The 56,064-nt window shown below is 63.1% G+C and carries 54 protein-coding genes (2 of these 54 running past the window's edge); 14 read left to right on the top strand and 40 right to left on the bottom strand.

Annotated features, from left to right (window positions below):
* Both rlmN and D3M59_RS05695 read left to right on the top strand, forming a co-directional pair.
* A protein-coding gene (gene rlmN / locus D3M59_RS05700; protein ID WP_233543148.1) for a 23S rRNA (adenine(2503)-C(2))-methyltransferase RlmN crosses the window boundary here: on the top strand, positions 1 to 500 show its 3' end. The gene continues 712 nt to the left of window position 1, outside the view; 500 of the gene's 1,212 nt are visible here — the last part of the coding sequence; its start codon lies beyond the left edge, outside the window; its stop codon occupies positions 498 to 500.
* 39 nt (positions 501 to 539) lie between these two features.
* Positions 540 to 1,751, top strand: coding sequence for an SAM-dependent methyltransferase (locus D3M59_RS05695; protein ID WP_119532365.1), 1,212 nt, complete (start codon positions 540 to 542; stop codon positions 1,749 to 1,751).
* On the opposite strand, the gene D3M59_RS05690 is transcribed toward D3M59_RS05695, so the two are convergent.
* The 4 genes from D3M59_RS05690 to D3M59_RS05675 form a co-directional block, all read right to left on the bottom strand.
* On the bottom strand, positions 1,743 to 2,186 hold the full coding sequence (locus D3M59_RS05690; protein ID WP_119532363.1) for a DUF1801 domain-containing protein: 444 nt from the start codon (positions 2,184 to 2,186) through the stop codon (positions 1,743 to 1,745). The two genes, D3M59_RS05695 and D3M59_RS05690, sit on opposite strands and share 9 nt — an antisense overlap.
* An 11-nt stretch (positions 2,187 to 2,197) precedes the next feature.
* A complete protein-coding gene (locus tag D3M59_RS05685) occupies positions 2,198 to 4,246 on the bottom strand; it encodes a S46 family peptidase (protein WP_119532361.1) in 2,049 nt (682 codons plus the stop codon).
* A 59-nt stretch (positions 4,247 to 4,305) separates the two neighbouring features.
* The gene (locus tag D3M59_RS05680; protein WP_119532900.1) at positions 4,306 to 6,354 is read right to left on the bottom strand and encodes a S46 family peptidase; all 2,049 of its coding nucleotides are present in this window, start codon (positions 6,352 to 6,354) and stop codon (positions 4,306 to 4,308) included.
* 103 nt (positions 6,355 to 6,457) lie between these two features.
* Positions 6,458 to 7,072 (bottom strand): EF-hand domain-containing protein, encoded by a 615-nt coding sequence (locus D3M59_RS05675; protein WP_158581956.1) that lies wholly within the window; start codon positions 7,070 to 7,072, stop codon positions 6,458 to 6,460.
* A 133-nt stretch (positions 7,073 to 7,205) separates the two neighbouring features.
* Between D3M59_RS05675 and D3M59_RS05670 the strand changes: the two genes are divergently transcribed.
* Complete coding sequence (locus D3M59_RS05670) at positions 7,206 to 8,426, top strand: argininosuccinate synthase (RefSeq protein ID WP_119532899.1); 1,221 nt, start codon at positions 7,206 to 7,208, stop codon at positions 8,424 to 8,426.
* Positions 8,423 to 10,042, top strand: coding sequence for a hypothetical protein (locus tag D3M59_RS05665; protein WP_119532357.1), 1,620 nt, complete (start codon positions 8,423 to 8,425; stop codon positions 10,040 to 10,042). Before D3M59_RS05670 ends, D3M59_RS05665 begins: the two co-directional genes overlap by 4 nt.
* On the opposite strand, the gene D3M59_RS05660 is transcribed toward D3M59_RS05665, so the two are convergent.
* From D3M59_RS05660 to D3M59_RS05650, 3 genes are read right to left on the bottom strand one after another with little or no spacing between them, the layout of a single operon-like run.
* The gene (locus tag D3M59_RS05660) at positions 9,975 to 10,709 is read right to left on the bottom strand and encodes a class I SAM-dependent methyltransferase (protein WP_119532355.1); all 735 of its coding nucleotides are present in this window, start codon (positions 10,707 to 10,709) and stop codon (positions 9,975 to 9,977) included. The two genes, D3M59_RS05665 and D3M59_RS05660, sit on opposite strands and share 68 nt — an antisense overlap.
* A complete protein-coding gene (locus D3M59_RS05655; RefSeq protein ID WP_119532353.1) occupies positions 10,709 to 11,656 on the bottom strand; it encodes a glycosyltransferase family 2 protein in 948 nt (315 codons plus the stop codon). Before D3M59_RS05655 ends, D3M59_RS05660 begins: the two co-directional genes overlap by 1 nt.
* The gene (locus D3M59_RS05650) at positions 11,653 to 12,075 is read right to left on the bottom strand and encodes a GtrA family protein (protein ID WP_119532351.1); all 423 of its coding nucleotides are present in this window, start codon (positions 12,073 to 12,075) and stop codon (positions 11,653 to 11,655) included. The genes D3M59_RS05655 and D3M59_RS05650 overlap by 4 nt, the downstream gene beginning before the upstream one ends.
* Before the next feature lie 61 nt (positions 12,076 to 12,136).
* Here D3M59_RS05650 and D3M59_RS05645 point away from each other — a divergent pair, with 61 nt between their 5' ends.
* Positions 12,137 to 13,948, top strand: a complete 1,812-nt coding sequence (locus tag D3M59_RS05645; protein ID WP_119532349.1) for an AcrB/AcrD/AcrF family protein — start codon at positions 12,137 to 12,139, stop codon at positions 13,946 to 13,948.
* A gap of 5 nt (positions 13,949 to 13,953) precedes the next feature.
* Here D3M59_RS05645 and D3M59_RS05640 read toward each other — a convergent pair whose 3' ends face one another.
* Genes D3M59_RS05640 through gluQRS form a run of 9 tightly spaced genes read right to left on the bottom strand, consistent with a single transcriptional unit; the run spans position 13,954 to position 20,216 of the window.
* Positions 13,954 to 14,586, bottom strand: a complete 633-nt coding sequence (locus D3M59_RS05640; protein ID WP_119532347.1) for a MarC family protein — start codon at positions 14,584 to 14,586, stop codon at positions 13,954 to 13,956.
* Positions 14,583 to 15,194, bottom strand: coding sequence for a Cif family virulence factor (locus D3M59_RS05635; protein ID WP_119532345.1), 612 nt, complete (start codon positions 15,192 to 15,194; stop codon positions 14,583 to 14,585). The genes D3M59_RS05640 and D3M59_RS05635 overlap by 4 nt, the downstream gene beginning before the upstream one ends.
* Positions 15,191 to 16,063: a bifunctional methylenetetrahydrofolate dehydrogenase/methenyltetrahydrofolate cyclohydrolase FolD gene (folD, locus tag D3M59_RS05630; protein WP_119532343.1), complete on the bottom strand. Its 873-nt coding sequence runs from the start codon at positions 16,061 to 16,063 to the stop codon at positions 15,191 to 15,193. Before folD ends, D3M59_RS05635 begins: the two co-directional genes overlap by 4 nt.
* The gene (locus tag D3M59_RS05625; RefSeq protein WP_119532341.1) at positions 16,060 to 16,362 is read right to left on the bottom strand and encodes a YggT family protein; all 303 of its coding nucleotides are present in this window, start codon (positions 16,360 to 16,362) and stop codon (positions 16,060 to 16,062) included. Before D3M59_RS05625 ends, folD begins: the two co-directional genes overlap by 4 nt.
* A gap of 42 nt (positions 16,363 to 16,404) precedes the next feature.
* Positions 16,405 to 17,355, bottom strand: coding sequence for an L-histidine N(alpha)-methyltransferase (gene egtD, locus D3M59_RS05620; RefSeq protein WP_119532339.1), 951 nt, complete (start codon positions 17,353 to 17,355; stop codon positions 16,405 to 16,407).
* Positions 17,348 to 18,577, bottom strand: coding sequence for an ergothioneine biosynthesis protein EgtB (gene egtB / locus D3M59_RS05615; RefSeq protein WP_119532337.1), 1,230 nt, complete (start codon positions 18,575 to 18,577; stop codon positions 17,348 to 17,350). The genes egtD and egtB overlap by 8 nt, the downstream gene beginning before the upstream one ends.
* A gap of 47 nt (positions 18,578 to 18,624) precedes the next feature.
* Complete coding sequence (locus tag D3M59_RS05610; RefSeq protein WP_119532335.1) at positions 18,625 to 19,197, bottom strand: cob(I)yrinic acid a,c-diamide adenosyltransferase; 573 nt, start codon at positions 19,195 to 19,197, stop codon at positions 18,625 to 18,627.
* 2 nt (positions 19,198 to 19,199) lie between these two features.
* Positions 19,200 to 19,403 carry an HIG1 domain-containing protein gene (locus D3M59_RS05605; protein ID WP_119532333.1) on the bottom strand — a complete coding sequence of 68 codons (204 nt, stop codon included), beginning with the start codon at positions 19,401 to 19,403 and terminating at the stop codon, positions 19,200 to 19,202.
* A gap of 9 nt (positions 19,404 to 19,412) precedes the next feature.
* Positions 19,413 to 20,216, bottom strand: a complete 804-nt coding sequence (gene gluQRS, locus D3M59_RS05600) for a tRNA glutamyl-Q(34) synthetase GluQRS (RefSeq protein WP_325048608.1) — start codon at positions 20,214 to 20,216, stop codon at positions 19,413 to 19,415.
* A 272-nt stretch (positions 20,217 to 20,488) separates the two neighbouring features.
* On the opposite strand from gluQRS, the gene D3M59_RS05595 reads away from it, so the two are divergent.
* Both D3M59_RS05595 and D3M59_RS05590 read left to right on the top strand, forming a co-directional pair.
* Positions 20,489 to 21,055 (top strand): HNH endonuclease, encoded by a 567-nt coding sequence (locus tag D3M59_RS05595; RefSeq protein ID WP_119532329.1) that lies wholly within the window; start codon positions 20,489 to 20,491, stop codon positions 21,053 to 21,055.
* 42 nt (positions 21,056 to 21,097) lie between these two features.
* Entirely contained in the window at positions 21,098 to 21,652 is a 555-nt protein-coding gene (locus D3M59_RS05590) for a response regulator (protein WP_119532327.1), read from the top strand.
* Here the strand turns inward: D3M59_RS05590 and D3M59_RS05585 are convergent.
* Genes D3M59_RS05585 through argH form a run of 3 tightly spaced genes read right to left on the bottom strand, consistent with a single transcriptional unit; the run spans position 21,649 to position 24,193 of the window.
* Positions 21,649 to 22,506, bottom strand: a complete 858-nt coding sequence (locus D3M59_RS05585; RefSeq protein ID WP_119532325.1) for a UTP--glucose-1-phosphate uridylyltransferase — start codon at positions 22,504 to 22,506, stop codon at positions 21,649 to 21,651. The two genes, D3M59_RS05590 and D3M59_RS05585, sit on opposite strands and share 4 nt — an antisense overlap.
* Positions 22,503 to 22,814 (bottom strand): hypothetical protein, encoded by a 312-nt coding sequence (locus D3M59_RS05580; RefSeq protein WP_119532323.1) that lies wholly within the window; start codon positions 22,812 to 22,814, stop codon positions 22,503 to 22,505. The genes D3M59_RS05585 and D3M59_RS05580 overlap by 4 nt, the downstream gene beginning before the upstream one ends.
* Positions 22,811 to 24,193: an argininosuccinate lyase gene (gene argH / locus D3M59_RS05575; RefSeq protein ID WP_119532321.1), complete on the bottom strand. Its 1,383-nt coding sequence runs from the start codon at positions 24,191 to 24,193 to the stop codon at positions 22,811 to 22,813. Before argH ends, D3M59_RS05580 begins: the two co-directional genes overlap by 4 nt.
* 16 nt (positions 24,194 to 24,209) lie before the next feature.
* Here argH and D3M59_RS05570 point away from each other — a divergent pair, with 16 nt between their 5' ends.
* Complete coding sequence (locus D3M59_RS05570; RefSeq protein ID WP_158581955.1) at positions 24,210 to 24,770, top strand: TlpA family protein disulfide reductase; 561 nt, start codon at positions 24,210 to 24,212, stop codon at positions 24,768 to 24,770.
* On the opposite strand, the gene D3M59_RS05565 is transcribed toward D3M59_RS05570, so the two are convergent.
* From D3M59_RS05565 to D3M59_RS05555, 3 genes are all read right to left on the bottom strand, one after another.
* Entirely contained in the window at positions 24,767 to 25,762 is a 996-nt protein-coding gene (locus tag D3M59_RS05565; RefSeq protein WP_199662374.1) for a DMT family transporter, read from the bottom strand. The two genes, D3M59_RS05570 and D3M59_RS05565, sit on opposite strands and share 4 nt — an antisense overlap.
* 92 nt (positions 25,763 to 25,854) lie before the next feature.
* Positions 25,855 to 26,673 (bottom strand): 2,3,4,5-tetrahydropyridine-2,6-dicarboxylate N-succinyltransferase, encoded by an 819-nt coding sequence (gene dapD / locus D3M59_RS05560; protein WP_119532317.1) that lies wholly within the window; start codon positions 26,671 to 26,673, stop codon positions 25,855 to 25,857.
* Positions 26,670 to 27,341 carry a pyrimidine 5'-nucleotidase gene (locus tag D3M59_RS05555; protein ID WP_119532315.1) on the bottom strand — a complete coding sequence of 224 codons (672 nt, stop codon included), beginning with the start codon at positions 27,339 to 27,341 and terminating at the stop codon, positions 26,670 to 26,672. Before D3M59_RS05555 ends, dapD begins: the two co-directional genes overlap by 4 nt.
* Before the next feature lie 285 nt (positions 27,342 to 27,626).
* Between D3M59_RS05555 and D3M59_RS05545 the strand changes: the two genes are divergently transcribed.
* Positions 27,627 to 29,756, top strand: coding sequence for a S8 family peptidase (locus D3M59_RS05545; protein ID WP_119532311.1), 2,130 nt, complete (start codon positions 27,627 to 27,629; stop codon positions 29,754 to 29,756).
* A 4-nt stretch (positions 29,757 to 29,760) separates the two neighbouring features.
* Here the strand turns inward: D3M59_RS05545 and D3M59_RS05540 are convergent, their stop codons facing one another.
* The 9 genes from D3M59_RS05540 to D3M59_RS05500 form a co-directional block, all read right to left on the bottom strand.
* Complete coding sequence (locus D3M59_RS05540) at positions 29,761 to 30,033, bottom strand: hypothetical protein (protein WP_119532309.1); 273 nt, start codon at positions 30,031 to 30,033, stop codon at positions 29,761 to 29,763.
* Positions 30,034 to 30,087: 54 nt separating this feature from the next.
* Positions 30,088 to 30,447, bottom strand: coding sequence for a HesB/IscA family protein (locus D3M59_RS05535; RefSeq protein WP_119532307.1), 360 nt, complete (start codon positions 30,445 to 30,447; stop codon positions 30,088 to 30,090).
* Positions 30,447 to 30,902 carry an SUF system Fe-S cluster assembly protein gene (locus tag D3M59_RS05530; RefSeq protein ID WP_119532305.1) on the bottom strand — a complete coding sequence of 152 codons (456 nt, stop codon included), beginning with the start codon at positions 30,900 to 30,902 and terminating at the stop codon, positions 30,447 to 30,449. Before D3M59_RS05530 ends, D3M59_RS05535 begins: the two co-directional genes overlap by 1 nt.
* 2 nt (positions 30,903 to 30,904) lie before the next feature.
* Positions 30,905 to 32,092 carry a SufS family cysteine desulfurase gene (locus tag D3M59_RS05525; protein ID WP_119532897.1) on the bottom strand — a complete coding sequence of 396 codons (1,188 nt, stop codon included), beginning with the start codon at positions 32,090 to 32,092 and terminating at the stop codon, positions 30,905 to 30,907.
* A 2-nt stretch (positions 32,093 to 32,094) separates the two neighbouring features.
* Positions 32,095 to 32,832 (bottom strand): SufD family Fe-S cluster assembly protein, encoded by a 738-nt coding sequence (locus tag D3M59_RS05520; RefSeq protein WP_119532303.1) that lies wholly within the window; start codon positions 32,830 to 32,832, stop codon positions 32,095 to 32,097.
* Entirely contained in the window at positions 32,829 to 33,572 is a 744-nt protein-coding gene (gene sufC, locus D3M59_RS05515; RefSeq protein WP_119532301.1) for a Fe-S cluster assembly ATPase SufC, read from the bottom strand. Before sufC ends, D3M59_RS05520 begins: the two co-directional genes overlap by 4 nt.
* Positions 33,573 to 35,042, bottom strand: a complete 1,470-nt coding sequence (gene sufB, locus D3M59_RS05510) for a Fe-S cluster assembly protein SufB (RefSeq protein ID WP_199662372.1) — start codon at positions 35,040 to 35,042, stop codon at positions 33,573 to 33,575.
* Entirely contained in the window at positions 35,039 to 35,440 is a 402-nt protein-coding gene (locus D3M59_RS05505) for an RrF2 family transcriptional regulator (protein ID WP_119532299.1), read from the bottom strand. The genes sufB and D3M59_RS05505 overlap by 4 nt, the downstream gene beginning before the upstream one ends.
* A gap of 68 nt (positions 35,441 to 35,508) precedes the next feature.
* A complete protein-coding gene (locus D3M59_RS05500) occupies positions 35,509 to 37,362 on the bottom strand; it encodes a DUF885 domain-containing protein (RefSeq protein ID WP_119532297.1) in 1,854 nt (617 codons plus the stop codon).
* A 107-nt stretch (positions 37,363 to 37,469) separates the two neighbouring features.
* On the opposite strand from D3M59_RS05500, the gene D3M59_RS05495 reads away from it, so the two are divergent.
* Complete coding sequence (locus tag D3M59_RS05495; protein ID WP_119532295.1) at positions 37,470 to 38,501, top strand: quinone-dependent dihydroorotate dehydrogenase; 1,032 nt, start codon at positions 37,470 to 37,472, stop codon at positions 38,499 to 38,501.
* Here D3M59_RS05495 and ggt read toward each other — a convergent pair.
* On the bottom strand, positions 38,498 to 40,204 hold the full coding sequence (gene ggt / locus D3M59_RS05490; RefSeq protein WP_119532293.1) for a gamma-glutamyltransferase: 1,707 nt from the start codon (positions 40,202 to 40,204) through the stop codon (positions 38,498 to 38,500). The two genes, D3M59_RS05495 and ggt, sit on opposite strands and share 4 nt — an antisense overlap.
* A gap of 170 nt (positions 40,205 to 40,374) precedes the next feature.
* Between ggt and D3M59_RS05485 the strand changes: the two genes are divergently transcribed.
* Complete coding sequence (locus D3M59_RS05485; protein ID WP_119532895.1) at positions 40,375 to 42,096, top strand: AMP-dependent synthetase/ligase; 1,722 nt, start codon at positions 40,375 to 40,377, stop codon at positions 42,094 to 42,096.
* Between the two features lie 6 nt (positions 42,097 to 42,102).
* Here D3M59_RS05485 and D3M59_RS05480 read toward each other — a convergent pair whose 3' ends face one another.
* From D3M59_RS05480 to D3M59_RS05460, 5 genes are read right to left on the bottom strand one after another with little or no spacing between them, the layout of a single operon-like run.
* Complete coding sequence (locus tag D3M59_RS05480) at positions 42,103 to 42,516, bottom strand: hypothetical protein (protein WP_147416707.1); 414 nt, start codon at positions 42,514 to 42,516, stop codon at positions 42,103 to 42,105.
* A 49-nt stretch (positions 42,517 to 42,565) separates the two neighbouring features.
* Complete coding sequence (gene gloB, locus D3M59_RS05475; protein WP_119532289.1) at positions 42,566 to 43,297, bottom strand: hydroxyacylglutathione hydrolase; 732 nt, start codon at positions 43,295 to 43,297, stop codon at positions 42,566 to 42,568.
* A complete protein-coding gene (locus D3M59_RS05470) occupies positions 43,297 to 43,713 on the bottom strand; it encodes a VOC family protein (protein WP_119532287.1) in 417 nt (138 codons plus the stop codon). The genes gloB and D3M59_RS05470 overlap by 1 nt, the downstream gene beginning before the upstream one ends.
* 11 nt (positions 43,714 to 43,724) lie before the next feature.
* Positions 43,725 to 44,456, bottom strand: coding sequence for a tetratricopeptide repeat protein (locus D3M59_RS05465; protein WP_119532285.1), 732 nt, complete (start codon positions 44,454 to 44,456; stop codon positions 43,725 to 43,727).
* Entirely contained in the window at positions 44,453 to 45,223 is a 771-nt protein-coding gene (locus D3M59_RS05460; RefSeq protein ID WP_119532283.1) for an alpha/beta hydrolase, read from the bottom strand. The genes D3M59_RS05465 and D3M59_RS05460 overlap by 4 nt, the downstream gene beginning before the upstream one ends.
* Before the next feature lie 75 nt (positions 45,224 to 45,298).
* Between D3M59_RS05460 and thrS the strand changes: the two genes are divergently transcribed.
* Entirely contained in the window at positions 45,299 to 47,314 is a 2,016-nt protein-coding gene (gene thrS, locus D3M59_RS05455; RefSeq protein WP_119532281.1) for a threonine--tRNA ligase, read from the top strand.
* Here thrS and D3M59_RS05450 read toward each other — a convergent pair.
* Positions 47,311 to 47,976 carry a hypothetical protein gene (locus D3M59_RS05450; protein WP_119532279.1) on the bottom strand — a complete coding sequence of 222 codons (666 nt, stop codon included), beginning with the start codon at positions 47,974 to 47,976 and terminating at the stop codon, positions 47,311 to 47,313. The two genes, thrS and D3M59_RS05450, sit on opposite strands and share 4 nt — an antisense overlap.
* A 191-nt stretch (positions 47,977 to 48,167) precedes the next feature.
* Here D3M59_RS05450 and infC point away from each other — a divergent pair, with 191 nt between their 5' ends.
* Positions 48,168 to 48,686 carry a translation initiation factor IF-3 gene (gene infC, locus D3M59_RS05445; RefSeq protein ID WP_119532277.1) on the top strand — a complete coding sequence of 173 codons (519 nt, stop codon included), beginning with the start codon at positions 48,168 to 48,170 and terminating at the stop codon, positions 48,684 to 48,686.
* A 203-nt stretch (positions 48,687 to 48,889) separates the two neighbouring features.
* Positions 48,890 to 51,868 (top strand): TonB-dependent receptor, encoded by a 2,979-nt coding sequence (locus D3M59_RS05440; RefSeq protein ID WP_119532894.1) that lies wholly within the window; start codon positions 48,890 to 48,892, stop codon positions 51,866 to 51,868.
* Between the two features lie 63 nt (positions 51,869 to 51,931).
* Here D3M59_RS05440 and D3M59_RS05435 read toward each other — a convergent pair whose 3' ends face one another.
* Positions 51,932 to 54,664 (bottom strand): [protein-PII] uridylyltransferase, encoded by a 2,733-nt coding sequence (locus D3M59_RS05435; protein ID WP_119532275.1) that lies wholly within the window; start codon positions 54,662 to 54,664, stop codon positions 51,932 to 51,934.
* Positions 54,664 to 56,064 carry the 3' portion of a DNA mismatch repair protein MutS gene (gene mutS / locus D3M59_RS05430; protein WP_233543147.1) on the bottom strand. 1,194 nt of this gene lie beyond the right edge of the window, so only the last 1,401 of its 2,595 coding nucleotides appear in the window; the start codon falls outside the window, past its right edge; it ends in the stop codon at positions 54,664 to 54,666. Before mutS ends, D3M59_RS05435 begins: the two co-directional genes overlap by 1 nt.

Genomic DNA, 56,064 nt, shown 5'->3' with positions numbered 1-56,064 from the left:
TGGAACGCTGCGGCGACGAGATCGGGGTCAACCTGGCCGTATCGCTTCACGCGGTTACCAAGGACATCCGCGACGAGATCGTGCCGCTGAACAAGAAATACGGCATCGAGGAATTGCTGCAGGCCTGCGCCGATTATCCCGGCGCTAATAATGCGCGGCGCATCACGTTCGAATATGTGATGCTAAGGGACAAGAACGACAGCGACGCCGATGCGCGCGAGCTGGTGCGGCTGTTGAAAGCGTACAAGCTGCCCGCGAAGGTGAATCTGATTCCGTTCAATCCTTGGCCTGGCGCGCCCTATGACTGTTCGACAGCGGAGCGCATCCGGTCATTTAGCAATATCGTGTTCGAGGGCGGCATTTCCGCACCCGTGCGCACGCCGCGTGGTCGCGACATTGATGCCGCCTGCGGCCAGCTGAAGACTGCCGCCGAAAAGCGCTCCCGTGCCGATCGCGACCGCGATCAGGCTGCTGCGGCTGGGTTGCACGACGCCGCCTGACGCGCCAACCTGTCCCGGCGATCAACTGGGGGGACGGGAATGATCGAGCGGCTGATCAACAAGCTGATGACCAGGGGGCAGCTGACGCTGGTGACGGCGGATGGCAAGCGTCGGACCTATGGACCCGGCGGCGGCAAGTCCCTGACCGTTCGCGTGGGCGACCGCAAAGCCCTGTTTGCAATCGCCCGCAACCCCCGGCTGGGCTTGGGCGAAGCCTATATGGACGGGCGGCTGTTGATCGAGGACGGCACCATCCTGGATCTGATGCGGCTCGTCGTCGGGGCCAACCGCTGGGAGGACAAGGGCAAGGGCCGCGCGGCGATGAACAAGGGCAAGGGCAAGTGGAAGGCCCTGTTCCGCCGCAACAAGGTCGGCACGTCCCGCCGCAACGTCGCCCACCATTACGACATCGGCAACGACCTCTACCGACTCTTTCTTGATGAGGACATGCAGTACAGCTGCGCCTATTTCACTGACCCGACTAACAGCCTGGAGCAGGCGCAGGCCGACAAGAAGGCGCATATCGCCGCCAAGCTTTGCCTGCAGCCGGGGCTGAAGGTGCTCGACATCGGTTGCGGTTGGGGCGGAACGGCGCTGTATCTCAACCGTGTCGCGGATGTCGATGTGCTGGGCATCACGCTGAGCGAGGAGCAGCTAAAGGTTGCGCGGACTCGGGCCGAGGAAGCCGGCGTCGCCAACCGGGTGAAGTTTGAGCTGGTCGACTATCGCGAGCTGAATGGGCGCTTCGACCGGATCGTGTCGATCGGCATGTTCGAGCACGTGGGCGCGGCACACTTCGACGAGTTTTTCGCCGCCTGCCGCAACCTGCTGGCCGATGATGGGGTCATGCTGCTTCACACGATCGGCAAATATGGGAAGGCGTCCGCGCCCGACCCATTTACCGACAAGTGGATATTCCCCGGCTATCACCTGCCGTCGATTTCCCAGTTGGCAGCGGCGACCGAGCGGCAGCGGCTCATCACCAGCGATTTCGAGCTGCTACGGCTACACTATGGCTATACGTTGCAGCATTGGCTGGAACGGGCGCGCGCCAACCGTGATCGGATCGTCGGCCTTCACGACGAGCGCTTTTTCCGGATGTGGGAATTCTATCTGTCGGGCGGGATCGTCGCGTTCGAAAGCGGATCGATGTGCAATTTCCAAGCGCAATATATCCGCGACCGCAACGCCCTGCCGATCACTCGGGACTATATGATTGGGGCCGAAGAGCGTTATCGCCGCCTAGGATGACGGCGCGTAGAGCTTGTTCATCGAATCCCAGCTAATCTTCACCAGTTGCTCCAATACGGCTGCATCGACGTTGGCGAGTCTGGGGATGTAGAGGCAGGACTTGCCGATACTGTGCTTGCCGAGCTTGGCGAACAGCGCGTCCGCCTCCTCCTGCTGGTCGCAATAATTGCCCATCAAATAAAGAACTAGCTGCGCCTTCCGCGGAGAAAAGCCGATGCGCGGCGCATCGCCTTCATGGCCGCTGTCGTAGCGGTAATGATATTCACCGTAGCCGATAATCGAGGGGCCCCACATCTTCGGCTCATGGCCCGAGACGCGGCGCAGCATGGCGTTGATCTCAATCGCTTCCTCGCGGCGGCGCGGATCGGGGACGGCGGTGATGAAGTCCTCGACACTCACCTCGGTTGGCTTGGTCTTCGGCTCATATTTCGCCATCCCCGCGCTCCCTATTTGGCGTACAGTTCCCTCAGCAGCGCCGGTGCCGGATAGACGGTGCGCAGGGCCTGTTCGAGCGCCGCAGTCGTCACGCCAATCGACCGGGCCATTGTCATATCATAGGCATAGTCGTTGCGCAGGCCGTGGATATTGCGATCGAAGTTGGCACCGATTACGTTGAGGTTGCGGTCTATCACGGGTGAGCCGCTGTTCCCGCCGATCGTGTCGGTCGCGTAGGCCATGTCCATCGCGCCGTTGAGATTCAGCTTCGACTTACTGGCGAGGATGGCCGACGCAAGCGCGAACGGCTCGGCCCCCGTCGCGCGGTCGAATGCGCCAGACCAAGTCGTGCGGTGCGCGACCTTGGTGCCATTTTCCATCCAGCCGCCGACCTTACCGTACGTGATGCGCAGGCTGAAAGTCGCGTCGGGATAGACGCTATCCCCGTAAGCGGCGAAGCGCGCGTCGGCGAGCTTCGAGCGGGCAGCGGAAAGGGGGCCCTCGACCTGCTCGTCATAGATCTTTTGAAGACGGCGGTCGTTAGCCTCGATAGCGCGGGCGTAGACGATCATCGGGTCGGTTGAGGCGGCCACCGCCGCCTGTCCGCCGTCCCATAGCGCCTTGCGTATCGCCGGATCGGCCAACTTCGTGCCGCTGACCAGGCGCTTCGCCAGATCTTCGGGGGATTCCCGGCCTAGCAACAACTTCGTCTGGGAATGATCGGCGCCGAGATATTCGCGCGCCTTGCTGAGCGACCAGCGCATGGTCAGCTCTTCCAGCCAGCCGCTGATCGGCTTGAGATCGAGCATCTGTTTCTGCAGCAGGGGCAGTGCACTGTCGCTATAGCCGGGGAGGCGATCGGCGTCAGGCTTGGCTCGCTCCTGCGCCGCACGAACCAGTGTCAGCGCATAGCCGACGAGTTCTCCGTCCGGCTGGGAGAAACGGCGTTCAGCATCAATCGCGCGAAGGGCAGTCATCGCCTTGTCTACCTCGGCCCATGGATTGCCGATTGCGGGATTGCCAGCAACCTTTGCTTTGAGATCCGCCTCGCGCGCGGCGAGGCCCGCGTAAAATGCGGGATCGTTGAGCGCTCTTACCCGGCCGATGGTGCGCTTTAGATTGTTTTCGATTCCGTAGAGCGTGTCGGTTCCCTCCCGCTTGCGCTCGGGATCGTCACCGATCGCCTCGATCAGTCGGCCGCGAAGCTCCGACTGTGTCGCTTGCGTGACCGGCAGGTTGACCTCGCGTTGATAGGCGAACTGGCTCATCGTCAGCATGCGCTGGGTCGAGCCGGGATTGCCAACGACGAATACCGGTTCGCCCTCGACCGGCTCGCGGCCTGTCCATTTGAGATGCTGGGGCGTCGCGACGGGGCGGCCGTTCTCATAAGCCCGCAGGAAGGAGCCATCGAGAGCGTAGCGCGGAAAATTATAATTGTCGGGATCGCCGCCGAACTTGGACGCGGCATCTTCGGGCGCCCAGACAATGCGGACGTCGCTATACTTTCGATAGGTGTAGAGCTTGTACTGGCCGCCCCCGTAAAGGGTGACGACCTGACAGCGCGTGGTGGCCGTGTCAGGGCAGGCGGCCTTCTCGATCGTTGCGATGGCCGCGGTACGTGCCTTGACCGCCGCTTCGCCAGACGCAGTGCCGATCGCGGATTTAACTTGGGCGGAAGCGTCCTTGATCGACGTCACGATTTCCGCCTGCTGGCCGGGGCATTGCTTTTCTTCGGCACGCACCGCGGCGACAAAGCCCTTGGCGAGGAGATCGTTGCCGGGGGTCGACAGGTCCGAAAGGCACTCTGCGACGCAATGCTGGTTGGTGAGGATCAGCCCGCTGGCCGAGACGAAGCTGGCGGAGCAGCCGCCTGTCAAACGCACTGCCGCCATGCGCGCGCGGTCGAGCCACGCCTGGTCGGGGGCCCAGCCATATTCCGATTTCATCTTCGCCGCCGGGAAGGCGTCGAACGTCCACATTCCTTCGTCGGCGCGCGCGGCGCCCAGTGGCAGCGCGGCCGCTGCGAGGAGGAGGGACGCGTTGCGGACAAGCGAGGACATTCGGGAACTCCTTGGGAAACGGGTGGCGGGGTCCGATGGTGGTCGGACCCCGCGGCGTCTTATTTGCGACGTAGTTCGGCGACGATGTGCGGCGCCGGATAGATTTTCTCCAGCGCCTCCTGAACCGCGTCGGTTGAGACGACAACCGTGCGGTTGAGAGAGCCGTCATACCCGTAATTGCCGCCGAGCGAGTGGATGTTGCCATCGAATGCGGCGCCGATCACACGACTTTGGCGATCGATTACAGGCGAACCCGAGTTGCCTCCAATGATGTCGTTCGTGGTGACGAAATCATAAGTGGTCTTCGCGTCGATCTTCGAGCGATTTGCGGCAAAGGCCGGCGGCAGGTCAAAGGGCGATGCGCCGGTCGCGCGGTCGAAGGTGCCGCCAAGGGTCGTGCGGGTCGGCACCATCTCGCCACGCTCCATCCAGCCCGCGACTTTCCCGTAGCTGATGCGCAGCGTGAAGGTCGCATCCGGATAGAGTGTGTCGCCGTACGCGGCGAAGCGGGCGTCGGCGAGCTTCGACTGGGCGGCCGTCAGCGGCGCGTCGACCGTCTCGTCGAAACGCTTCTGAAGCGCGCGGTCGTTGGCGTCGAGGTTTCGTGCATAGACGATCATCGGATCGGTTGAGGCGTTGATCGCGGCGATGCCGCCGTCCCACAGCCCCTTGCGGACGGCGGGATCGGCCAACCTTGTGCCGTTCACCAACCGCGAGGACAGCGCTTCCGGTGATTCCTTGCCGAGCAGCAGCTTCGTCTGCGGGTCGTCCGCGCCGAGATACTCCCGCGACTTCGATAGAGACCATTCCATCATCAACTGGTCGAGCCAAGGGTAGATCGGCCGCTGGTCGAGCAGGCGCTTCTGGACCAGCGGGAGTACCGAATCCGAATAGCCAGGGAAGCGCTCGGCATTGGGCTTGCCGCGTTCGGCGGCTGCCCGGACGAGCGTCATCGCATAGCCGAAAAGGTCGCCCTGCGGCAGCGAGAAGCGGTCGGCGATGTAGAAGTCGCGATAGCTCGCCATCGCCTTGGCGACATCGGCCCAGGGATTACCGATGGCAGGATTGCCTGCCGATTTGGCCTTGAGCTGCGCTTCGGCGGCGGCGATGCGGCCAGTGAATGCGGGATCGTTGAGCGCCTTAACGCGTCCAATATAGACTTTCAGGCTGTTTTCGATGCCGCCGAGCGTTTCCGCGGCTTCGCGTTCCTTTGCGGGATCAGATGCCATTGCGGAGATGAGCCGGCCGCGAAGTTCCGAATAGGTCGCAAGCGTAATCGGCAGCGCCAATTCGCGCTGGAAGGCGAGCTGCTCACTGGTCAGCAGGCGCTGGGTTGAGCCAGGGTTGCCGACCACGAACGTTGCTTCGCCGTCGACCGGGGCGCGGGCACTCCATTCGAGGTGCTGCGGCGTCGCGACTGGCTTGCCGTCTTCATACGCGCGAAGGAAGCTGGCATCGAGCGAGTAGCGCGGGAAGTTGAAATTGTCGGGATCGCCGCCGAACTGCGCGGCCTGCGCCTCGGGCGCCCAGACGAGGCGGACGTCGGAGTATTTGCGGTAGCTGTAGAGCTTGTACTGGCCGCCGCCGTAGAGGCTTACGACTTGGCAGCGGGTCCTGGCGGTGTCGGGGCAGGCACCGGATTCGAGAGCTGCGACAGCGGCGCTGCGCGCTTTCACCGCCGCTTCGCCGGTGGCAGTGCCGATCGCCGACTTCACTTGCGCGGTCACGTCCTTGATCGAGGTGACCACCTCCGCCTGCTGGCCGGCGCATTTAAGCTCGCGCGAGCGGTCGGCGGCGGTGAAGCCGTTCTTCAGGATGTTGTTGTTGGCAGTCGAATTGTCCTCGATGCAGCTGGCGACGCAGTGATGGTTGGTGAGAATGAGGCCGGAGTCCGACACGAAACTGGCCGAGCAGCCGCCGGTCAGGCGGACCGCGGCGCTGCGCACTTTGTCGAGCCAAGCCTGGTCGGGCGCCCAGCCATAGTCGGCGCGCATCTTTGCGGCCGGGAAGGCATCGAAGGTCCACATGCCCTCGTCGGCGCGGGCGGCGGCAAGCGGTAGGGACAAAGCGGCGGAAGCAAGCGCGAACAGACGCACGGAACGGGACATCGAATACTCCTCCTGATCGGCCAGCGAACCTGCACGAAAAAAGGCCCGACGCAAGGGAAGCCATACCTAGCGTCGGGCCTTCGCCTGCCGTTTTCGGGAAGGGTTAACCCGATGTCGGCGTACGATGTTTCTGGATCATCAACTTGTGGCCAGCCCGCCGCTCCTCGGAAGTGACTTGGCCGTCGTGGTTCGTATCCATCTGGTCGAAGTGCTGGAGGGCCATCGCCTCTGCTTCGGCCAGCGTGATGCGACCGTCCTTGTTCGTGTCGGCCATCACTATCATCCGGCCGCCCCGCATGCCGCCCATACGGTGCATCTTCATCGGGCCGACCGCGCCGTCCTTCATGCTTTCGCGCATCGCCACGCGCTTTTCGATCCGGATTTCATGGCCCTTGGCGAATTCGTCGCGGCTAATCGAACCGTCTTTGTTGGAATCGAGGCGGTCGAACGCGGCAGTGGGATCGCGCATCGGTCCTTTTTGGCGCATGACACGCTTACCTGGACCGCCCGCCATCGCGCCATGGGCGGAAGCGATTTCCTCTTTGGCGATTTGGCCGTCCTTGTTGGTGTCAAACCTGGCGAAATGATCGCGGACCATTTGCAAAGCTTCGGCGCGCGTCATGACATGGTCGGCCATCGGCCGCGTCGGCGGGGCAGTCTGGGCCATGGCTGCACCACCGGCCAGTACCGTCGCGGCGAGCAGGATAAATTTCGTCATGGGGAAGCCCCTCCTCAACGTTAATATAACGAGGCTATGCCCGATTAGCTGTATGGCGCTTGAACGGCGAAGGCCGCAGTGGCATGGGCGCGCCTGCCTAATTTCCGCGAAATTCATGCAAGGATGCAATGTGATGGCCGACAAGATCAACCGCGTCGTCCTGGCTTTTTCGGGAGGCCTCGACACCAGCGTGATCCTGAAATGGCTGCAGCAAACCTATGCGTGCGAGGTGGTGACCTTCACCGCCGACTTGGGTCAGGGCGAAGAACTCGGCCCGGCGCGGCACAAGGCCGAGCTGATGGGTGTAAAGCCCGAGCATATCTTCATCGACGACCTCAAGGAGGAATTCGTCGGCGAATATGTCTTCCCGATGATGCGCGCCAACGCGCTGTACGAAGGACTGTACCTGCTCGGGACGTCGATCGCCCGGCCGTTGATCGCCAAGCGCCAGGTCGAGATTGCACGACAAGTCGGCGCAGATGCGGTCAGTCATGGCGCGACGGGTAAGGGCAACGACCAGGTGCGGTTCGAGCTTGGCTATTATGCGCTCGCGCCCGACATCAAGGTTCTCGCTCCGTGGCGCGAGTGGGATTTGAACAGCCGTACTGCGCTGATCGACTTCGCCGAGAAGAACCAGATCCCGGTTCCCAAGGACAAGCGCGGCGAAAGCCCCTTCTCGACCGACGCCAACCTTTTGCACACCTCCAGCGAGGGGAAGGTGCTTGAAGATCCGTGGGAAGAAGTCCCGGACTATGTCTATTCGCGCACCGACGACCTAGTTGCGGCGCCCGATAAACCTGAAGAAATCACCATTGACTTCAAGGCGGGCGATGCCCTCGCAGTGAACGGCGAGGCGATGTCGCCGGCGACTCTGCTCGCGAAGCTGAACGAACTGGGCAAGCGGCATGGCATCGGCCGCCTCGACTTGGTCGAGAACCGCTTCGTCGGGATGAAGAGCCGCGGTATGTACGAGACGCCTGGCGGCACCATCTATCACGCCGCTCATCGCGCGATCGAGCAATTGACGCTCGACCGAGGCGCCGCTCACCTCAAGGACGAGTTGATGCCCCGCTACGCGGAACTGGTCTACAACGGCTTCTGGTTCTCGCCCGAACGCGAGATGCTGCAGGCGGCGATCGACCATAGCCAGGCGAAGGTCGAAGGCACGGTACGGATGAAGCTCTACAAGGGCGGGGTCCACATCACCGGTCGTAAGTCACCGCATTCCCTCTACAGCGAGAAGGTGGTGACGTTCGAGGACGATGCCGGCGCCTATGACCAGCGCGATGCGGAAGGGTTCATCAAGCTGAACGCACTGCGCCTGCGGCTGCTGGGACGGCGCGACGGGCGGTGATCCACGCGCCCGAACTGGTCGCTCACGAAGCCGCGCTCGCCGCGTCGCCCAAGGGCGCGCCGCGGCCGTGGTGGGAAGGGCGTCCGTTCGTCGTTGCGATGATCCTCTTGGCGTTCGTGCCCTTCCTTTGGCCGTCAATCCCTCCGGTTGTTGACCTCGGCGGTCACATGGGCCGCTACAAGGTCGCCACCGATCTTTCGACAAGCCCTTACCTCCACAAATGGTTCCAGTTTCGCTGGTTGCCAATCGGCAACCTGGGCGTCGACCTACTGGTCGTGCCGCTAGCCAAGCTGATCGGGGTCGAGCCGGCGACTAAGCTGATCGTGATGAGCATTCCGCCGTTGACCGTCGCAGGCATGCTGTGGGTTGCTCGCGAAGTGCACAATCGCCTGCCGCCGACGGTGGCGTTCGCGCTGCCGCTGGCATTCGGCCATCCCTTCATGTTCGGCTTCGTCAACTTTGCGCTGTCGATGGCCTTCGCGTTCCTCGCCTTCGGTCTGTGGCTGCGGCTTGGTCGGCTGGGCAAGTCGAAGCTTCGCGCCTTGCTATTTGTACCGATCAGCTTCGTCATCTTCTTCTGCCATACCTTCGGTTGGGGAACGCTGGGCCTGTTATGCTTCTCGGCGGAGGCGGTTCGCCAGCATGACCGCGGGCATAGCTGGTGGATGGCGATAATTCGCGCTGCCTATCACAGTATGGCGATGGCCGGGCCGGTGCTGTTCCTGCTCCTGTGGCGGAGCGAGGCGACCGGAGGCGTGACGGCTCGCTGGTTCGATTGGGGTTTCAAGTGGGAATATCTCTTGCGGATGTTCCGGGACCGCTGGGAGACGTTCGACATCGCGTCGGCGGCGATTGCGCTGGCGGTGCCCCTGTTCGCGCTGATCCACCCGCGCCTGATCCTTTCGCGTAACTTGGCCTTTTCCGGACTTGTCTTGGCGCTGACCTATGTCCTGCTGCCGCGCATCGTGTTTGGTTCAGCCTATACTGACATGCGGCTGGTTCCCTACGCGGTCGCCATCTTCATCCTGGCGATCCGCTTCAAGGCCGAGACGCGCTTCCCGCTGGCGACATGGCTGGCGGTTGCCGCGATCAGCTTTATGCTAGTCCGGCTGGCAGGAACAACGGCCAGCACCAGCATCGCCTGGGCGCGGCAGAAAGAGCAACTCCAGGCGCTCGACCATGTGCCCCTGGGATCGCGCGTCGCGGTGCTGGTTTGGGACGGCTGCGAGCGCTGGTCGCTTCGTCGCTCGGATCATCTTGGGGCGCTGGCGACGGTGCGGCGGGACGCCTACACCAACGACCATTGGCCGATGGCGGGTTCGAGCCTGTTGACGGTGCGCTACCCGGACGCCGGCTGGTTCCAGCGCGATCCTTCGCAGATTGTCCGCGACCGCGGTTGCCGACATGAGGGCTGGGCGATCGAAACGGCGCTCGACTATTTGCCGGCGCCGGCATTCGATTATCTCTGGCTGCTCGACATGCGACCGATCCCGCGCGCGTGGGTCGATGGCTGGACGCCGGTCTGGGCCGGCGAGGGCTCGATCCTGCTCAGGCGCGCGGACGCCGGAGCACGGCCACCAGCGAAACCCCAAACGGCATCGGCACCCGGCCGATAAGCGACCGTTCAAGTCCGAAGACCGCATCAAGTGTCTTGTTAACCAAGTCGCCCGGCATGGCGTCGTCGCTATCGTCCTTGCCCGTCAGCTTTCCGATGGCACGAACCGCGGCGATCGGCGGAAATAGCAGGCTGTTGAACGGCGACAGCAGTTCGATCTCGAAGCCGGCGTCCCGCGCCAGCGTGGCAATTTCCGACTTGCGATAGCGCCGGTGGTGGTGGTGAGCGACGTCATGGGCGCTCCACATCCACGGGTTGGCAGGAACGGTGAGCAGCAGCGCGCCGCCCGGCTTCAACCGCTTGAGGATCGCGTCGAGCGAGCCCTTGTCGTCGGGCACATGTTCCAGCACATCGAGCAGGGCTATCATGTCGTAACTGTCTGCTGGGAACATCGACAGGTCAGGAAGCGCGGCCTCCTTCACCTCGCGGCCGAGCCGTGTGCTGGCCAGTTCGCGGGCGACAGGGTCCAGTTCGCTAGCTTCCACGCTGCCAAAGCGTTCGAGCATCGCGAGATTGTGGCCAGTGCCGGCGCCGAGTTCGAGGATGCGGGCGTTGTTGGGCGGGCGGACGACGCGTTCGATCAGGCCATCGAGGATCCGCCGCCGTGCGGTGAACCACCAGTGAAGACCATCGAGCTTTGCCATCTGCTCATAGACTTTTCGTTCCATCAGTCCCCGCCGATCTCTTCGCGGACGACGTAAAGCGGGCGGCCTTTCGTTTCCGTTAGGATGCGGCCGACATATTCGCCGAGCACACCGAGCGAGAGTAACTGCAAGCCGCCAAGGAAGAGGACGGCGACCATCATCGACGCATACCCCGGCACCTCGATGCCCGAGGTCAGGGTGCGGATGACGATATAGATTGCATAGCCGAGCGCGCCGAGCGCGACGAAGGCGCCGAGGTAGCTCCAGATGCGCAATGGGACCGTCGAGGCGGAAGTGATCCCGTCGATCGCCAGCGTCCACAGTTTCCAGTAATTGTATTTGGTCTTGCCGACCTTGCGCTCTTCGCGATGGTAGCTCACCGCCGCCTGCCTAAAGCCCGCCCAGGCGAACAATCCTTTCATGAAGCGATTGCGTTCGGGCATGCGGCGGATAACGTCCACTACACGCCGGTCGAGCAGGCGAAAGTCGCCGGCATGTTCCGGAATCTTGTCGCTGCTCAGCCAGTTGTGGGCCCGGTAGTAAAGGTCGGCGGTCAGCCGCTTGGGCAGGCTGTCCGTCTCGCGATTATCGCGTACGCCATAAACGACATCGTTGCCCTGCCGCCACTTGGCGACCATTTTGGGCAGCGCTTCGGGCGGGTCCTGAAGATCGACATCGAGCGGGACGACGCCTTCGCCGCGCGAGGCGTCGAGGCCGGCGGAGAGCGCCGCTTCCTTGCCGAAATTGCGCGACAGCGAAATGGCGCGGATGCGCGGGTCAGTTTCGTGCGACTTGCGGATGACGTCGAGTGTTCGGTCGGTGCTGCCATCGTCGACAAACAATATTTCAAACGAGCGGGCGGCCGGGTCATCCATGCCTTCGATGACGGGGATCAAGCGGTCGAGGCAGGGCCCGATGGCGGCTTCCTCATCCTTGACCGGGATGACCAGGCTCAGTTCGACGCTGTTCATGCGTAGACGAAGCGGCGATGGAGGGCGAAGGTCAAGAGCGGGGTGACGAAAACCATCGGGATAGTCGGCCACCAGTTGGCTCCGCCTATCTGTTTGACCAGAAGCCAGATGAAGCTTTGGTTCACAATGAAACCGATGACGTTGACGATGATGAAGCGCACCATTCGCACATGGTGCCGGTCCCGTTCACCGTGCCCTTTGAAGCTGAACGCGCCGTGGGTGAAATAGCTAACGGCCGAAAAGAATAGGAAAACGATAGCGAAGCTGACCATCGGGTCGACGTGCAGATATTCGGCGATCGCCCAATAACTGGCAGCGACAAGCAGCGTGATCGCAAAGCCAGCGAAGGCATAACGCGCCAGCTGCAGGAGCACGGTACGATGCTCAGGATCGACCCTGTTGAGCGTGGACTGGATCATCGGCTTGCTCTCTAGTCGGTTACCGCTAGGACACAATCGCGTAAATTATCGGGGGAGCGTGATGACCGAGGGCCGGCTCGACCAGTTGCAGCAACGACTGGCGGAACCATTTTTCCGGCATTGGCGGTGGGTAATCATCGCGGCGTGGTTGGTCTACGCAGCCTGGATCATCTTCAACCGCTGGGCGCAAATCCGCGGTTTTTCACTGCCTGACACCGACGACAATTTACGAATGGCGCAAGTCCGCGCCTGGCTGGGCGGCCAAGGATGGTACGACCTCGTTCAGCACCGGTTCGATCCGGCGCATGGTGGCGGCAACATCCACTGGTCGCGGCTGGTCGACCTGCCGATCGCCGGCATCATCCTATTGATGAAGCCGATTCTCGGCGGTGCGGATGCGGAGCGAGCGGCAGTCGCGCTTGCGCCGTTGCTGCCGCTGCTTCTGCTGATGTTTAGCTTGGCAATGACGATGCGGCGGCTGGTGCACGAGAAGGCTTGGCCGCTGCCGATCATCGGTCTGCTGTGTGCCTATTCGACGGTCGCCATGTTCGCGCCGCTCAGGATCGACCATCATGGTTGGCAGCTCGCGCTGCTGGGTCTCGGCATTTCGGGCATGGCGGATCCGCGGCGTGCGCGGGGCGGGGCGGTTCTTGGACTCGCCAGCGGACTGTCGCTGGCGATCGGGCTGGAAATGCTCATCTACCTCGCGCTGCTGGGCGGCGCGGCGGTGCTGATGTGGGTCGCCGATCGTGACGAGCGGCGGCGTCTGGCCGCCTATGCCACCGCGTTGGCCGCGACGACGGGCGCCGGGTTCCTGCTTTTCGCCTCGGAAGCCAATCGGCTGGCAGTATGCGACGCGATGTCGCCGGTCTGGCTGTCCGATGCGGCCGTGGGCGGCGCGGTGATGCTGGCGCTTGCAGTGCTTCGCCTCGAGGGCTGGAAGGCGCGGCTCGGCGCCGCCATTGCTGCGGGCGCAGTGGTAGCGGGTTTCCATGCGCTGAGCTGGCCGCAATGTCTTGAACGTTTGGAAGGCGTGTCGCCCGAGGCGACCAGTCTGTGGCTTGACCATGTACGCGAGGCACGGCCCTTCTACCGGCACGGCTGGCGGATTGGAGCAATTGCGCTGACCTTGCCGGTAACCGGCCTGATCGGCTGGGCGCTGCTAATTTGGCGGGCCAAAAAGATGGGCGCTGACGGGCGCGACCTCTTGCGCCGTACGCTGGCCGTTGCGCTGCCTGCGATTGCGGCCTTCTGCCTGCTGTTCTGGCAGATGCGGGCCGCCCCGGCGGCGCAGATGATGGCGTTGCCTGCCGCGACGGCGCTGATTGTCCTGGTCGCGGCCAAACTTCTGAACTCGCCGAAGCTCTGGCATCACGCCATAGCGATCGTGCTGGTGCTGTTCGGCTTCGGCGCTGTCGTGCCGCTTGGCACACGTCTCATCCCGGGCGAGAGGCAAGCGGCGGCCGCCCAGCGGGTAAGCAAGGCCAACCGGACCTGCCCGACGCTCGCTGCACTGGCGCCCATCAACGCGCAGCCGAAGGGAATGGTCTTCACCTTCATCGACCTCGGCCCACGCATGATCATCGCGACCCATCATGACGTGGTGGGCGGTCCCTATCACCGCAACGACCGGGCGATCGCAGACGTGATGAAGGCGTTTCGGGGCGACGAGGCAAATGCGCACCGTACGATCCGCGAGTATGGCAGCGACTATTTGCTGGTTTGCCCCGACATGTCGACTGCGACCATCTTCATGGCCGAGGCGCCGAAGGGCTTTTACGCCCAGATCGTGAAGGGCAAGGTGCCGGCCTGGCTGAAGCCGGTCGCCCTGCCCAAGGATTCCCCGTTCAAGATGTGGAGGGTGGTCGGCTAGACTAGCTAGCCCGCGAGCCCGGGCAGGCTTCGTTCAAGTCCGTCGAGGACGAACTGTGCCGCCAGTGCAGCCAGGATCACGCCGAGAATACGTGTGATCATGGCTTCGAGCTTTGCGCCGATCAGCTTCATCAGCGGTCCAGCCAGCAACAACGCGATCAGCGTCAATACGATGACTGCCGTCATAGCGCCGAGCACGATCAGGCCCTCGACGGTACCGTTGGCGCGCGCAGACAGCAGCATGATGGACGCGATAGAGCCTGGCCCGGCGATCATCGGGATGGCCATCGGGAAGACTGAGATATCCTCGGCCTCCGGCGTTCCCTCAATTTCCTTAGCCCGTTCCTCGCGCCGCTCGGTGCGCTTTTCGAAGACCATTTCTAACGCAATGATGAAAAGCATGATGCCGCCCGCTAGCCGGAATGCGCTTAGCGATATGCCGAGGGTCGCAAGCAGCGGTTCGCCCAGCAGCGCGAAGAAGACGAGGATGCACCAAGCCACGGCGGTCGAGCGGATAGCCATTTTGCGTCGGTGCGCCTGGTCGGTCCCGCTGGTCAGCGAGGCGAAGATCGGCGCGCACCCTGGCGGGTCGATGATTACCGCAAGGGTGATGAAGGCGGTGGTGAACAGTTCGATCATTGAGGGCCGACCTTGTCTTCGACCACCACGCGATGTTGCTGTCCGTCCCAAAGATAAGCAATAAAGCTGCGGCTGCCGTCGGCCGAGACCGTCCAGCTCCAGTTCAACGTGCCGTCCTTGCTGGACCCGCTGGAGGATTTGACGTCCGCCGGGGCCTCAGGCTGCATAACCGGTGGGATCGGAGCCTTCGGGCAGGCGGCCGTCCGCGACTTGATATCGCCACCTTCCGCCCGCGCAGCGGGTAAGCTGTCGCCGGCGTCGTAGACCCACTTCCAGCCGCCGTCCGCCTGCCGCTGCCAGACGGTGGTAAAATAGCCGACGGACTTGCGCCATTCGCGGACCCAGGGGCCGGTGTTGACGGCGGTGTTGCCGTCGCAGCTGACATAGCTTCTTCCGGGCCACCAGAAAACGCTGACCGGCGGGTCCTTGCGGTCCTTCAGGAAATCCTGCGCCTTTGTCGGCTGGGGCACGAACATGAGCGCGTCGTCGGTCGCGTATTTCCGGAAGGCCGTCCACTGACCAATTTCTTGCGCGTCGGCGGCAAAGGCGCGTTCCGCGTCGATCGCGGTTGGCGGCGTTGCACCAGCAAGCAGGATCGCCGTAATCACAGCTGGGGATTCACCGTGAAGCCCTCGCGCCGGGCAGCCGATACAAAGGTGTTGCGGATGAGGCAGGCGATGGTCATCGGACCGACGCCGCCGGGCACCGGAGTGATGGCCCCTGCTACGGTGCTTGCGTCCGCAAAGTCCACGTCGCCGACGAGGCCGTCGTCGGTCCGGTTGATGCCCACGTCGATAACCGTCGCGCCGGGCTTCAGCCAGTCGCCCTTGACCATATTGGGACGGCCGACGGCGGCGACAACGATATCGGCGCGGCGAACCACGGCCGGAAGGTCGCGGGTGCGGCTGTGCGCGATCGTGACGGTGCAGCTGTCGCCGAGCAGGAGGAGGGCCATCGGTTTGCCGACGATGTTGGAGCGACCAATGACGACCGCGTCCTTGCCCGACAGGTCGCCAAGCTCCGCGCGGAGGAGCTTGAGGCATCCAAGCGGCGTGCAGGCGACGAAACCGGGAAGCCCGATTGCGAGCCGGCCGGCATTGACCGGGTGGAAGCCATCGACGTCCTTGTCGGGATCGATGCGGGTGAGGACCTTGTTGGCATCGATGTGAGACGGCAGGGGGAGCTGGACGAGAATGCCGTCAATTGTCGGGTCGGCATTCAGGCGCTCGACGAGCGCCAGCAGGTCCGCCTCGCTCGTGTCGGCGGGGAGCTTGTGCTCGAAACTTTGCATCCCGGCCTCAACTGTGGCGCGGCCCTTGGAGCGGACATAGACCGCGCTGGCTGGATCTTCGCCGACCAGGACGGTGACCAGGCCGGGGACACGGCCGGTGGTCCCCTGGAAGCGAGCCACTTCCGCCGCGACCTGCTGCCTAAGCGCCAGCGCCGCAGCCTTTCCGTCTATCCGCCTCGCGCTCACATCAAGGTCGCGCTGGATTCGAGCGCTAGGCCCGCGTTGAGCTTGCGCAGGATCTGGATTGCTAGGATCAGCACGATCGGCGAGAAATCGATTCCGCCGAAGTCAGGCAGGATCTTGCGGATCGGCCGGTAGAGGGGTGCTGTCAGCCGGTCGAGCGCGTCGAGGACGGTGCGCACGAAATTGGAGCTGGTGTTCATTACGTTGAATGCGACCAGCCAGCTGATGATGACCTGGGCGATGACGATCCAGACCAGCACTTGGAGGACCATGTCGATGATCGAGAAGAGGGCATAGAGCATGGCGACAGGCTTAGCCGCCGCGCCCGCACCGCACAATGACGCTTAAGGCGCGAAACGATTGCGCTGCGCCTCGGCGAGGATCAGCGCGAAATCCTGATGATCATCGGTCCACTCGGCGAGCGGCGTCCACCCACCGGCGAGCAGCAGCAGGCGGGCGCCCCGCGGGCCATATTTATGACTATTTTCGGTGTGGATGGTCTCGCCGGCCGCGAAGGCAAAACGTTTGCGGTCGATCATGAACTCGACGTTGCTCCGGGCCACGAGGTGCATCTCGACCCTGCCAAGCATGTCGTTCCATCGCGCTTCATGTGCAAAATCCTCGACCGGAATATCCGCCTCCAGCTCCCGGTTGATGCGGCGGAGTAGGTTGAGGTTGAATTTGGCCGTCACGCCTTCCGGGTCATCATAGGCGGCAATTAGCCGCTCGACCGGCTTTACCCGGTCCATCCCGATCAGCAACTTTGCGCCAGTGCCCAGGATATCGCGGAAGTGACGAAGCAGATCGGTCGCGCTTCGTGGCACGAAGTTGCCGATAGTCGAACCGGGAAAGAAGCCGAGGCGCGGCAAGCCGTCGATTTCCTTGGGCAAGTCTACGGGCTTGGTAAAGTCGGCCTCGACCGGATGGACGGCGATATCTGGAAATCGCCGGTCCACCCGACCAGCGCTTTCGCGAAGATAGTCGCCGCTGATGTCGATCGGCACATAGGCTGCGGGCTTCATCGCCTGGAGGAGCAGTGGCGTCTTCGTGGAACTGCCAGAGCCGAATTCGACGATGGCGCAGCCGTTGCAGGCCAGTGCGGCGATCTCGCCCATCTTTGCTTTGAGCAGTGCCGTTTCGGTCCGTGTTGGATAATAGCTCGGAAGGCGGGTGATGTCGTCGAACAGCTCTGACCCGCGCCTGTCGTAAAGCCAGCGAGCCGGAATGGACGGGATGGGTTCAGACAGTCCGTTGACGACGTCAGCGCGGAATGCGGGATCGACCTGTTCAAGCATTTCTAGCAAGGCGAACCCCTGTAAATTGCCAGCGCGCTGATGGTGGAAAGAAGTTGCGATAGCTGGCGCGACTGTGACCGCGCGGCGTCGCGCAACTCGCGCCCTTCAGCACGAACTGCCCGCACATGAACTTGCCATTATACTCGCCGACCGTGCCTGCCTCGGTTGCGAAGCCTGGATAGGGAAGATAGGCGCTCTGCGTCCATTGCCAGACGTCACCGAAGGGCCCGCCTCCGGACTTGGCAAGGACCGGGCCGGCGGTGTCGAGCTGATGGCCGATCATCGGGTCGGAGCAGGCGAATGCATCCTCCCATTCGGCCTCGGTTGGAAGGCGAGCGCCGGCCCAACGGGCATAGGCATCGGCCTCATAGTAACTAACATGGTCGACGGGCGCAGCGCGGTCGAGGAGGCGGCGGCCCGCAAGCGTGAAATGCGATCCATCGTCATGCCAATATAGCGGCCGCTCGATGCTGTTTGCTTGCACCCAGTCCCAGCCTTCGCTGAGCCAGAGCGAGGGTGTCCGATAACCGGCGTCGGCGATAAAATTTTCCCACTCGCCATTGGTCACGCAGCGATTGGCAATACGGTGCGGGTGAAGCAACACCTTGTGGCGCGGCCGTTCGCAGTCAAACGAGAAGCCACCGGGCGCGCCGATTTCTACCAACCCCTCGCGCCCGTCGATCCACGCGAGCGGCTCGGTCGAATAGCAGGAGGCCGCGTCCGCAGCTCCGAACGTGGGCTCTAACGGATTTTCTGCAAAGGCAGCGAGGATGTCCGTCAGGAACAGTTCCTGATGCTGCTGTTCATGCTGGATGCCCAGTTCGATCAGCGCCAAGGCCGCTGTCGGAAGCGATGGGAGGGAAGCAGCAAGCGCTTTGTCTACGCAGGCCCGCCATTCGCGTACCTCGTCGAGGCTTGGCCGGCTGATCATCCCGCGGCGCGGACGTGCATGACGTTCGCCTTCGCCCTCGTAATAACTATTAAAGAGATAGGGCCAGCGCTCGTCGTGCAGGCGGTAGCCGGGAACATGATCACGCAAAATGAAGGTTTCGAAAAACCAGGTTGTGTGCGCCAGATGCCATTTGGCCGGCGAAGCGTCGGGATGCGGTTGGATGGTGGCGTCGGCATCCGACAGCGGGGCGGCGAGGTCGAGCGTCAGCTTTCGTGTCGTGTCGAGGCGCACGCCAAGGCTGTTGGTTCGATCGTCGTCTGACCTGGCCATTCCACTCCCCTTGCACGGGATAACCTCCGGACCGGCCAAATGTTCAATTAGGCGTCGCGGGTCGCCCCCGGTTGCCACAGCACGTCGCCGCCCTCAGTCGAAGCCAGATAGCGGGCTGCCACGAACAAGTGGTCGGACAGGCGGTTGAGATAGGCGAGCACATGTTCGTTCGTCGCCTCGACATCCTTCAGTGCGACCGTGGCACGCTCGGCTCGGCGGACAATGGCGCGGGCAAGGTGCAGCAAGGATACGGCCGCTGATCCCCCGGGCAGGATGAAGCTGGTCAGCGGCGCAAGGCCGGCGTTCATTGCGTCGATTTCTTCTTCAAGCCGCTCGATCTGGCGCGAAACGATCCGAAGCGAATGTTGCTCGAAATTGGTACCGAACGGTGTGGCAATGTCCGCGCCGAGATCGAACATTTCGTTCTGGATCCGGCGCAGTCGTACTGCGAGCTCGCCTTCCGGCAGGGCGGCGATCGCTACGCCGATGGCACTATTGGCCTCGTCCACTTCGCCGATCGCAGCCATGCGTGGACCTGCTTTCGACACGCGGCTGCCGTCGACGAGTCCGGCGTCTCCATGGTCGCCGGTCCGCGTATAGATCTTGTTGAGCTTGACCAGCTTTAGCGCCCGCCGCTGGCCAGCGCGAGGATCAGCACGACGATGACAATTGCGATGCCCTGGTAGAGGACGCGCTTCTGCATATAGCCTTGCTGCACCTGCCCGCTGACATCCTTGCCATTGGCCATGGCGATGACGCCACGCACGAGGACATAGGCGGTCGCGGCCATTGCGGCGACGAGGGCGAGGATTAGGAGGGTGTTCATTACTGCTATTTAGGCTCGGGAGAGCCGAAAGCCTAGGGGCAACCGGCCCTCGATGAGGTCGGCCGCCAACAAAGGCCCATCGGCACCCGCAGCACGCATCGCCCCGAGCGTCGGCGCCAGATCCCGCTTGGCAAGACGCCGGCCATCGTCATGGGTCACCAGCGGGTGGTGGAGATAGGTTGGTTCGGGCAGACCTAGCAGCAGCTGCAGTAGGCGCTGTGTTGGAGTCGATGGACGCAAATCCTCTCCTCGTACGACCAGGGTCACGCCAGTATCCGCGTCATCGACAACGCAGGCGAGATGGTAGGATGAGGGGGCGTCCTTTCGGGCGAGGATCGCATCGCCAATGTCGTCGCGGCGGCTTTCGAAGCCGCTGCCGTCTTCCTCGGTCCAGCGTGGGAGGCCGGCGCGGGCGATGGCCTTCCCTGCATCTAGGCGCCAACTGTGGGGAGTGTTCTCCCTTCGTGCAGGATCGTCCGGGAGACCGCGGCACGTGCCGGGATAGCCGCTTCCCGCATCGCCGTGGGGCGCGGTGAGTGACTGGGCGATATCGGCCCGAGTGCAAAAGCACGGATAGACCAGGTCGTCGGCCTTCAAACGCTCCAGCGCTGCGGCATAGAGATCGGTGCGGTGTGACTGGACGATGGGTGCGCCATCATGGGCCAGTCCCAGCCAGGCGAGGTCCTCGAAAATCCCGTTGACGAACTCGGGGCGGCAGCGGCCCGGGTCGAGGTCTTCGATCCGCAGAAGGAAGAAGCCGCCGCTGGCGCGTGCGTGGGCGTGGCCGAGCGCGGCGGAAAACGCGTGGCCCAGGTGAAGCCGGCCCGACGGCGAGGGGGCGAAACGTGTGACCTTCAGGACTCACTCCAGGGCAAAGCCAATAATTGCGACTCTTGACGGTGATTCGTCACTTGTGGTGTCATGCCACCGTCACTCCGGGTTGGCATCCGGGGTCGCAGACGGAAAGACGGGCCTAGCGCCGCCGGTCTCCCGCCAAGGTCCCGGCGGCTGGCAACCATCGGGATAGTGCGACAGGCCGGAGGCGCGGCGTTCGACGGGCATCGAACGACGGAGAAGATTGCGCCGTGTATCAAACCGACCTCCTTCGCCATCCAGACAGCTGCCCTGCCCTCGTCCTCAACGCCGACTATACGCCGTTGAGCTATTACCCGCTTTCCCTGTGGCCGTGGCAGACCGCAATCAAGGCCATGTTCCTGGAGCGCGTCGATGTCGTCGCCCATTACGACCGCGAGGTTCACAGTCCGTCAGCATCACTTAAGCTCCCCTCGGTCATTGCGCTTCGCCAGTTTGTACGGCCAAACGAATATCCGGCTTTCACCCGGTTCAACCTGTTCCTTCGCGACCATTTCCGCTGCGTCTATTGCGGGTCGCACAAGGAATTGACGTTCGACCATGTCGTCCCGCGCGCGCAGGGCGGGCGGACCAGCTGGGAAAATGTCGCTACCGCCTGTGCCCCCTGCAACCTCAAGAAGGGCGGGCGAACGCCAAAGCAGGCCCATATGCATATCGAACGCGAGCCTATCCGTCCGACCAGCTGGCAGCTTCAGGATCATGGGAAAAGCTTTCCGCCCAACTATCTGCACCGGAGCTGGCGCGATTATTTGTACTGGGATGTCGAGCTTGAGCCTTGATCGCCTAATCCATCGTTAACCATTCGTGTTCAGAATTGGCCCATGCCGAACGAGCTTGCACCGCCGTCCAACCATTCCACCGGCCCGGCCCGTCTGCTCGTGATCGAGCCGAACCGCACCGGCTTGGATGTCTTCGCCCGCCGTTTGGGCGATCTTGGCTACCGCCTCATCGCTTGCGATTCTTCGAGTAATGCAGTGGCGGAAATGCACCGCGCGCCGGTAGATTTGGTGTTAGCCGAATTGCGCATGGGTCCGGTGAGCGGTGTCGATCTCACCCGGATGATCCGTGACGACACGGCGCTGAAGGATACGCCGGTTATCCTGATCACCGGCAAGTCGGACAGCTCCGGGGCCGTCGATGGATTCGCCGCCGGGGCCGACGATGTGGTCGCCAAGCCGTTCCATTTCGAAGTGCTGGCCGCGCGGATTGCCCGGCGAATCGCTAGGGCACGATCGGTGCTCGAACTTCGCGAGGATAATCTCAATCTTGATGCGCGCGTGGTAACCCGGTCGATCGAACTCGGCGAGATCCGCGAGGCGTTCGAGAAGAGCGAGGCCGAGCGCCTCCGTCTGGAGCGGCTCGTCGGCCGCGACTAGCGACTTGCCAGATATTCTTGGATACGCGGACCCAAGTCCGGCCGATCAAGCGCAATCGCCAGATTGGCAATGACAAAGCCGGCCTTGTCGCCACAATCGTGGCGGACCGCGTCGACCTTCAACGCGTGGAACGGTTGCTTGTCGATTAGCTGCGCCATGCCGTCGGTTAGCTGGATTTCTCCGCCGGCGCCCCGCTCCCCTCGCTCGAGTATCGTCATCACTTCGGGTTGCAGAATGTAGCGGCCGACGACCGCCAGGGTTGATGGAGCTTCCTCCGGCCTTGGTTTCTCAACCAGTCCGCGAACCTCGGTTGTAGTGCCGTCAGACGATCCAGGCGTGATGATGCCATAGCTTGCCGTCTTGTCGGCCGGAACTTCCTGCGCGCAGATGATATTGCCGCCGAGGCGCGAATAGGCATCGACCATCTGCTTGAGCGCGCCCGGCTTGCCCAGCATCAAGTCGTCCGGCAGCAGCACGGCAAAGGGCTCTTCGCCGACGATGTGGCGGGCGCACCAGACCGCATGGCCAAGGCCGAGCGGCTGCTGCTGGCGGACCGAAACGATCTCACCGAAATTGGTGCGCGACGGCGCGAGCGGGTCAAGGCTCTTGCCTGCCTGGCTCATCGTCGCCTCTAGTTCGAAGCCCATGTCGAAATAGTCGACGAGAGCCCCTTTGCCGCGGCCGGTGACGAAGATCATCTGCTCAATCCCCGCCTCGCGTGCCTCGTCGACCGCATATTGGATCAGCGGGCGGTCGACGACCGTGAGCATTTCCTTGGGCATCGTCTTCGTTGCGGGCAGCAGGCGCGTGCCGAGACCGGCGACGGGGAAAATTGCCTTGCGGATGGGCTTCATGGGCGCGGTTCGTCCTGGTTGTCGGGGCCGGTCGTGCTGGCGCCGCTCTCATCGGGCGCCGAGGCTCCGTCCGGCGGCGGCAATTCGAAGGGGTCCGCCTGGCGAACATCGCCACGTTTTGTCAGTTCGTCGACACGACGCGGCTTTGCGACCTGCGGAAGCTCGAGCAGCTGCTCGGCTGTCAGCGGCTCCCGGGCCAGCGCAGGTTTTTGAGGCAGGGATTTGCCCGTTTGCGGTGTAAGGTCGGCGACGCTGCCGCACGACGCAAGTGTCAGCGAAAGAGCGCTAATGGCCAAACGGGTCTTCATGATCCCTCCCGGGCAGCAATTTGCGCGCGCGCGGCCGCGATGGCTCCCTTTACCCGGTCCGGCGCAGTGCCGCCAGCGGAGCGGCGGGAGGCTACTGAAGCTTCGACTGAAAGGCGGGGCAGGACGCGCTCGTCGATCCGGGAGTCGACTGCGCGAAGCTCCTCAAGACTTAGCTCGTCCAGCGCCTTGCCGGCGGCCTCGGCAGCCGCGACCGCGCGTCCGGAAATATGGTGCGCCTCGCGGAATGGCACGTCCGCGTCGCTGACCAGCCAGTCTGCAAGGTCTGTAGCCGTAGCGTGGCCAGCCGCCGCCACCGAGCGCATCCGTTCGGGAACGAAGATGACGTCGGCAACCATACCCGCCATTGCGGCAAGGCTGAGCGACAACAGGTCGTATGCGTCGAACAGTGGCGGCTTGTCGTCCTGTAGGTCCTTGGCATAGGCGAGTGGCAGGCCCTTGAGCAGAACAAGCAACGAAACGAGGTCGCCCACGATCCGGGCCGAATGACCGCGCACCAGTTCGGCTGCATCGGGATTGCGCTTGTTAGGCATGATAGACGATCCGGTCGACCATGCATCGGGTAGCTTTAGGAAACTGAAGGGCTGGCTGGCCCACATGATGATTTCTTCGGCCAACCGCGACAGGTGGACCGAACAGAGCGCCGCAGCATGAAGGTAATCGACCACGAAGTCTCGGTCCGAGACGGCGTCGAGGCTATTCGCCGTCGGCCGGTCGAAGCCTAGCGCGCGCGCTGTTTCGGCGCGGTCGAGGTCGAAGCCGGTGCCAGCCAGCGCCGCACTGCCCAGCGGAGACTCGTTCATTCGCGCCCGTGCATCGATGAAGCGGCTGCGATCGCGGACCAGCATCTCTCGATAGGCGAGCAAGTGATGGCCCAGCGTGACCGGCTGGCCCGACTGCAGGTGGGTGAAGCCCGGCATGACGCTGCCCGCATGTTCCTCGGCGCGGTTCAGAAGCGCCTGCTCGAGCGCATCGATGCCTTCGACCGCCTCATCGACACAGTTGCGGACGAATAATTTGAAGTCGGTAGCGACCTGGTCGTTGCGCGAACGGGCGGTGTGCAGCCGCCCGGCGGCGTCGCCGATCATCTGCGACAGGCGATGCTCGACGTGCATATGGATATCTTCGAGCGCGGGGTCCTCGACCAGCTTGCCTTCATCAATCTCGAGACCGACAGCGGTCAGGCCTTCGTCGATGGCCTTGGCGTCAGCTTCAGACAGGATACCCTTCCGGCCCAGCATCGCAGCATGGGCGCGGCTTGCAGCGATGTCTTCCTTCCACAATCGCTTGTCGACAGAGATGGAGGCATTTATCTCGCGCATCACCGCGGCGGGACCGCCTTCAAAGCGCCCGCCCCACATCTGATTGGAGTTGCCCGTGCGGCTGATCGCCATTCTCCTCGTTGCCCTTGCGGGCAGTTCGTTCCTTGGCGGCTGCGATAGGCAAAAGGCCGACGCGCCTCAAGCGCCGACGCAAGAGGTCAAGGCCGCGACCGGCGTCGACCGCAGCCACAAGGGCCAGCCAGCCCCGACGGTCCAGTTCAAGAATCCCGACGGCGGCGACATCGACCTAGGCAAGTTCAAGGGTGGACCGGTGCTCGTCAATCTGTGGGCGAGCTGGTGCGCGCCGTGCATCAAGGAATTGCCGACGCTTCAGACCCTTGAACAATCGCAAACTGAAGACGGAAAGCTCGGCGTGATCGCGATTAGCCAGGACATGGCGCCGCAGGGATCGGTCGAGGCATTCCTGGCGGAACGGGATATTGGTCGTTTTGCCGCGTTCCACGACGCAGAGATGAAGCTGACCGAAGAACTGGGAATTCAGATCATGCCTACGACCATCCTCTATGGGTCAGACGGCAAGGAGATCTGGCGCTTCGTCGGCGATCTCGACTGGACGGGCGAACAGGCTAGGGCACTGCTCGCCGAAGCCCGCTAGGCAAGGGCGCGCCGGCGGACCGCTACAAACAGGCGGCCATCGATGACGGCCAGGCCCAGAGCGATGAAGCCGAGACCGGCGAGTTGTACCACGGTCAGCATCTCCCCTAGGAATAGGGCGCCAAGGAGGATCGCGACCGGCGGCACCAGCAAGGTCACCAGACTGGCATTGGTCGCGCCTGCGGAATCAATCAGTTTGAAATAAAGCACGTAGGCGAAGGCCGAACTTACCAGCGCCAACACGACGATGGCGCCGAACGCAGGGGCGGACGGCGCACCGCCGATCCAGGGCTGACCGACCGTCAGCGAAAGCGGAGTCATGACCAGCGCGCCCACGAGCAACTGCGCCGTTGCGACCTGCAACGGTGCGATCTTCATCGGCTTGAAGCGACGCGCCCAGACGCCCGCTAATGCATAGCTGAGCGAGGCAATGATGCAGGCCAGCTGCGGAAGAAAGCTGCCACCAGACGTAAGTAGGTCTGGGCCGATCATCGTCGCGACCCCAACGAAACCAATCACGACACCGGCGAGCTTTGCAGGCGTTATGCGCTCGTCGCTCGTCGCGATATGCGCCACTACGACGCCCCAGATCGGCGTTGTCGCATTGAGGATCGACGCGAGGCCGCTGGCGATATGCTGCTGTGCCCATCCGAACATCAAAAAGGGCGCGACATTGTTGAGAATGGCTAGGACTGTGATCGCGCCCCAAACCGCTAGCGGCAGGTCCAGCGTTTCGCCCCGCCAACGCATCCAGGCGGCAAGCGTCAGCGCGGCGATGGTCAATCGAAGCCAGACGTAGGTCAGCGGCGCGACGTGTGTCACCGCCACCTTAATAAAGAAGAAGGCGGCGCCCCAGATGAGCGCGAGCGCGAGGAGGATCGCCCAGTCGCGGCGGTCCATGACGACGTTGATCATGGGCCTTGCATAGCCTTTCCCGATCTTGCTCGCGTCCCGCGGCATGCGGTCAAACAGCCTTTTTCCAAGCGTCGCCATAGTTCCTCCTGCCTGGAGGGAGCTACGACCTGACGCCGGGAATCTCCAACGAAAGGCCCATACTTATCGATAAGTGAGCCTTATGGCTGAGATCAGTCGCGCAACAGTTCGTTGATCGACGTCTTGGACCGGGTGCGCTCATCGACCTGCTTGACGATGACCGCGCATGCCAGCGACGGCCCGCCGTCCTTGCCGGGCAACGCACCAGGCACGACGACCGAGTAGGCTGGGACGCGTCCGTAATGGATTTCGCCGCTGGCCCGGTCGACGATCTTAGTTGAAGCGCCGAGGAATACACCCATGGACAGAACCGCGCCTTCTTCGACGATCACGCCTTCGGCAACTTCTGATCGAGCCCCGATGAAACAATTATCCTCAATGATGACCGGCCCGGCCTGTAGTGGCTCGAGTACGCCGCCGATGCCTGCGCCGCCCGAGATGTGAACGTTGCGGCCGATCTGTGCGCAGCTGCCAACCGTAGCCCAGGTATCGACCATCGTCCCCTCGCCGACATGGGCGCCGATATTGACGAAGCTGGGCATCAACACCGCGCCAGGCGCGATGAAGGCACCGCGCCGGACGATCGCTCCGGGAACCGAACGAAAACCGGCCTGCGAAAAGCTTTCGGGACCCCAGCCGAGGAATTTTGACGGGACCTTATCCCACCAAGGCGCACCGCCGGGTCCGCCACTAATCGCTTCCATCGGGTTCAGTCGAAAACTGAGCAGCACCGCTTTCTTGAGCCACTGGTTGACCCGCCAGGCACCGTCGACCTTTTCGGCGACGCGTTCTTCGCCCGAATCGAGGCGAAGGATGGCGGCCTCGACCGCTTCGCGCAGTGCGGTATCGCCCGCGTCGATCGTGTCGCGCGACTCCCAAGCGGCCTCGATGGTCGATTGAAGGTCGGTCATTGCGCTTCTCCAGTTAGCTGTTCGAGCCACTCGCCGACGTCGGCGATAGTCAGGTCGATAAAATCGGGGTGATGGGCGTGATTGCCGCGTTCGGAGCCATTGTCGACCCAAATGGTCGTCATGCCGAGCATTTTTGCGGGCCTGAGGTTTTGCGCCATATCCTCGACCATAGCGGCACGGTTCGGGTCGATCGCGAATCGATCTAACAGCAAGCGATAGCCATGTTCGTCGGGCTTGGGCCGGAGGTCCGACGCATGGATGTCGTGCAGCTCTTCGAAGTGCTGCTCGATGCCGAGAGCGCCGAGGACGCGACGGGCATAAGGCGCGTCACCGTTGGTGAAAACGAGCTTGCGCCCAGGCAAGCGGGTCAGCGCCCGAGCGAGCCGGTCGTCGGGCCGAATGCGTTCCAGTGATATGGCATGGACGTCATCCAAGAAGTGATGCGGGTCTACCTGATGTTCCTTCATCAGCCCCGCGAGCGTCGTGCCGTGCGCGTGGAAATGGGCCTTCTGGACACGCTTGGCCTCGACCGGGTCGCAGTCCAGCAAGCGCTGGATGTAAGCGCCCATTCGCTCGTCAATCAACTCGAACAGGCCCGTTGCCGCCGGGTAGAGGCAATTATCGAGATCGAAAATCCAGTCGGTGACATGGGCGAAGCGCGGGTCCATCGGCGCGTTACCTAGTCCGCTTGACCAATTCAGCAAAATGAAAGCTTTATCGCGACATTAGGGATGTTGGGGAAAGTCGTTAAAACTCAACGGCTTGTCGGGGAGTTAATGATGAATAAGCGGTTTCTTGCATCCACCGGCTGCGCACTGATGCTCGCCCTTTCCGCATGCGGTGGGGGCGGTGGCGGCGGTAGCGTCGGGTCGACCCCAACGCCCACTCCGACACCAACCCCTACACCCACTCCCACGCCGACTCCGACCCCTACGCCGACGCCCACCCCAACGGTGAACTACGACACCAGCGAATATCGTCGCTCGAACGGCGCTGTAACCGCGGGCGCAATCTCGGCCTGGCAACAGGGGGCAACCGGCAAGGGCGTCAAACTGGCTGTCATCGACAGCGGCATCAATCCGGCGCTTGCCGAATTTTCCGGAAGAATCGGCTCGGCCAGCCGGGATGTAGCCGGCAATCGCGCGCTTGGGGATGAGGACGGCCATGGTACGGCCGTGACCGCTACGGCCGCGGCCGCGCGCAACGACGCCCAGAACATTGGCGTGGCATTCGACGCGACGATCCTGTCCTTCAGGGCGGACCAGCCTGGTAGTTGTACCGATCCAGCGGGCGACGGATGCGAATTTTACGACAGCGCGATTGCCCAAGGTATCGACGCGGCGCGGCTTGCGGGCGCGCGGGTCATCAACATGTCGCTTGGAGGATCGTCTCCCGGCTCGCAATTGATGTCGGCAATGCAACGCGCTGTGAACGCCGGTATCATCCTCGTCATTTCTGCAGGCAATGATGGCGAGGACCCGGCGAAGGGCGGCAATTCGGATCCCTTCGCGCTCGTCCCTGCTCAGACGTTTCCGGGACAGGTCATCATCGCCGGTTCGGTTGGCGCCGACGACGGCGCCGGTGGTACCAACCTCAACCAGTTGTCCACCTTTTCCAATAGAGCTGGCCAAGGGCAAAACTGGTATTTGGCGGCACTCGGCTATCGCGTGCGCACGATCGATCACACCGGCGCGGGCTATCTCTATTCGGGGACAAGCTTTTCGGCGCCGGTAATCAGCGGTGCTGTAGCACTTGTCGCGCAGGCGTTCCCGAACCTGACCTCGGCGCAGATCGTAGATCTGCTGTTCAGAACGGCAGACGACCTAGGCTCGGCCGGCGATGATACCGTTTACGGTCAGGGCAGGCTGAACATCACACGGGCCTTCCAGCCCGTCGGAACGACAAGCCTCGCCGGAACCGAGGTCGCCGTAACTAACGAAAACACGTCGAGCGACATGCCGGAAGCAGGCGGCGACGGCGGTCAGGAGGGGTTGGGCGCGATCATCTTGGACGGGTACAGCCGCGCGTTTGCGATCGACCTAGCCAAAGGCCTGAAGTCAGCCGAAACGCGCAAGCCGCTGGCTCGCGCGCTCAGCGGAATTGTTCGCTCCTCGGCGGTCGAGGGCGGTCCGCTGTCGATCGCTATGACCGTTGCGCAACGTCAGGGCATGCCGGGCATGTTTGACGTCGCTCGCTTCGGTATCGGACCGGATGATGCGCGGCAATCGCGGCTCGTCGCCGGCTCGGCCATTGCGCGGCTTGATTCCAAAACCAAGGCGGCATTGGGATTTTCCGAAGGCGCCAAGGCGATCGAACGGAAACTGACCGGCGCGCAAGCCGGCGCATTCCTGGTCGCTCGGGACATCAGCGGCGATCCCGGCTTTAATGCTCGGCGCGGCATGAGCATGGCGATGCGCCGTGACCTCGGCTTTGCCGGAATCACCGTCGCGATGGAGCAAGGCCGGGTCTGGCAGGAAGTGCGGACGAGCGCGACTAACGCTCCCTATCGCTGGAGCAGTGTTTCGTTGGACCGGCGTTTCGGCGGAAGCAACTGGGTTTCGCTGGGTCTCGGCCGCCTCGACGAGAAACAGACATTGCTTGGCGGTCGCATGGGCGCGTTGTTCGGCAGTGGCGGGTCGTCCAGCCTGTTTCTTGATCTCGAAGCGCGTCACGACTTCGGCTCGGGTTTAACGGCGACGTTAGCAGGCCGCCGCGGCTGGACGGATTTCTCCAGCGGGAAATTCGCGACCGCGGCTTACTCGCTAGACCTGACCAAATCGGGCGTATTCGGGACCGACGACCGCGCCGGTTTCCGCCTCTCGCAGCCTCTCAGGATTGAGCGGGGCGGGATTGGGATGATGCTCCCGACCGGTTACGATTATGCAACCGAGAGCGAAACAAACAGCTTCTCCCGACTGAGCTTTGCGCCGTCCGGACGCGAAATTGACGCGGAACTCAGCTATTCCGCAATAATCGGCAAGGGTTGGATCGGCGGTAACCTGTTCATACGCCGCGAGCCGGGTCACGTGGCATCGGCCGACTCGGACATGGGCGCCGCCATTCGCTACAGCCTCGGCTTCTAGGTGATCAGCGGGGCCGGGCGATCTTGCCGATTCCGGTGCTGGTAATGAGCGGATCGGGGCAGCCGTTCTTGATCCGGAGAACTGCTGCGTAGCTGTTTGCGGGCGGCAGGTCGGCAAGACGCTGCAAATGCGGCCGTGGCTGGTCGCCTTGTGCCAAGGTCCGGGACTGGCATTGGCGGTAGACGTCAATCACGGATTGTGACGTTTGCAACGGAGCGGCAGTAGCCACCGGAGACATTGTCAGGGCGACCAACAGGATCAAAGGAATGTGCAACATCGCCAAGCTCCTTCAGCCCGACGAGAATAACGCATGCTTGGTCCGCTTTGAACCCTAGACGGTGAAACTCTCGCCGCAGCCGCAGGCGCCCTTGGCATTGGGATTATCGAACACGAAGCCGGCAGCAAAGTCGTCCTCGCACCAGTCCATCACGCTGCCGACGAGGTAAAGGATCGACGCGCCATCGACGTAGAACGTGCCTCCGGGCGTCTCTATTTTCTCGTCGAGCCTGGTCTCCTCGGTGACATAGTCGACCGAATAAGCTAGGCCCGAGCATCCGCGGCGCGGTGTAGACAATTTGACGCCGATTGCGCCGTCTGGCGCTCGGCTCATCAGGTCGGCGACCCGCGCTTCGGCTGCTGGCGTGAGCGTAATGGCGGCAGGACGCTGCCGGACCTTGGTTTCCTTGTTCATCACAGCATTCCCAGTTCGAGCCGGGCCTCGTCGCTCATTTTGCTCGGGTCCCACGGCGGATCCCAGACCAGCTTCACTTCGGCGTCGCGGATGCCCGGGACCGACAGCACTCGAAGCTCGACTTCGCCGGGCATCGATTCCGCGACCGGGCAATGCGGCGTGGTTAGCGTCATCGTGACGACGGCGTCCCCATCCTCGTTGATCGACACGTCGTAGATCAGGCCTAGTTCGTAAATGTCGACCGGAATTTCAGGATCGTAGATCGACTTCAGCGCCTCGATTACCGCTTCCTGCAGTTGCCCGCCGGGCGCGCCGGGGTCGAGCTCCGGCTTCTTTTCGGCGAGGAAGCCGGTCAGATAATCGCGCTTGCGCTCGAATTCCGGAGTCACACGGGCGCGCGGCGGAGTATCGACGGCGTCGACTTCTTCGATCTCGATCTTTTTCTCTTCGCCCATCGTCATCCGAAAATCCGTTTCACCTTGTGCAGGCCCTGCACCAGCGCCTCAATGTCCGATGCGTCGCTGTGCGCGGCGAAGCTAGCGCGCGCCGTTGCTGGAACGCCCAACAAATCCATCAGCGGCTGCGCGCAATGATGACCGGCGCGGACAGCAACGCCGGCGTCATCCAATATGGTGCCGATATCGTGGGGATGAACCCCGTCGAGCGCGAAACTGACGATACCGGCGCTTTCCTCCGGACCGAACAAAGTCACACCTGCAACGGAGCGCAACGCTGCCCGGCATTCCGCTACCAATGCGCTTTCATGCGCGTGCAGTGCGTCCAGCCCGATCGCCCGCACCCAGTCGATCGCGGCATGAAATCCGACAGCGCCGACAATATGCGGCGTGCCCGCCTCGAACCGGGCGGGCGCAGGAAGGTAAGTCGTCTTCTCGAACGTCACGCGGTCAATCATCGCGCCACCGCCCTGCCACGGCGGCATGGCATTGAGGATTTCAGCCTTTGCCCACAGCGCGCCGATGCCGGTCGGGCCGTACACCTTGTGCGCGGAGAAAGCATAGAAGTCGCAATCGATCGCGGCGATATCGACGGGCAGGCGCGGCGCGGCCTGGCATCCGTCGAGCATCAGCGTCGCTCCGACGTTGTGCGCGATCTGTGCTGCACGCGCTGTGTCGAGGATCGACCCAAGCACGTTCGAAACGTGCGCGAACGACACGAGGGCATGCTCTTCGCTGGCCATTTGCTCTGCGGCGTCGAGATCGATGCGACCGTCGCTGGTCAGCGGGACGACGTCGAGCTCATAGCCTGCCAATTGCCAGGGCACGATATTGCTATGGTGCTCCAGAGCGGACAGCAGGACGCGGCTGCGATTGCCGTTGCGATATCGCTGGGCGACCAGGTTGATGGCTTCGGTCGCGCCGCGGGTGAAGACGACTTCCTCTTCTCGCCCGCCGATCAATGTCGCGGCGGCGGCGCGAGCCGCCTCGAAGCTTTGGGTCATCGACGCAGAGCGTTCGTAGACGCCGCGGTGTACCGTTGCATAATCGCGGCCATATGCATTGGCGATTGCGTCGATCACCGCCTGCGGTTTTTGAGCGGTCGCGGCACTGTCTAGGTAGTGCCAGTCTCGCGGGATGGCCGGGAACTGGTCGCGCACGGCAAGCGCGGGATTGATGGGCGTTGCCACGTTCACGCGATCGCCTTCAGCGCGACGCGCGCTGCGTCCGCGATCCCACGGTCGTCGCCTTCAATGCCGTCCCACAAACCGCCCACGAAGCCTTCGAGCAGCAACGCCCGGGCGCCCGCCGGATCGAGTCCGCGGGCGGCGGCGTAGAAAAGCTGTTCGCGGTCCAATTCGCCTACGGTTGCGCCGTGGGCGCACTTCACATCGTCGGCATAAATTTCCAGTTCCGGCTTGGCGTTGGCGGTTGCGCCGCGGGCCAGCAGCATGGCCTTGACCGACTGCTCGCTATCCGTCCCGTCCGCGCCGCGCGATACCGCGACCTTGCCGAGATAAGACCCGATCGCCTTGCCGGCCAGTACGCTGCGCACCGTCTGCCGCGATGTCGCGTTCGGCTCGACATGCCGCACCGTCGTGACAACCTCGAGGGTTGAATTGCCGCCACCGATATTCGCCGCGTCAAACTCGAATTCCGCGCCTTCGTGCAGCGTTACGTCCAGTTCAATGCGACCGAAGCGGGATGCGGTATTGAGGGCGAAAAAGTTTGCCGATGCGCCCGCCTCCAACACAACATCGAACCGGCGAACATCGACATCGTCGCCGCTCGGCAACCAGATTTGCTGCAGCTTTTGCTGCGCAGCAATTTCAACCCGGACGGGCGGCGCAAGCGACGGCCACACCGACGCCAGCGCATCAATGTCCGCGTATCGAAACGCTTCCAGTTTACGGGTCGGAAGAGCCGTCACGCAGCGACCTCCGCATATCCTTCGCGTTCGAGTTCCATCGCCAATTCCGGGCCGCCGGAACGCACAATCTTGCCCCGCGAAAGAACATGCACGCGGTCTGGCCGGACATAGTCGAGCAGCCGCTGGTAATGCGTAATCAACAGCACCGATTTTTCAGGTGCTCGCATGATCTCGTTAATGCCATGGCCGACCGCTTTTAGCGCGTCGATGTCGAGGCCGCTGTCGGTCTCGTCGAGGATCGCCAGCTTGGGATCCATGATGCCCATCTGGACCATCTCGGCGCGCTTTTTCTCTCCGCCGGAAAAGCCAACATTGACCGGTCGCTTCAGCATCTCCGCGTCCATGCCCAACGTCGCGGCCTGCGTTTTGGCCAGCTTGATGAACTCGGCCCCGGAAAACTCCGCATCGCCCTTCGCACGCTTCTGGCTGTTCAGGCTCTCGCGCAGGAATTGCAGGTAGGAAACGCCGGGAATCTCGACCGGATACTGGAAACCCAGAAACATACCCGCCGCTGCGCGTTCGTGCGGCTCCATTGCGAACAGGTCTCGCCCGTCGAACGTCACCGACCCTTCGGTCACCTCGTAACCCGGCCGCCCGCCGAGCACGTAGGCCAGCGTTGACTTGCCTGCGCCGTTTGGACCCATGATCGCATGGATTTCGCCAGCCGGAACGGTCAGTGTCAGCCCGTTCAGGATTGCCTTGCCGGCGACCGTTGCGTGGAGGTTTTCAATCTTCAGCACTTAACCAACACTTCCTTCAAGACTGATGCCCAGCAGCTTCTGCGCCTCGACTGCGAATTCCATCGGTAGTTGCTTCAGCACCTCGCGGGCAAAGCCGTTGACGATCAGCGCGACCGCGCTTTCCGCGTCCAGCCCGCGGGCCATGGCGTAAAACAGCTGATCCTCGCTGATCTTCGACGTGGTCGCTTCATGTTCGATCGTCGCGGTCGGATTACGGACTTCGATGTACGGGACAGTGTGAGCGCCGCATTCACTGCCCAGCAAGAGGCTGTCGCACTGAGTAAAGTTGCGGACATTCTCCGCGCCCGGAAGTACGCGCACCAGCCCGCGATAGGTATTGTCGCTGCGGCCTGCGCTGATACCTTTGCTAACGATGGTCGAACGGCTGTTCGCGCCGATGTGAACCATCTTCGTTCCCGTGTCGGCCTGCTGGCGATTGTTGGTCAGCGCAACTGAATAGAATTCGCCGACGCTGCTTTCACCTTTCAGGATGCAGCTCGGATACTTCCAGGTGATCGCGCTTCCGGTCTCGACCTGGGTCCAGCTGACCTTCGAGCGCGCACCCGCACAAAGCGCGCGTTTGGTGACGAAGTTGAAGATGCCGCCCTTGCCCTCCGCGTCGCCAGGATACCAGTTCTGGACGGTCGAGTATTTCACCTCCGCATCCTCATGCGCGTAGATTTCGACCACTGCGGCATGTAGCTGGTTCTCATCCCGCATCGGTGCGGTGCACCCTTCGAGGTAGGATACGTAGCTGCCTTTTTCAGCGACGATCAGCGTGCGCTCGAACTGGCCGGTATTTTCGGCATTGATGCGGAAATAGGTACTCAATTCCATCGGGCAGCGAACGCCCTCCGGGACGAGCACAAACGTACCGTCGCTGAAAACCGCACTGTTCAAGCAGGCGAAGTAATTGTCGCGCTGCGGGACCACGCTGCCGAGATATTTGCGGATCAGTTCGGGATATTCCCGGATGGCTTCGCTTATCGACAGAAAGATGACGCCTGCGGCTTTCAGTTCCTCGCGGAAGGTGGTCGCGACCGACACGCTATCGAACACGGCATCGACGGCAACTTTCCGCGCACCCTCGACTCCGGCGAGTACCTTCTGCTCCTCGATCGGGATGCCGAGCTTTTCATAGACGCGGAGGATTTCCGGATCGACCTCGTCCAGGCTCTTCAGCGCCTCCTTCTTCTTGGGCGCGGCGTAGTAATAGGCGTCCTGGTAATTGATCGCCGGAATGTCGAGTTTGGCCCAGTCGACCTCCTCCATCTCTAGCCAGGCATGAAAGGCCTTCAGGCGCCAATCGAGCATCCATTCCGGCTCGCCCTTTTTGGCGGAGATGAAACGGACCGTGTCCTCGTCGAGGCCCTTGGGCGCGAACTCCTGCTCGATGTCGGAGCTGAAGCCCCACTCATATTCCTTGGCGATCGCGTCGCGGGCTTCCCGGTTGGTCAGCTGGTCGTTCACCGCGCCAGCTCCTGCAATGACACAGCGCCAAGCGCGCCGCGCACCGCATTACCGACGATCCCCATGTGTGGTTTCACGCGGCAATGAGTGTCGAGCGCGCACTCATGGTTGGCGCCGTCGGCGCATTGGGTCAGCACGATCGGTCCTTCGATGGCCTCAACGATGTCGGCCAAGCTGATCTCCCCGACCGGTCGGGCGAGCGCATAGCCGCCTCCCGCCCCGCGTTGTCCGATGAGTAGACCGTGCGCCGCTAGCTGCTGCATCAGCTTTTGAGCGGTTGGCAAAGGCACACCCGTCTCCTGGGCAAGGTCGGTAGCGGACAGGCGCGCGGACGCATCGCGGCGCGCGGCCGCGGTCATCATCACGACCGCGTAGTCGGCAAGATGGGTGAGTCGCATGGTTATTCGGAGCTTTCCACTCCGATTTAGGGCAATGCGTCCTCAATTGCAACCGACGAGGTGGGCCTTCAGCCCTTCGTCGTCGCGATCCAATCCTCGAGGCGCTTCTCCAGCATTTCGAGCGGCATCGAGCCTGCGAGGAGGACGGTATCGTGAAACCCGCGGTCGTCGTATCGGGCGCCGAGTTCTGCCTTGGCCTTGGCGCGCAGTTCCTCGATCTTCAGCTTGCCGACCATGTAGGCCGTCGCCTGGCCGGGATAGACGATGTAGCGCTCGATCGCCTTGACGATGCCGCCCTTCGCATCAGCGCTGTTGTCCTCGACATATCTTATCGCCTGCTCGCGGCTCCAGCGCTTGTGATGAAGCCCGCTGTCGACCACTAGCCGGATCGCGCGGTGAAGCTCCAGTTGGAGCCGGCCGAAGTCCCGGTACGGATCCTCGTAAAGGCCCATCTCCTTGCAAAGCTTCTCGGCGTAGAGGCCCCAGCCTTCGTCGGTCGCGGTATAGCCGCTGAACTGCCGGAACGGCGGCACTGATCCTTCCGGAAGCTCGGCCAGTAAGGCACCCTGCAAGTGGTGGCCGGGGATGCCCTCGTGGCAGAACAGCGCCTCAACCTCAACAGAAGGCATGTTCTTCATGTCGTAAAGGTTGACGTAATAGATGCCCGGGCGCGAGCCGTCGGGTGGCGGATCGTTGTAGAAGGCCTTGCCAGCGGTCTTCTCGCGGAACGGCTCGACCGCCTTGATGAGCAATTCGGTCTTTGGCAGGCGTCCGAAATAACGCGGGAGCTGCGCTGCGACCTGTGCCTGTGCCTTCTTGGATTCATCGAGATATTGCTGCTTACCGGCTGCCGTGTTGGGGTAATAGAATTGCTTGCCGTCGCGGATGTGCGCGAAAAATTGACGCAGCGATCCCTTGAACCCGACGCGATCCTTGATCGCCTCCATCTCGCTGTGGATGCGCGCGACCTGCGCGAGGCCGAGATCGTGCACCTGGTCCGGGGTCAGGTCCGTCGTTGTGTAGAATTTCAATAGTGCCTGATATTGGGCGGCGCCGTTCTGGAAGCGCCAGATTCCGTCATCCGAGCTTGCGCGCTTATGCTGGTCGGTCAGCAAGGCGACTAGCCGCTGGTAAGCAGGCCCCATCGACCCGAGCAAAGCGTCATGCGCCTCGGCTACAAGCGACGTCTTACGCTCCGCCGGAATCGACAGCTTGGCGACCTTCGCCTTGAAGTCGGCATATACGTCGTTGTCGGCGCCGGTGGTGAACGGAGCTCCGCTGATCAAGTTCTTCGATTGCTCGATAACCTGCGGATAGACCCAGCGCGGCGGGAGGACGCCCAGCTTCTCGCGCTCCTGCGATTCCGCGATTGCTTGGTCGATGTAAGTTCCCGACGCCCGGATGCGGCTGATGTAGTCCTTGGCGTCCTGCTCGTTTTCGACTTTGTGGATGTTGATGAGGAAGGCGGGAATGTCCGCCTGCGCCCCGTTCATCTGGTCAAACACATAGCCATAGCGGCGATAGGGAAAGACGCTGGCTGAACGCTGGTTGCGGTAAAGCAGCAGATCGTAGCTCAGCTGATCCTCGGCGCTCAACGATGCGCGGTTGAAGCGGCGGACCATTTCGTCGGCGGTGCGCTGGTCCAGTTCGCGGTTGCGGATCGAATCCGCGTCGGTGAACTCGTTCAACTTGCCATAGTCGCCGTCCTTGATACCGCGATAGGCTTTGCTGAGCGGCGACTGGGCAAGCTCCGCCTTGTCATATTCGCCGAAGAATTGCTTCAACTCGGCCGCCTGATCGCGGGTTGGCGCCTGTGCAGATTCGGTCGCTTCCGGTGGCGGCGGCGCAACCAGCGGATCGGGCTGGGTCGCCGCACAGGCGGCTAGAAGGGCGGTCGAGGCAAGCAGGATGAGGCGAGTCAACTTGGCGGCTCCTGTCGGGATTGGTCCCCCGCACCATGGCGGCGTGCCGACCAACGGCAAAGTTTTTTCGATGAACGGGCGGTGCGGTCTGCGCTAAGGCGGCGCGCATGGCCCTGTACCAGCTGCTCCGACCCTTTGCGTTTGCGCTTGACGCGGAAACCGCGCACCGCGCGACTATTGCCGCCCTGTCGATGGCGCCGCCCCTGCCGCTTCCGTCCTTCCCGAAGACCCTTGCTATCCGCGTAGCTGGCATCGACTTCCCTTCGCCAGTCGGGCTGGCGGCGGGATTCGACAAGGATGCTGAGGTGCCCGATGCCATGCTGGGCCTTGGCTTTGGCTTCGTCGAGGTAGGCACGCTGACACCCCGTCCCCAGGCAGGCAATCCGCGTCCGCGACTGTTTAGGTTGAAAGAAGACCGCGCGGTGATCAATCGCATGGGGTTTAACAATGGTGGTCAGGAGCGGGCGCTAGACCGTCTCCGCAAGCGTGAGCGTCGCGGCATCCTGGGGGTCAATATTGGCGCCAATAAGGACAGCACCGACCGCGTCGCCGATTATGCTAGGGGTGTCAGGGCGATGGGCCCCGTCGCCGATTATCTGACGGTCAACATCAGCAGCCCCAACACGCCTGGCCTCCGTAACCTGCAAGCCGGCGGAGAATTGGTCGACCTGCTTCAGGCCGTGCAAGCCAGCCGAACGCCTGACGGGCCCCCGATCTTCCTGAAAGTCGCGCCGGACCTGGATGGTGGAGACCATGACCGGATCGTCCGCGCCGCGGCAGACAGCGGGGTCAATGCCCTGATCGTTGCCAATACAACTATATCACGGCCGCCGCTGACGTCCCGGCATCGGGCGGAAACGGGTGGATTGTCCGGACGCCCGCTTAAAGCACTCGCCCTTGAACAGCTACGGCTGTTCCGGGCGGCTTCGGGCGGGTCGATCCCGCTGATCGCAGCAGGCGGCATCGAAAATGCCGATGATGCCTGGGCCCGCATCCGCGCGGGCGCCAGCTTGGTCCAGCTTTATTCGGCGATGGTCTACGAGGGCCCAGGCCTTGCCAAGAAGATGGCGGACGCATTGGCCTTGCGGCTGGAGCGCGAAGGCTTCACCAGCCTGTCAGATGCCGTCGGGGCGGCCTAGCCGCGCGGCTTGACCAGCACTACGCCTTCGCGGCGCGGGTCGAACCCACCGTCCACCTTTCCGTCCCGGATCAGCACGGCGTGGACGCCCGAATCCTCGCCCTGGCCCGGTTTGACCGTCATTCCGCGTGCTGCCAGCGCCTCCAGCACACCGGGCGCGAACTTGGTCGCCTCGCCGTTGAAGTTGCTACCGCGCGCGACAAGGTTGGGCGCTGCCAGGGCATCCTGCATCGGCAAGCCCCAGTCGATTGCCGCTACCAGCGACTTGGCGACATACGCCAGAATCGCGTTACCGCCTGCAGATCCGATCGCTCCGGCGAAGTGCCCTTGACGATCGAGCAGTATAAGCGGGGTCATCGATGAGCGCGGGCGCTTGCCCGGCGCGACCGCATTGGCCTGCGGCCGTCCAGCGGAATCGACCGGGCTAAATGCGAAGTCGGTCAGCTGGTTGTTGAGGAAGAAGCCATCGACCATCCGACCCGCGCCGAAGATGGATTCGACCGTCGCGGTCATCGACACCACATTGCCGCGGCCGTCTCGGACGATGAAATGAGTCGTTCCCGCGGGCTCATATGTGCGGTCCGCTGCCAGCGCGGGCGCTCCCGCCGGGTTGCCCGGCTTGGGGGCAGGCATGGCTTGCTGTCCGATCAGCTGAGCGCGCTCGGTAAGATAGTCGCTGTCGACCATTCCCTGCACCGGCACCCTAACAAAGGCAGGATCGCCGACAAACTGATCGCGGTCAGCGTACATCAGCCGGCTTGCCTCGGCGAACAGGAACCAGGCTTGGGGGTCCACCGGGCCGCGCCTGGCGATGTCGGTTTTCTCCAGCATGCCCAACAAGGCCAGCATGCCCACTCCGCTCGAGGGGGGCGGCGGAGCGCAGACCAGATAGACGCGATAAGGGCGGCAGACGGGATTGCGTTTGATCGGTCGATAGGATGCCAGATCCGCCATCGTCATCGAACCGCCCAGCGGCGCCGCGCGGGTCCGGCCAATGATCTTTGCCGCGGTGCTGCCGGCATAAAACGCCGAAGGCCCCTCGCTCGCCAAGCGGTCGAGGAAGGCTGCGTAGGCCGGATTGCGCAGCCGATCGCCTGCCTTCAGCAGCCCACCGCCGGCCCGCGCGAAATAGGCGCGGACATCAGGCGCGGCGTTCTGCGGGAAATCGCCAGCGATCATCCGGGCAAGACGCGGGCTGACGATGAAACCGTCTTCCGCCGTCTGTCGCGCCGCATCGAAAAGGTCCGACCAGCGCAGGTTACCATGGTCGCGATGCGCCTCGGCCAGCAGCGCGACCGCACCGGGAACGCCGGTCGCGCGGCCGCTGAGTACGGCCTGCGCAAAGGGCAGGGGCCTGCCGGTACTGTCCAGGAACATCGACGGCGACGCCTGTGCCGGGGCGGTCTCGCGTCCGTCGTAAATGGTGACCTTGCCGGACGACGCATCGAAATAGGTCATGAAGCCGCCGCCGCCGAGGCCGGAGCTTTGCGGCTCAACTAGCGACAGCATCGCCTCGACCGCCACTGCCGCGTCGGCTGCGCTTCCCCCACGTTCCAGGACTTCCATTCCCGCACGAGCAGCAATCGGGTTGGCGGCGACGACGAATGCCTCTTCCTTCGCGGGCGCCTCCGTAGGCGGCAGTACAGTCGCACAGGAACCAAGGACGAGAAGGAGCGGAAGCAGGAACAGGCGGATGACGGGCATGGCGCTGGCTTAGGCGAGGCGATTGCATCCTGTCCATTGCACGAGGGCGGCTGGCGGATGCGCTGCAATGCGCTAAGAACCGCCTCACGTGCCCGCCAGAGGCCCGGCGACGAGAAGGATGCAACAGGGTGGCCAAGACCCAGCTCGAGCGTTTTCCCAACCTGGTGACGATGTTTCTGACGCGCGCCCGCGAACGGGGCGAACAGCCGTTCTTGTGGAAGAAGGAAAGCGGAGCGTGGACGCCGATCAGCTATGCCGAAGCGGCACGGCAGGTGGCGTCCCTCTCCGAAGCGCTGAAGCGCATCGGGCTTAAGCCAGGCGACCGGGTGATGCTGGTCAGCGAGAACCGGCCCGAATGGCTGATCGCCGATCTCGGCATCATGGCCGCCGGTTGCGTGACGGTGCCGACCTACACGACCAACACAACCCGCGACCACCAGCATATCCTTGCCAATTCTGGCGCCAGCGCGGTGATCGTGTCGACACAGAAACTGGCCAAGAGCCTGCTACCCGCGGTACTCTTCTCATCCGACTGCCGGCACGTCATCTCGATCGACGACATTATCACCGGACAGTCACCCGACATCGCCGAATTCCACCATTGGGCGGAAATGGTGTCCGGTCCAACCGACATCGGCGCGCTTGAAAAGCGCATGGCCGACGTCGGCCGCGGCGACCTCGCCTGCCTAATCTACACAAGCGGGACCGGCGGCGCGCCGCGCGGCGTGATGCAGCATCATGGAATGATCCTGCACAATGTCGAAGGCTGTATCGACGTCATCGCCAATGACTTTGGCTGGGACGAGGAGGTCTTCCTGTCCTTCCTGCCTGCCAGTCATGCATATGAACATAGCGGCGGCCAGCACTTCCCCGTCGCGCTCGGCGCGCAGATTTATTACGCCGAAAGCCTCGAGAAACTGGCCGCCAACATCGAGGAAGTGCGCCCGACGATCATGGTTGTCGTCCCGCGACTGTTCGAAATGCTCCGCGCCAAGATCATGAAACAGGTTGAAAAGGACGGCGGCCTGCCTGCCTATTTGATGGGCCGCGCCATCTCAATCGAGGGGAAGCGCTATTCGGGCAAATCGGTGCCTTGGGACCTGCCGATGGACGGCATCCTGTCGGTAACGCTGCGCCGGAAGGTCAAGCGCAAATTCGGCGGTAGGATGAAGGCGATGGTGTCGGGCGGCGCGCCGCTCAATCCCGACGTCGGCCTGTTTTTCCAAGCGATGGGGCTGCCGATGCTGCAGGGCTATGGCCAGACCGAGGCAGGGCCGGTCATCAGCTGCAACCGTCCCAAGGCGGGCATCCGCATGGAAACGGTCGGGCCGCCACTCAAGAATACCGAGGTGCGCATCGCCAACGACGGCGAGATCCTCGTTCGCGGCGAAAATGTAATGCACGGCTATTGGCATAATGAAGATGAGAGCCGCCGCGTCCTGCAGGATGGCTGGTTGGCCACCGGGGACGTCGGTCACCTCGACGAGAAAGGCCGGATTGTCATTACCGATCGCAAGAAGGACCTAATCGTTAACGACAAGGGCGACAATGTGTCGCCGCAGCGCGTCGAGGGTATGCTCACGCTCCAGCCGGAAATTCTGCAAGCGATGGTCTATGGCGACCGCCGACCGCACTTGGTAGCGCTGCTGGTTCCCGATCCCGAGGAAATGAAGCGCTTCAAGGGAGACCCTGACGGCATGCAGAAGGCGCTCTCGAAAGCCGTCGACCTGGTCAATGCGGAGCTGTCCGTCATAGAGAAGGTTCGCCGCTTCATCCTGGCCGACGAGCAATTCTCGGTTGAGAATGAGCAGCTGACGCCATCGATGAAGATCCGCCGTCATGTCATCGGCAAAGCCTATGGCGATCGGCTGGACGCGCTCTACCGCAAATAGGCCAGCCTACGGCTTGGTGTAGGGCGTGAACGGCCCGAACACGCAGGACCCGCCCATCATTCCGGTGCGCAGGTCGACCAGCTGATTGAGGTCGCCGTCACACTGCTGGGCGATCCCGTAGGTCTTCGTCACCAACGTGTAGGCGCCGGATCCCAGGCCCCGGCAACCGCCGCGCGGGTTCTGGACGTAGACCGTCTTGCCGTCGCGGAAGATGATGGTCCAGTCGTCGATCACCTGCATTTGCCTCGACCGATAGGACGGAAGGCAGCGGACGGGGGGACCGGCTGTGCGGCCGGCAAGTGCGTCGGCCAGCTCCCGCTGCGCCTTCGGCGAACGCGTTTCCTGGCCGTTTGAAGTCGAACAAGAAGCGGCCAGACCCGCGAATCCGGCGATGAACAAGGCGGCAGTGAATCGGCGCATGGTCTTTCTCCCCGAATTCATTTCCGGCAGCACTCAATTCAACGGTCGATTAGCGGAAATTATCCTTTTCCGCCCGCAATTGCGCGAAATGCGCAACATCGCGGGCTAGGAGGAAAGGGTTGGTCGCCCGCTCCTGTGCCACCGTGGTCGGGACGGTCGGGCGTGCCTCTAACCGCTCCTGTTCGACATGACGGAGCCGATCCGCAATTTCCTTGCTCGATGGAAAGGAATGGGCAGCGAAGCGTGCATTCGACAGCGTATATTCGTGAGCACAGTAAAGTTCGGTCACGGGCGGAAGCGCCGCCAGCCGGCGAAGCGAACCAACCATCTGCTCCGCCGTCCCTTCGAACAACCGGCCGCAGCCCATCGCGAACATCGTGTCGCCGACAAAGGCCATAGCGTCGTCGCCAAAGACATAAGCGATGTGGCCGAGCGTGTGTCCGGGGACTTCCCACACTTCGGCCCGATGGTTGCCGATGCTCACCCGATCACCCTCACTAAGCGCGTGATCGAGTCCCGGTACGCGTCCCATATCGCCGGCTGGGCCCCATATTTCGGCGCCGGTCGCTTCCTTAACCGCTAGATTTCCGCCGGTATGGTCGGGGTGCCAGTGGGTGTTCAAGATGCTGGTAATGCGCCAGCCGCGCCGCTCTGCCTCGGCCAGCACCGGCACTGCATCGCCCGGGTCGACCACGGCGGTGGCGCCGCTCTCGGAATCGTGGACCAGCCACAGATAATTGTCGGTGAAGGCCGGGACCGCGACGACCTCCAGCCGGGCCATTACCAGCTTCCCGTGTTGGGCATGGACGCCCAGGGCTCGGCAGGCGGCAGGCGGTCGCCTTTCTGGAGGAGCTCGATCGAAATTCCATCTGGCGAGCGGACGAATGCCATGTGGCCGTCGCGCGGCGGGCGGTTGATCGTTACGCCATTGTCGGCAAGGCGCTGGCAAGTTTCGTAAATATCGTCGACGGCGTAGGCAAGGTGCCCGAAATTGCGGCCGCCGCCATAGCCGGTTTCATCCCAATTATGGGTCAGTTCGACCTCGCCGCCCTCGTCGTCCGGCGCGCCTAGGAAGATCAGCGTGAACTTGCCCTCCGGCACATTTTTCCGGCGGCGCTCCTCGAGGCCGAGCAGATTGAAGAAGCGGATGGTCGCATCTGGGTCGGACACGCGGAGCATGGAGTGAAGGAATTTCATCGGTTCCTCGCTTATTGACCTTTCGGACCTTCGCCATGCCCCACCGGGCTTTTCGTCACATCGTTGGTCACGGTCAACGGCGCATCGCTCATCGCCAGCGCCTGGCGCGCCGCTTTTCCGGCAGGGCCATTGGGGTCGGCGGCAATCGCCTTGTTCCAATATTCTAGCGCCTTGGCTTCCTCACCTGCCGCGTGGAAGACATGACCGGCCTCGAACATTACTTCCGGCGAATCCGGTACCATCGCCAGCGCGCGGTTAATCGACGATTTTGCCGTCGGAACATCTTCTTCCCGGATCGCAAGCGCAGCGGAGAAAAACCACAAATAGGGGTCTTCACTTATCGTCTTGGCGGCCTCGGTCACTTTCGCCCGCGCGGTCTTCAGGTCGCCCTGCGCCTCGCTTGCCCTGGCCCTGTCGAGCAGGGCTAGGCCATGCTGTTCGGCCTGCAAGCCCGTACCAGCCAGCGCCTTGTCCAGGGCTAGGGCCGCCTTGCCCGGCTGTCCGGCTGCAATCCACATGTTGCCAGCGGCCGCCAGCGCGCGATCCCGCGCCGGATCGCCCGACGGCGTTAGCTCGGCGACGCTTTCGAACGCGGTCGCGCTTTCCGCGAACCTCCCTGCCTTGCTGGCATAGATAGCCCGGCAGCTTTGCGCCGCGGCGGTCAGCACGGTCGGGCAGGCCGATGCCGACTCCGGTGCAGCTTGAGCAGCGGCAAGGATGGCGGCGGCAAGGAATGTGATCATAGGACGAGCTCCACGAGGCCGACGAGCTCGGTCAGGATCGCGTGGATCTCGTGCGGCTCGCTCAGGCGGTGACCCCCTCCTTTGATCAGGCGAAGCTGGACATCGGATGAACGAAGGTCCTGCAGCAGCTTGATCGGAACGCCCATCGGCACCTCCTGATCCTGCTCGCCATGGACCAGCCGGACAGGGATCTTGAGGTCGATGGGGGAATGAAGCAGGCGATGGGCTTGTCCCGACAGTGCGAAGCCCAGGTAGGTTACCGACGGTTCCGAGCCATAGGGGTTGGCGCGCTCCAGCTTGCCGTCCCGATTGAGCTGCTCCTTCTCCTCTGCCGTAAAGCCCCAGTCGGTGAAATCGGGTGCGGCGGCAATGCCCAGCAAACCCTTGACCCGCGACGGACGCTTCATCGCTGCGTGAAGCGCTATCCAGCCGCCCATCGAGGATCCGGCGAGAATGATCGTGCCCTCCGTGAGCATGTCGATCGCGGCGACAGCCTCGTCGAGCCATCGCTCCAGTGTCCCGGCGCCGAAATCGCCGCCCGACGAACCTGTCCCCGAATAGTCGAAGCGTAGGCAGCCGAGCCCGCGCGCGCCACAGAACAGATCGATGGCCTCAGCCTTCGCCCCGTCCATGTCGGACGCATAGCCCGGCAGGAACACCACCGTCGGCGAACCACCCTTGGGTTCGCGCAGGCGATAAGCAATGCGACGTCCGTCGCCCGGGTCAAAATAGGCGAGGTCGGTCGGCGGAATATCTGGTGTCTGCATCGCGCTTCCCTAGCGCGATGGCCACAGAAGGGAAGCAGTTGAGGCGGCGCGCGCTCCCCGCTAGAGGCTCGTCCTATGTCCGAGATGTTCAAGATCAGCCTTCCCGACGGTACCGTTCGCGAAATGCCGGAAGGGTCGACCCCCGCTGACGTGGCGGCCGCCATCGGACCGGGCCTCGCCAAAGCGGCACTTGCCGCGCGGGTCGATGGCGAACTGCGCGACCTCAATCGTCCTTTCGAAGGGGATTCGACCCTCGCGCTGGTCACTTCGCGCGACGAAAAGGACGCGCTTGAACTGGTACGCCACGACTTCGCCCATGTCCTCGCCGAAGCAGTGCAGAAGCTATATCCCGGCACGCAGATTACTTTCGGGCCGGCGACGGATGACGGCTTCTATTACGACTTCGCGCCCGCCCCGGGACGGGGCATGTTCACCGACGAGGACCTGCCGGCGATCGAGGAGGAGATGCGGCGCATCATTTCCGCTGACGAACCGCTGATCCGCGAAGTGTGGAGCCGCGCCGATGTCCGCGACTTTTTCGAACGTACGGGCGAAAGCTTCAAGGCCGAGTGGGTGATGGAGCTCCCGGAAGGCGAGCCGATTACGATGTATCGCTCCGGCAACGGCGATGTAGCCTGGATGGACCTTTGCCGTGGCCCGCATCTTGCGTCGACGGGCAAGCTCGATCCCCGGGCTTTCAAGCTTACCCGCGTCTCGGGAGCCTACTGGCGCGGCGACCAGAACAACCCGATGCTGTCCCGCATCTATGGAACAGCCTGGCTCAACAAGAAGCAGCTCGACGAACATCTCGTCCGGCTGGAAGAGGCCGCCAAGCGCGACCATCGCCGAATCGGCCAGGAAATGGACCTGTTTCACCTTCAGGCCGAGGCACACGGCAGTGTCTTCTGGCATCCCAAGGGCTTCATCCTTTGGCGCCAGCTGGAGGCCTACATGCGCCGCCGCCTCGATGCCGCGGGCTATGACGAGGTGAAGACACCGCAGCTGATGGATGCGCGCCAGTGGGAAAAAAGCGGCCACTGGGGCAAGTATCGCGAAAATATGTTCGTCGTCCCGGACGAGATTCCCTCGACCGATGACGATGCTCCGGTGCTGTCTGGCGCCAGCGACCTGATGGCGCTCAAGCCGATGAACTGCCCCGCCCACGTCCTGATCTTCAAGCAGGGCATCACCAGCTATCGCGAGCTGCCGATTCGCATGGCCGAGTTCGGCTGCTGCCATCGGAACGAGCCCCATGGTGCGCTGCACGGCATCATGCGCGTCCGCCAGTTCACGCAGGACGACGCCCACATCTTCGTTCGCGAAGACCAGCTGATCGATGAAGTGAAGGCTTTCTGCGATCTCCTAGACAGCGTCTACAAGGACCTGGGCTTCGACCAGTATGCCATCAAGCTGGCCCTGCGTCCTGACAAGCGTTTCGGCAGCGACGATATGTGGGACTGGTCGGAACAATCGCTGCGCGATGCGGTCGCTGCGACCGGTCGCAACACCGAGGAGTATGGCTGGGAAGAGTTGCCGGGCGAGGGAGCATTCTATGCTCCCAAGCTGGAATTCCACCTTACCGATGCGATCGGCCGTACCTGGCAGGTTGGCACCATTCAGACGGACACGGTGCTGCCTGAGCGTCTCGATGCCTCCTACGTCGGCGAAGATGGCGAGAAGCACCGCCCGGTCATGCTCCACCGCGCGATCCTCGGGACGTTCGAGCGATTCATCGGCATCCTGATCGAACACCATGCGGGCCGCTTCCCGCTATGGCTGTCGCCGGTCCAAGCGGTGGTCGCGACGATCGTCAGTGATGCCGACGGGTACGCGAACGAGGTGGTCGAGAAGCTTAAGGCAGCAGGACTTCGCGTCGAGGCAGACCTTCGCAACGAAAAGATCAATTACAAGGTGCGCGAACATTCGCTCGCCAAAGTTCCGTTGCTGATCGTCGTTGGCAAACGCGAGGCGGAGGACGGCACTGTCGCGGTACGCCGGCTCGGAAGCGACGAGCACCAAAAGGTAATGGTTCTGGAAGAAGCGATTTCGGTCTTCAGTGCTGAGGCGATCCCGCCTGATCTTCGCGGCTAAGGACTGATCGTGCGGCGCCTGGCGAAACCGCTGAAGTAACGTTCCAGCGTCTCGAATTCGCGATCTGCATGATCGCGAATCTCGGCACGGGCGTCATCCGCTTCGACCGCCATCTGCTCAATTACGGCCAGTGTACGCTCCGCATACGCCTGCTGCTCGGCTGTGCCCGTCGTCACGCATCGGTCGCGGCATGCACCCATCAGTTCGGGAATACGGGTCTTCAGCGCGATGGCCAGTGAACGCTGTTCGGGGTTGAGCATCGTGCGGTCGGCGACCGCTAGAAAATTGTCGATCGCCGCCCGGGCATGCACGGCACGGCTGCGCTGCCTTCGGTCCAACGAACGAAAGAAAACATCCCAGTCAGACGGGCCAGCCGATGCCGCCGGCGCTGCCCGCCCCGCCGTTACGGATTGTAGGTCGGCGTTCCGGTCCCGCCACACCCGCCACCCCAAGTGAGCCGCCAGAACCAACTGCGCCGCTCCCAGCTTCTCCGCGTCAAAGCCGACGGCCAGCACGCCCGTCACTACCAGCGCCAGGGCCAAGAATTGCGCGCAGCTGCGGAGCAGGCGCGTGACGGGCCGCCAGGTCCAACGTCCGAACCGCAAGAGTGCGAGGCCAGCTAGCCAGGCGAAGACGACAGGGATCAGGAAAAGTGCAGACATGGCAATAACCTAGCCACGATCTGCGCTCGCTCCAAGGGGCAGGCTGAAGCCACGCCGCCACATTGCGAAACGAAAATCGCGCGCATCGGCCTGCCTGCCCTTCACTTATGGCGCGGGAAGGCTTACTTCGCGCTCCGTAACAACGATTCCTAGGAGACTGCGCTATACCACCGCCCAACCAGCGTCGATCGATGACGCCGCCAGCCTTTACTGGTCCTCGCTATAATCAGTTCATCCAGTCCCCGAAGGTCCGGGTGATCGATGAAAATGGCGAAAATCTGGGCGTGATGTATACGCGCGAAGCCTTCGAACAGGCGCAGGAAGTGGGCCTCGACCTGGTCGAGATTAGCCCGGGAGCCGACCCGCCCGTCGCCAAGTTCCTCGACATTGGCCGCTTCAAGTACGAAGCGCAGAAAAAGGCCAATGAGCAGCGCAAGCGCCAAAAGACGCAGGAGATCAAGGAGATCAAAATGCGTCCGAACATCGACGACCATGACTATCAGACCAAGATGAAAAAGGTCTTCGAGTTTTTGGAGGAAGGCGACAAGGTGAAGCTCACCTTGCGCTTCCGCGGCCGCGAAATGGCGCACAACCAGCTCGGCATGGCCGTACTTCAGCGCGTTGCCGAAGACACCGCCGAAAAGGCGAAGGTCGAACAGCATCCGCGCATGGAAGGCCGCCAGATGCTGATGGTTATCGCACCCAAATGATTTAGCGAACCATAGCGGTTCAAACCGGCGCGGCTTGCCCCTACGGCAGCCGCGCCTTTTTTTTGGTGCGCTGCGTCATGTGACATTTTCGCCGCAATAGGTCTGATTCTAGAAGGGCGAGCGGGTGTCTCGCTTCCCCTTAAGCAGCGGCTGCATTACTTCTTTCTCCAAAATAATAATCGCGTTCACAGGGGAGGATTATGATGCGCAAGTCGATGTGGCTGCTCTCGGCGGGGGTCTTCGCGATTTCCGCTCCGGCCTTCGCGCAGGACAATCAGGCACCGTCGACCGACGCGGCGACGCCCGCGGCGGAATCGCCGACGGAGGCCGCGGCGACGGACGGAGAGGACCAAGGCGACGTCATCGTCGTTACCGCACAAGGCCGTCAGCAAATCCTCCAGGACGTTCCGATCGCGGTGACCGCGGTGAACGCGGAGTCGATGCAGAACTCGGGCGCGACCGACATTCGCCAGCTTAACCAGCTCGCTCCTTCGCTGCTCGTTTCCTCGACTGGCACCGAAGCGAACGGCTCGGCCCGTATCCGCGGCATCGGCACCGTCGGCGATAACCCCGGCCTCGAAAGCTCGGTCGCGGTGTTCATCGACGGCGTCTACCGCTCTCGCTCGGGCATAGGTCTCAATGAACTCGGCGAGATAGACCGGGTTGAGGTGCTGCGCGGCCCGCAGGGTACGTTGTTCGGCCGCAATGCATCGGCTGGCCTCATCCACATCTTCTCCAAAAAGCCGTCGTTCAACTTCGGCGGCTATGGCGAGCTGACGATCGGCAACTACGATCTGCGCCGTATTGCCGGCGGCATCACCGGACCGATCACCGACGAGCTGGCGTTCCGCCTCGAAGGTGTGCTGGTCAAGCGCGACGGCTTCTATGACGACGTTAACAACGACACCGACGTCAACAATCGCAACCGCTGGTTCACCCGTGGCCAGCTGCTCTACGAACCGAACGACCAGCTCAGCATCCGCCTGATTGGCGACTATACTTGGCGTAAGGAATCCTGCTGCGGCGCCGTCTATGTCAACAACGACATCAACCCGAACATCGGCAACCTCAACAATCCGTCGGTGCCGATTGCGCCGACGCAGGCCAACGGCAACAACATGATCAACGTCCTGACCGACTTGGGTCAGGATCCGCAGGCGTTCGACAACGGCTGGGAGCGCGACATCTGGGTCAGCCCCGGCCGCAGCTACAAGGGTACGACGACCGACGGCGGCGTGTCGATGCAGATCGACTATGACTTCGGCGGCGCCAAGCTAACCTCAATCACCGGCTATCGTGGCTACAAGTCCGAACAGAATGGCGACTTCGATTACTCGACCGTCGACATCCTCTATCGCAAGGACGAGGACCCCAACTACCGCAAGTTCAGCACTCTCAGCCAGGAATTGCGGCTGCAGGGCTCTGCCTTCGAAGACAAGCTGGACTGGTTGGTCGGCGGCTATTTCGCCGACGAAGACCTGACGCTGGCCGACTCGCTACGTTTCGGTGAAGATTACGGTCGGTTTGCGGCCTGCCGCCTTGTGACTGGCGGCCCTCTCGCCGTGGGCTACAGCCCGACTGGCACCGGCTGTCTTGCCGCCCCCGTGCGGGCTGCCATCAACGCGGGCCTGTCGTCGCTTGGCCCTCTCGGTCCAACCATCCTGGCCGCGGTCGACCGGCTTGACTCGATCAGCGACCTCGGCGGCATCGGCGACACGTACAAGCAGAACAGCCGCAACTTCGCGCTGTTCACGCACAATATCTTCCACGTGACCGACAAGTTCGATGTCACCGTCGGTCTTCGCTGGACTAGCGAGCGCAAGAAGCTGAATGCCGAGTTCGGTAACGACAACACCGTTTGTACGACGAATCAGGCGGCGCTTGCGTCAATTTACACCAATCCGGCGCTCGCTCCGTACATCCCGACCGCCAATGCGATCCTCGGCCTCAGTTGCCAGGGTAACAGCACGGCCGAATTGGACGGCGTGGAGATTCGCGACAAGCGCAAAGAGAACAAGTTCACCGGCACCGCGGTCCTGTCCTACAAGCCGACCGATAGCCTGCTGCTCTACGGAAGCTACTCGCGCGGCTACAAGGCGGGCGGTTTTAACCTCGACCGTTCGGCGCTTAAGCCGCCGGTCCTGCCGTTCGCCTTTTATGGTGGCGCACAGGCGCTGGTCGAAGGCCTGCAGTTCGATCCTGAAATCGTCGATGCCTTCGAACTTGGCGGCAAGCTCACGCTTCCGGGCTTCACGTTCAACGTCTCGCTGTTCCGCCAGCAGTTTAAAAACTTCCAGCTGAACACCTTCGACGGCACTGTCTTCATCGTGCAGAACATCAATGGCTGCACCAGCGACCTTGGCGGGACGGACGAAGACCAGTCGAAGTTCCCGGCTGCCCCGAATTATGATGCCAATGCGGCGTTGACGGGCGCCTGCGACGAGGGCGATGTCGGCTACGGCGTCCGTTCGCAGGGTGTCGAGCTCGAAGCCTCGTTCCGCCCGATGCGCGACCTGCGCCTCAACGCCGGCGCGACCTTCGCTAGCACCAAGTATCGCGGCGACCTCGTCGGCCGCGACGATGGCACGCCGCTCAACCAAGCGCTTCGCCGCCTTCCGGGCAGGCAACTGTCGAATGCGCCGAAGTTCGTCGCGACCGGCTCGCTCGCCTGGACGCCGGATATTGGCGGGAACGGCCTGTCGGGCCTTTTCTACGTCGATGCCCGTCATACCGGGAAGTACAATACCGGCTCCGACCTCTTCCCGCAGAAAATGCAGGAAGCCTACACGCTGGTGAACGCCCGCGTCGGCGTCCGCGGTCCAGACGAGCGCTGGGCTGTCGAACTGTGGGCCCAGAACCTGTTTAACAAGAATTACCAGCAGGTAGCGTTCAACTCGCCGTTCCAGGAAGGCACAGCGGACTCCGCCTTCCAAGACCCGGCCTATCCGGGCGGCCGCCAGATTTTCTCGAGCTACCTGGCGGAGCCCCGGACCTACGGCCTGACGCTGCGGGCGAATTTCTCAGCACCGCGGGCGATGCCGCCGGCGCCGCCGCCTCCACCGCCTCCGCCGCCGCCTCCGCCGGCAACGCAGACCTGTTCGGACGGTTCGGTGATCCTGGCGACGGACACGTGCCCGCCTCCTCCTCCGCCTCCGCCGCCGCCCGAACCCGAGCGCGGTTAACGCCCAACTGTTAAAAGGGGGAAGGGCCTCGCCGGAGACGGTGGGGCCCTTTTCTTTCGGAGGTCAGTTGGCCTCGGAAGCGACGTCGAGCAGCTGCTGCCGAAGCGATGCCGACGCTTCGGTATCCAGCTTCCTGCCCTTGGCATCAGTCAGGTAAAAGACGTCTACTGCCCGCTCGCCATAGGTCGCGATATGCGCCGAATGGAGTTCCAGACCCGCGGCGTGGATGACACCGGCCAACCGGGCCAGCAGGCCCGGGCGATCGCGGGCATTGACCTCAACCACGGTTGTCCGGGTGGACGCTTTGTCCGCGATGAGTACCCGCGGGGCGACACGAAATACTTCTTCGCGCCTCGGCAGGGTTCCCATTTCCTTTAACACGGGCTCGTGATCGTTTCGCAGCGCCTTTTCCAGCGCATTGGCGACCCGACGGCGCGTTCGACTATCCTCATACCCTCGGCCACGCGCGTCCGTGATCAGCAGGTTGTCGAGCGCCATCCCGTCCCGAGTGGTGTGGATCCGCGCGTCAACGATCGAGGCGCCCGCGACGCTTAAGGCCGCGACGATACGGTAGAACAGGCCGGGACGGTCGGGCGCGAATACCGAGATGCGGGTCATTCCTGACACAGGATCAGCGTCCGCGACGACCGACGGCTGCGGATCGCCAATGCGCGCCTCCGCATCGGCGACCTGCAGAGCATTCGCGACTTGCCAGCTGTCAGGTTCCGCCAGCCAGTAGCTATCGGGCAAACGGCGGGCATGTGCGCGCGCGGCCGACGACTTCCACGCCAGCGCGTCGGCCAATGCCTGTTGCCGCGCGGCGACCTGCTCAGCCCGTCCCCGCTGCTTGTGGCCCAGTCTCAGACGTTCTTCGGCTGCATCGAACAGCGCCCGCAGCAGCCGCCGCTTCCAGTCATTCCAAGTGGTCGGCCCCACCGCGCGGATATCGACGACGGTCAGTATCAACAGCAGACGAAGGCGCTCCGGGCTCTGCACGGCCCCGACGAAATCCTCGATCGTCTTGGGATCGGCGACGTCGCGGCGGAACGCGGTGTTGGACAATAGCAGGTGATACCGGACCAGCCAGGCAACCGTTTCTGTCTCCTCTTCATCCAGACCGAAGCGCGGACAAAGCTCTTGTGCGACTTCCGCGCCTAACTCGCTGTGGTCACCGCCACGGCCCTTAGCGATGTCGTGAAGAAGAACCGCGACGTAAAGCACTCGGCGCGACACGATCTGGTCGAACAGCCGGGTCGACAGCGGATGATCGTCGGCCAGTTCGCCGCGCTCGATCCGCGACAAAAGGCCGATTGCCCGGATCGAATGCTCGTCCACCGTATAATGGTGGTACATGTCGAACTGCATCTGCGCGACGACCCGCCCGAAGTCGGGTACGAAGCGTCCGAATACGCCCGCCTCGTTCATCCAGCGAAGCGCCATGTCGGGGTTTTTCCGGGCGGTCAGGACGTCCAGGAAGAAAGCATTGGCGCGCGCATCGTCTCGCACATGGTCGACCAGCCGCGCGTCACGGGCCGCGATGCGCATCGCGTGCGGATGGATTTCCATCTCCTCAGACGCCGCCAGCGCGAACAACTCGACCAGTCGCACGGCATCCTTGCGAAACCAGTCATCGGCAGGAATCGACAACCTCCCCCGATCGACCGTGAATCCGTCCAACCGCTTCGGGCGGCGGCGGAAGGTCGGAAGCGCGAAACGCCGCCCCCGTTCTCCCATCTGTGTGTCGAGTTGGGCCAAGAACAGCCCGGTCAAATCGCCGACGGTCTTCGCATTCAGGAAATAGAACTGCATGAACCGCTCGACTGCCGACTTCCCCGGCCGGTCGGCGTATCGCATCGCATCGGCGATCTGCCGCTGCATGTCGAAGCCCAGCCGCTCCTCGGGCCGCCCAGCAGCCAGATGGAGATGGCAGCGCACCGACCAAAAGAATCGCTCAGCCCGCTCAAAGCGCCGGAATTCGGCGGCGGTGAATAGGCCCTTGTCCACCAGATCGGCGGGCCGCTCGACGCCGAACACATATTTGCCGATCCAGTACAGCGTGTGCAGATCGCGCAGCCCACCCTTGCCATCCTTGACGTTGGGCTCGACGACATAGCGGCTGTCGCCCATCCGGCGATGCCGCTCGTCGCGTTCGGCGAGTTTCGCTGCGACGAACTCCCGTTCGGAACCCGCGACGATTTCGCTTCGAAAGCGCCGCATCGCCTCCGCGTCCAGCCCCGCATCGCCCCAGATCCATCTCGCTTCCAGCAGCGACGTTCGAACGGTCATGTCGTTGCGCGCGGCGTCGATCATGTCCGGGATCGTCCGGACCGAATGACCGACCTTCAGTTTCAGATCCCATAATAGGTACAGCAGCGCTTCGGCGACGCCTTCGCACCATGGGACGTTGCGCGCCGGACAGAGGAACATCAGGTCGAGGTCGCTGTAAGGCGCCATCTCCCCGCGTCCGGTCCCGCCCAAGCCGATGATCGCCAGCCGCTCGCCGGCGTCAGGATCGGCCGTCGCGACCAGCCGTTGCGTGACCAGGTCATAGGCCAACCGGACGATCTGGTCCGACAGAAAGGCGTAGGATGCGGCAATAACCCGGCCACGCCCGGACTCTGCCGCGAGCCGTCGGCCGATTTCAGCGCGTCCGCCCTGCAGCGCATCGCGCAGGATCTGGGTGCCTTCCTGCTGTAGCTTGGCATCCGGCAAGGCCGCGATCCGTTGAGCGATCTCGCGGCGGTCGATGATATCGCGCCGCCCCGCAATCAGCGAAAAGCGCGGCGGCTGCGGCATCAGTCGGCCAGCCGCTTCAGCGCGTAAAGCGCGTCCAGCGCCTCGCGCGGCGTAAGGGCATCAGGATCGAGCGCGCGGACCGCCTCGGTCAGCGGATCGGTCGCTTCCGGGTCGACCTGTTGCGTGGCGAACAGCGGCAGGTCGTCAAGCCCTGCAGCTATCCCGCCCGTCGCGTCTCGCCCGGCCTCCAGCTTTGCCAGCACTGCCTTGGCGCGCGCCAGTACCAGCGGCGGAACGCCGGCGAGCTTGGCGACCGCGATGCCGTAGCTGCGATCCGCCGGCCCTTCGGCGACTTCGTGCAGCAAGACGAGGTCGCCCTTCCACTCGCGCGCCCGCACATGATGCAGCGATAGCGCGTCTAGCCGGTCGGCCAGCCGCGTTAGTTCATGATAATGGGTGGCGAACAGCGTACGCGCCCTCACTTGGTCGTGCATCGCCTCGACCACCGCCCAGGCGATGGCAAGTCCGTCATACGTCGACGTGCCACGACCGATTTCGTCTAGGATGACCAAGCTGTTAGAGGTCGCCTGTGCAAGGATTGCGGCGGTCTCGACCATCTCGACCATGAAGGTCGACCGCCCGCGCGCCAGATTATCGGCAGCCCCGACGCGGCTGAACAGTCGATCGACGATGCCGATCTTCGCCCTTGCTGCCGGCACATAGCTGCCCGACTGCGCCAGCAGCGCCGCTAGCGCTACCTGGCGAAGAAAGGTCGACTTGCCGCCCATGTTGGGTCCGGTAATCAGCCAGAGCCGGTCGTCCGCCGCCAAGGTGCAATCATTGGCGACGAACCGCTCGCCATCCTGGCGCAATGCCTCCTCGACCACGGGATGGCGACCGCCTTCCAGTTCCAAGCAGGGCTCGTCGACCAGTCGCGGCAGGCACCAGCCGCCCTCCGCTGCGCGGGTCGCGTGACTCGCCGCGACGTCAATCCGGGCGACAGCATCGGCGGTCGCGGCGATTCGTTGCGCCGACGCCACCGCAAGCGCGCCCAGTTCCTCGAAATGCGCGGCCTCGGCAGCAAGCGCATGGGCGGCCGCCTCCACCACACGGCTCGCCTCGGAATGAAGATCGGGCGAATTGAACCGCACGACACCCGCCAGCGTCTGGCGATGCGTGAAACCGGAATCGGGCGCCATAAGGCGATCGGCATGCTTCGTTCCGACCTCGATATGATAGCCCAGCACCGCATTGTGCCGGATTTTCAGCGTCGAAACGCCCGTTGCGTCCCGATAGTGCGCCTCTAGCGCCGCGATAGCCCGCCGCCCGTCCTGGCTCGCCAGCCGCAACGCATCTAGCGCGGCGTCAAAACCTTCGGCGATATAGCCGCCCTTCGACGTGTCGATCGGGGGTGATTCCACCAAGGCCAAGCCAAGCCGGCCGGTCAGCGCGGCATGCCC

Source organism: Sphingomonas edaphi (assembly GCF_003583725.1).
GTDB classification, from domain to species: Bacteria; Pseudomonadota; Alphaproteobacteria; order Sphingomonadales; family Sphingomonadaceae; genus Sphingomicrobium; species Sphingomicrobium edaphi.
Note: the sequence above shows the minus strand (reverse complement) of the source record. Positions and strands in the feature narration are given on the sequence as shown.

What these genes read in the sequence shown, in the direction of transcription:
- D3M59_RS05695 (WP_119532365.1), top strand. Translation starts at nt 540, where the DNA reads ATGATCGAGCGGCTGATCAACAAGCTGATGACCAGGGGGCAGCTGACG.
- D3M59_RS05690 (WP_119532363.1), bottom strand. Translation starts at nt 2,186, where the DNA reads ATGGCGAAATATGAGCCGAAGACCAAGCCAACCGAGGTGAGTGTCGAG.
- D3M59_RS05685 (WP_119532361.1), bottom strand. Translation starts at nt 4,246, where the DNA reads ATGTCCTCGCTTGTCCGCAACGCGTCCCTCCTCCTCGCAGCGGCCGCG.
- D3M59_RS05680 (WP_119532900.1), bottom strand. Translation starts at nt 6,354, where the DNA reads ATGTCCCGTTCCGTGCGTCTGTTCGCGCTTGCTTCCGCCGCTTTGTCC.
- D3M59_RS05675 (WP_158581956.1), bottom strand. Translation starts at nt 7,072, where the DNA reads ATGACGAAATTTATCCTGCTCGCCGCGACGGTACTGGCCGGTGGTGCA.
- D3M59_RS05670 (WP_119532899.1), top strand. Translation starts at nt 7,206, where the DNA reads ATGGCCGACAAGATCAACCGCGTCGTCCTGGCTTTTTCGGGAGGCCTC.
- D3M59_RS05660 (WP_119532355.1), bottom strand. Translation starts at nt 10,709, where the DNA reads ATGGAACGAAAAGTCTATGAGCAGATGGCAAAGCTCGATGGTCTTCAC.
- D3M59_RS05655 (WP_119532353.1), bottom strand. Translation starts at nt 11,656, where the DNA reads ATGAACAGCGTCGAACTGAGCCTGGTCATCCCGGTCAAGGATGAGGAA.
- D3M59_RS05650 (WP_119532351.1), bottom strand. Translation starts at nt 12,075, where the DNA reads ATGATCCAGTCCACGCTCAACAGGGTCGATCCTGAGCATCGTACCGTG.
- D3M59_RS05645 (WP_119532349.1), top strand. Translation starts at nt 12,137, where the DNA reads ATGACCGAGGGCCGGCTCGACCAGTTGCAGCAACGACTGGCGGAACCA.
- D3M59_RS05640 (WP_119532347.1), bottom strand. Translation starts at nt 14,586, where the DNA reads ATGATCGAACTGTTCACCACCGCCTTCATCACCCTTGCGGTAATCATC.
- D3M59_RS05625 (WP_119532341.1), bottom strand. Translation starts at nt 16,362, where the DNA reads ATGCTCTATGCCCTCTTCTCGATCATCGACATGGTCCTCCAAGTGCTG.
- egtD (WP_119532339.1), bottom strand. Translation starts at nt 17,355, where the DNA reads ATGCTTGAACAGGTCGATCCCGCATTCCGCGCTGACGTCGTCAACGGA.
- egtB (WP_119532337.1), bottom strand. Translation starts at nt 18,577, where the DNA reads ATGGCCAGGTCAGACGACGATCGAACCAACAGCCTTGGCGTGCGCCTC.
- D3M59_RS05605 (WP_119532333.1), bottom strand. Translation starts at nt 19,403, where the DNA reads ATGAACACCCTCCTAATCCTCGCCCTCGTCGCCGCAATGGCCGCGACC.
- D3M59_RS05590 (WP_119532327.1), top strand. Translation starts at nt 21,098, where the DNA reads ATGCCGAACGAGCTTGCACCGCCGTCCAACCATTCCACCGGCCCGGCC.
- D3M59_RS05585 (WP_119532325.1), bottom strand. Translation starts at nt 22,506, where the DNA reads ATGAAGCCCATCCGCAAGGCAATTTTCCCCGTCGCCGGTCTCGGCACG.
- D3M59_RS05580 (WP_119532323.1), bottom strand. Translation starts at nt 22,814, where the DNA reads ATGAAGACCCGTTTGGCCATTAGCGCTCTTTCGCTGACACTTGCGTCG.
- argH (WP_119532321.1), bottom strand. Translation starts at nt 24,193, where the DNA reads ATGTGGGGCGGGCGCTTTGAAGGCGGTCCCGCCGCGGTGATGCGCGAG.
- D3M59_RS05565 (WP_199662374.1), bottom strand. Translation starts at nt 25,762, where the DNA reads ATGGCGACGCTTGGAAAAAGGCTGTTTGACCGCATGCCGCGGGACGCG.
- dapD (WP_119532317.1), bottom strand. Translation starts at nt 26,673, where the DNA reads ATGACCGACCTTCAATCGACCATCGAGGCCGCTTGGGAGTCGCGCGAC.
- D3M59_RS05555 (WP_119532315.1), bottom strand. Translation starts at nt 27,341, where the DNA reads ATGGACCCGCGCTTCGCCCATGTCACCGACTGGATTTTCGATCTCGAT.
- D3M59_RS05540 (WP_119532309.1), bottom strand. Translation starts at nt 30,033, where the DNA reads ATGTTGCACATTCCTTTGATCCTGTTGGTCGCCCTGACAATGTCTCCG.
- D3M59_RS05535 (WP_119532307.1), bottom strand. Translation starts at nt 30,447, where the DNA reads ATGAACAAGGAAACCAAGGTCCGGCAGCGTCCTGCCGCCATTACGCTC.
- D3M59_RS05530 (WP_119532305.1), bottom strand. Translation starts at nt 30,902, where the DNA reads ATGGGCGAAGAGAAAAAGATCGAGATCGAAGAAGTCGACGCCGTCGAT.
- D3M59_RS05505 (WP_119532299.1), bottom strand. Translation starts at nt 35,440, where the DNA reads ATGCGACTCACCCATCTTGCCGACTACGCGGTCGTGATGATGACCGCG.
- D3M59_RS05495 (WP_119532295.1), top strand. Translation starts at nt 37,470, where the DNA reads ATGGCCCTGTACCAGCTGCTCCGACCCTTTGCGTTTGCGCTTGACGCG.
- ggt (WP_119532293.1), bottom strand. Translation starts at nt 40,204, where the DNA reads ATGCCCGTCATCCGCCTGTTCCTGCTTCCGCTCCTTCTCGTCCTTGGT.
- D3M59_RS05485 (WP_119532895.1), top strand. Translation starts at nt 40,375, where the DNA reads ATGTTTCTGACGCGCGCCCGCGAACGGGGCGAACAGCCGTTCTTGTGG.
- D3M59_RS05480 (WP_147416707.1), bottom strand. Translation starts at nt 42,516, where the DNA reads ATGCGCCGATTCACTGCCGCCTTGTTCATCGCCGGATTCGCGGGTCTG.
- gloB (WP_119532289.1), bottom strand. Translation starts at nt 43,297, where the DNA reads ATGGCCCGGCTGGAGGTCGTCGCGGTCCCGGCCTTCACCGACAATTAT.
- D3M59_RS05470 (WP_119532287.1), bottom strand. Translation starts at nt 43,713, where the DNA reads ATGAAATTCCTTCACTCCATGCTCCGCGTGTCCGACCCAGATGCGACC.
- D3M59_RS05465 (WP_119532285.1), bottom strand. Translation starts at nt 44,456, where the DNA reads ATGATCACATTCCTTGCCGCCGCCATCCTTGCCGCTGCTCAAGCTGCA.
- D3M59_RS05460 (WP_119532283.1), bottom strand. Translation starts at nt 45,223, where the DNA reads ATGCAGACACCAGATATTCCGCCGACCGACCTCGCCTATTTTGACCCG.
- thrS (WP_119532281.1), top strand. Translation starts at nt 45,299, where the DNA reads ATGTCCGAGATGTTCAAGATCAGCCTTCCCGACGGTACCGTTCGCGAA.
- D3M59_RS05450 (WP_119532279.1), bottom strand. Translation starts at nt 47,976, where the DNA reads ATGTCTGCACTTTTCCTGATCCCTGTCGTCTTCGCCTGGCTAGCTGGC.
- infC (WP_119532277.1), top strand. Translation starts at nt 48,168, where the DNA reads ATGACGCCGCCAGCCTTTACTGGTCCTCGCTATAATCAGTTCATCCAG.
- D3M59_RS05440 (WP_119532894.1), top strand. Translation starts at nt 48,890, where the DNA reads ATGCGCAAGTCGATGTGGCTGCTCTCGGCGGGGGTCTTCGCGATTTCC.
- D3M59_RS05435 (WP_119532275.1), bottom strand. Translation starts at nt 54,664, where the DNA reads ATGCCGCAGCCGCCGCGCTTTTCGCTGATTGCGGGGCGGCGCGATATC.